This window comes from Bacillus sp. AFS002410, from assembly GCF_002556365.1.
Lineage (GTDB): Bacteria > Bacillota > Bacilli > Bacillales > Bacillaceae_G > Gottfriedia.
Genome location: NZ_NUEU01000009.1, coordinates 171,830 through 229,164, shown reverse-complemented (window position 1 = coordinate 229,164; position 57,335 = coordinate 171,830). Strand labels below are relative to the sequence as shown.

The following is a 57,335-nucleotide window of genomic DNA, read 5'->3' as shown; positions in this document are numbered from 1 at the left end:
GGTGCTTCTTTACTAACAGGATTTTTAGCTAAAGAGGTTGTTGTATCTGCTATGAATATTATTTATCACGTGCCAAATGCGAATTCTTTACAAGGAATATTGGCAACGCAGTTTTCTGCACTTTCTGCTTTTAGCTTTATGGTTTTTGTCTTATTGTATGTACCATGTCTTGCAACTGTTGCGACAATTCGTAAAGAGACAGGATCAGCTAAATGGACGTATTTCTCAGTTGGTTATGCATTAGTTATTGCCTATATATTAGCGCTAATTATCTATCAAGTTGGAAGACTCTTAGGCTATTAGAGAAAGGGGTATCTACTTATGGTTGTCAATATTTTAATAGGAGCTCTTATTTTTGGATATGCAGGGTGGACACTTTTACGATATGTAAAGAAAACAAAAAAAGGTAAATGTGGCTCTTGTTCAATCGCAAAAACTTGTAGTTCAAATTGTGATACAGCTAATTATTCAAAATAATAGTAGGGTGTTCTTTAAAGATAAAATTTAAAGTAATCTGGTCTAAATACTTGAATAAAGTATAAGGATTAATTAAGATGATAAAGTAATCAAATTAAATAATTGAATAGTACTAGGGGTGCCGAAAATGGTCGGCTGAGATTAAGACACGAATAGTCTTTGACCCTTTAACCTGATCTGGATAATGCCAGCGTAGGAAAGTGAACGGTTGAATACATTTTTGTATTCATAACATTGATTTGTTCGAGCACAAGTCCTTATGGGATTTGTGCTTTTTTGTATTTAAAATCAAGTTTCAGCTTCTATCTGTAAGATCAAAAGAGTTCTATTCATTAAATAGGGGGAAGAACATTGAAGAAAGTATTAACAATAGCCGGATCTGATTCAAGTGGTGGTGCTGGAATTCAAGCAGATTTAAAGACGTTTTCAGCTCATGGTGTTTTTGGAATGAGTGTAATAACAGCAGTAACTGCTCAAAATACGCAAGGAGTTTTTGCGGTTCAAGATATGACACCAGAGATTATTGCGAGTCAATTAGATGCAATATTTACGGATATCGAAGTAGATGCAGTAAAAATTGGTATGGTATCACAAATCGATACGATTAAAGTGATAGCTGAAAAACTAAAGCAATATAAACCAAAGCATATTGTAGTTGATCCAGTTATGGTTTCTAAGAGCGGATTTGACTTATTAAGTCCAGATGCTAAGGAAGCTTTAATTCAAGAATTGATTCCGTTAGCAACTGTTATCACACCGAATCTTCCTGAGGCAGAAGTTATTACTGGAAGAAAAATTACGACGATTGAAGAAATGAAAGAAGCTGCTATACAAATTCATTCATTAGGTGCAAAAAATGTCCTTGTAAAAGGTGGACATCTAGAAGGTGAAGCAACGGATATTTGCTTTAATGGTGAGGAGTTTACTAGTTTTAATAGCGTTAGAATCAATACAATTAATACCCATGGTACTGGATGTACTTTATCTTCAGCAATTACATCTAATTTAGCAAATGAACTTGAATTAAATGAGGCAATTAGAGAAGCAAAAAACTATATAACATTAGCGATTCAACATTCCTTCTCAATCGGAAAAGGGGTAGGTCCTGTCCATCACTTCTACTCATTGTATGAAAAGGCAGGAGTTCAACATGTCTAATCAAAATGCAAAAATGACAAAGTGGAATTTTACGACGCTTTGGTTTGGTGCTGCGGTATCAGTAGCGGAAATCATGACGGGGGCATTAGTGGCTCCATTAGGTTTTACTAAAGGTTTAACTGCTATTTTAGTAGGACATTTAATAGGTACACTTTTACTTGTTTTAGGTGGTGTAATTGGGTCTCAGCAAAGATTATCTGCAATGGAATCTACAAAAATTTCATTTGGTAGCTATGGTAGTTACTTATTTTCAATTTTAAATGTATTACAGTTGCTTGGCTGGACGGCCATTATGATCTTAACAGGAGCTCGTTCAATCAATATCGTTACAAAAGATGACTATCATTTTAATCACCTTTGGGTTTGGTGTTTAGTAATCGGAGTGCTAATAGCAATCTGGTTGTACTTTGGACAAAATGCTTCAAAAAAACTTAATAGTATAGCAGTTTGTTTACTATTCGTTTTAACGATTGTATTATGCTTTGTTATTTTTAAAAGCGATAATATTCTTACTCAACCAAGTACATCAGGATTATCTTTTGGCGAAGCAGTTGAATTATCAGTCATTATGCCATTATCGTGGATCCCATTAATTAGTGACTATACTCGATTCGCGAAAACTACAAAAGACGGTGCAATTGGTAGTTTCATAGGTTATATGTTTGGAAGTTCATGGATGTATATTATTGGACTAGGGGCAGCGTTAGCATTTAATGAAGTAGATCCAGTAGCTGTTTTAATGAGTGCAAATTTAGGCCTTTTCGCAGTTGGTATCGTTGTTTTAGCGACTGTTACAACAACTTTCATGGATGCTTATTCAGCTGGGATATCAGTTACAACCATTTTTCCAAAACTAAATGGAAAACATATAGCGCTGATCGTTACGGCAATCGGAACAATATTAGCGGTGATTTTCCCAATTGAAAAATATGAAGGATTCTTATATACAATTGGGTCATTCTTTGCACCGTTGTACGCAATTTTATTAACAGATTACTTTATTCTAAAAAGAACAAGTATAAGTAAATCCTTAAAAATTGACTGGTTAGCGTTTATTACATGGATTTTAGGAGTTTTCATTTATCGCAAGTTTGTTCAATTAGATTTATTCCTTGGGGCTACCGTTCCGAGTATGATTTTAATTTGTGTTATTTATATTGTCGTTCAATTTATATTAAATAAACTTATTCGAAAGCAAATAGGGGGAGAAAAAAATGTTAACTATGAATGAAATGAGTCAATTAATTGCAAGCGTAAAAGAGAAAAAGCCTTTAGTTCATCATATTACGAACTATGTAACGGTAAACGACTGTGCAAACATGGTATTAGCACTAGGTGGGTCACCAGTTATGGCAGATGATTTAGCCGAAGTAGAGGAAATGGTATCATTTGCTTCAGCTCTTGTAATTAATATTGGTACGTTAAATGAGAGAACTATCCAATCAATGATTCAAGCAGGTAAAAAAGCTAATCAATTAGGTGTACCTGTTATTTTGGATCCTGTAGGAGTTGGGGCAACGACTCTACGCACAGAAACAACTGCAAGGTTATTGAAAGAAGTACGTTTTGCTGTAGTACGTGGAAATATGTCAGAAATTAAAATGATTGCCGGCTTAAACGTTCAAATTAAAGGTGTTGACTCTGTAGCTGATGAAGAAGATGGTGTCGAAATTGCAAAATCACTCTCAGCGAAATTAGGATCAGTAGTAGCAATCACGGGTGCAGTGGATGTTGTTGCAGAACAGGACCGAGTATGCACAATATCAAATGGAGATAAAATGCTAGCCGATGTAACTGGTACTGGATGTATGACTACATCATTAATCGGAACTTATGCTGGTACAACAAATGATTATTTCCTTGCAGCGGTATCGGGTATCACTACAATGGGTCTTTGCGGGGAACTTGCTAAGGCTCGTTTAACTGAAGAACAAGCTATCGGTACATTTAGAGTAAATTTATTTGACGAAGTATCTAAAGTTTCAGTTGATACACTTCTAACAGGAGGTAAAATCGAATGGCTATAACAAAAAACAAAATCGATTATAAGCTTTACTTAGTAACTGACCGTGATGTACTAGGTTCAAGAGACCTTGTTCAATCTGTTGAGGAAGCAATTCAAGGCGGAACAACAATCGTTCAAATAAGAGAAAAGAACTGTAGCAGTCTGGATTTCTATCAAGTTGCTATGCAAGTAAAAGAAGTTACTTCAAAATATAATGTGCCATTGATTATAAATGATCGCTTAGATATCGCATTGGCAATTAAAGCTGATGGCCTGCATATCGGCCAAGAAGACTTACCTTTAACAGTGGCTAGAAAAATTGTTGGCGAAGACATGATTATTGGGGTATCTGCATCGACATTAGAAGAAGCAATGATTGCACAAGAACAAGGAGCGGACTATGTCGGTATTGGTTCAATGTATCCAACTAGTACAAAACTAGATGCAAAGTACTTAACACTTGATGAACTACGAAGAATACGCGAGGCAGTAAAGATTCCAATCGTAGGCATCGGTGGTATTAATGAAGAAAACGTTTCTGAATTAATGGAATCAAAAATTGATGGTGTTGCAATTGTTTCCGCGATTTTAGGGAAAGAAGATATTAAATCTGCTGCTAAGCATTTAAGTGTGCTGGTTAATAAATAGTAAATTACTAGGGTGTCTATTTCATCGTTATTTGATGGATAGATGCCTTTTTTTTGTTTTCTAAAAGTTAAATGATTTGTAGGATGGAAAAATTCATAAAGATTCTAAGTTTAGTAAACAAAATTGCATTAGTAGCCTATTTTCAAAAAAATATTATTTTTCATTAACATACCGACGGTCGGTACATAATATACTCTTATAAAAAAACAAACCAACAGTCGGTCTTTCTAAAAATCGCTAAAAAAACAAAACAGCATTCGTACCAATTTTCTCTATTTAAAAAATAAGTTTAAAGGAATGATCTTATGTCTAAAAGAATGTATGTCATTTTTACATTAGTAATTAACGGTATTTTACCTTGGGTTATTTATGTCGTGTTATCAGATTATATGAGCAGTATATTAGCTCTTTCGATTGCAACTCTAATTCCATTGGTTGATAATGTAGTTCATTTATGGAAGCATAAAAGGCTTGATGCTTTTGGAGGGTTAATGCTTTTTTCACTTATTCTAACTCTTTTATTAGTCTTTCTAGGTGGAAGTGAAAAGATTTTGCTTGTGAGAGAATCATTAATTACGGCTTCGGTCGGAATAATCTTTTTAGTATCTCTATTATTTAAGCGACCTATCATGTTTTATTTAGGAATGCGATTTATCCAAAATAATCGTTTTGCTGAAAACTGGAATATTAAATATTTTCGTTTTGTTATGCGATTAATGACTTTTGTCTGGGGAATTATGCTGTTATCAGAGGCTGTCGTGCGAGTCATTATGGTTTATGATCTATCAACGGAAAGATATCTACTTTTCTCAAATTATGTCCTTTACGGATTTATAGGTGCTGCAATTTTATGGACTGTTATTTATAGAAGAAAGTCAGCAAAAAAGCTTCAAGAAATTAAATTACAGTTAACTAAGTAATCTTGATAAGGAGAATTAAGATGGACATTATTCCAATTCAAAAGAATTATCAAAAAGACGTTTTGAAGCTGTATAAAACCGTGACGAAGCATTTGCGTAGCAATCATAATGATCAATGGGATCTATTTTACCCAAATCTATTTGTTATCCAAGATGATATAACTAATCAAAATATATATGGAATAATAGACAATGATATTGTAATTGGAACTGTTGTACTCGATGAATTACAAAGTAAAAAATATGAACAAATAGATTGGGATGACAAAAATGGAAACCCAGTTTGCATACACCGACTTGCGGTACGGCCTAATTACCAGGGCAGGGGAATCGGAAAATTACTTTTAGAGTACGTGGAAATTGGCAATACAAAGAGGCTATACAAGTATTAGATTGGATGTCTATTCTACAAATGGAGAAGCAGTGGGGCTGTATACAAAGTATGGGTATGTTAAAAGAGGGACTATAGAGTTTCCATTACGAAAGAATCACTACTATTGTATGGAAAAACAACTAAATAATAATTAATTTAATAGATTGGTATCATCATTAATTGTTTTGCATAGGAGGTAAACATGAAAGAAAATTCGCAGCTAAATTCAAGTTTTCAATTGATCTTATCAATTACAGAAAAGCTCATCGAAGAAAAAGGCTGTAGAAAAACAACAATGCAGGATATTATTGATCGAACAGGACTTTCTAAAGGTGCCATTTATCATTATGTTACTGGAAAAGATGAATTGTTTGGACTGATTTTGAAAGCGCGTATTGGGCAAGTCGATACAAAATTTTTGGAAGTCGTATCACAGAAAGAAACAATAGGAATTAATGACCCACTGAAAGTAGTTGCCAGTGGCGTGGCTAAACACTCTACGGAACAGGATGTAACGACTAAAATTTTTATTTATTTACTAAGTCGCGTGGATAATCAGAAGGTTGAAGAAATCCTAAAAGATGTCTATTTGCATAGTCTAGCTACGTCAACAAAATGGATCAAAGTAGGGCAGGAAGAGGGTGCGATTCCTTTATCAGTTGATGCAGAAAAAATGGCTAATTTATTTCTAACGTTTATGTATGGTTTACGGGTTCAAAATACAATGAACAAGGAAAATTCTAAAATAAATATGAGCGATATATTCGAGATGATGTTCAGAACTTTACAATAGCAATGAAATTAATAAGCCTGACTTATTGGAAGTCATAATAAATTGTTATTTTCCGAGACTTCATTCTTACAGATAAAATAAAAGTAGTGATCATAAGTGAGGTGGAGATTGTGAAAGCAGTTGTTGTGACAGAGTTCGGAACTCCAGATGTATTAAAGTTTGTTGATCTTGAATTACCAAAAATTAGCTCTAATCAAGTGTTAATTAAAGTAGAAAAAGCCAGTGTGAATTTTGCAGATGTAAAAGCAAGATATGGAAAAAAAGGTAAAGGAAAGTTCCCATTTATCCCTGGCCTAGATGCCGCTGGAACTATTGAAGCTGTTGGAGCTGATGTGAAACAATTTAAAGTTGGTCAAAGAGTTGCTGCTTTTCCAATTGGCGGTTCATACGCTGAATATGTAGTTGCAAATGAAAATCTAACGTTCCTGTTACCTGAAACAGTTGGATTTGATATAGCTGCAGCATGTCCTACCGTTTCGTTTCTATCATATAAGTTGTTAGCTGATTTAGCGAGAATTGAAAAAGGAGAAACTGTTCTAATTCATTCTGCTGCTGGCGGTGTAGGTACGACTGCTATTCAAATAGCAAAGATATTAGGGGCCGGTAAAGTTATCGGTACAGTGGGAAGTCAACAGAAAATAGAGTATGCTCTAAATGCTGGGGCAGATCATGTGATTTGCTATGAAAAAGAAAACTTTGCAGAGAAAGTAAATGAGTTAACGGACGGAATAGGAGCCAATATCATTTTAGATTCGGTTGCTGGTAGAATTTCAGAACAAAGCATAGATTGCTTAGCGAAATACGGACGCCTTGTTCACTTCGGCAATTCAAGCGGAGAAGTTGGTCATTTTAAAACAAGTGAGTTACATTCAAGCTGTCGATCAGTCCTTGGTTTTAGTTTAGGTACAACAAGGAAAGAAAGACCAGAAATCTTGAAGGAAACAGCGGAACAAGTATTTAAATATATCGATGAAGGACTTTTAAACATCAAAATCGGGCATCATTTTTCGTTAGAAGATGCTGCTAGTGCTCATAGATTAATAGAAAGTAGACAAAGCACTGGGAAGATTTTATTGGATATTAATAATTGATTATGAGGGGCGTATCTCTGTGACTTGGGGTATGCCTTTTTTGTTTTGAATAACCTGAAATTATCTTTTGAATAATTAGCAGTTTGGTATCAATTTTTTAGCAGAATTGGCAGGTGGGTAGAGCAAATATGGTAGTTTTACATTTAGATTTTTCAAAGATTTTGACTTTAGTGATACCACTGTGTTATATTGTAAAAAATGATAACATAATGGTATCACTGGTGAGGAAATTGAATATAATATTAGGGGGCATCCGCGTGTATGGAAATTCATTACTATTCCGATAGTCGCGGGCGTCAGGAAGTATTAGAGTGGTTTGATCATGTCAAAAAGCACGATAAGGTTGCTTATAGAAAGTTTTATCAAATGCAAGTTTATCTAAAGGAAAACGGACATTTGATTAATTCGGGGGAAATATCAAGAAAAGACATTAAGAAACTGAAAGGCACCGATGTATGGCAGCTAAGAATCAACGAGAACAGAGTGTTATTTTTTTATTTCGAAAACAATGCCATTATCTTCACCAACCAGTTTCAGAAAAAACAAGACGATACACCTCGAAACGAAATAGAACGTGCTGAAAGAAGAAAAGACGATTGGCTCAAAAACCTCTTGAATTAGCCTAGATGCTCGTGACCGGCTTTGCCGGTTGTAATGAATATAAAGCCTTAAACCCAAAAATCTAAATGCAAACAAACTATTTAAAAACTTAGGAGGTGTAACACATGAAAAGCTTTGATGATCTACAGAAAGATTTAGCCCAAAGTGATCCGGACTTGTTTATCGCGCTGGAAATAGTAGGTAAGTTGATGGCAGCAAGGGACAGAATGGGCTTGTCACAGAGGCAATTATCGAAACTATCAGGTGTTCCGCAAAAAACAATAAGCAGGATAGAGAACGGAATAGATATACCAAAAATACCTACATTATTAAAATTGGCTAACTCTCTAGGATTTGAATTATCTTTAAGACCAAAAGGGTTAGATGAACAAGCAGCAGCATTAGCGTAACGTTTATACATGACGCATGTTTTATGTCACAGAAAAGGCAAAAAGCTCTATCGTTGGTGGTAAAAATTGATTATATAATATTAAATCTTTTATAGAAGATTAGTGAACAATGAAATCAGTATTTAATTTCTATTTTTCTCAAGTATAAGGGATTAATAAGGTTCTTTTATGTTGAAAATATTGCTGATTAATTGAAAAGTTCTTTTTTCAACAGCGTAAAAAGTCGATTCCTAAATATGGGAATCGACTTTTTTATATCAAAATGTTGTTCAACTAACATAATCATACACTTAAGACATACTCATCTTATACCAATACCCCTTTTGTCTCAATTTGTCGAAAGGACAATAAAGGGAAATGGTAGAATATATCGAATATTATCAATTGTAGGACTAAAATATTTATTTCTTATACATGAACTATAAGGACTCCACTGCTATTTGCGCAGTTGGAGACATTCTTACGTTTTTTAAAACGTACCTAAATATTAAAAGGAGAGTGACTAACACATGGATTTTTTATTATCTAAAGAACAGCAAATGATTCAAGAAATGGTACGAGATTTCGCAGCGAAGGAAATTGAGCCTTTTGCAGAAGAGCTTGATCGTGATAGTAAATTCCCGATTGAAACGTTCAAAAAAATGGGTGAATTAGGTTTATTAGGTATTCCGTTCCCTGAAGAATACGGCGGTAGCGGTGGCGATACAATTAGTTATGCGTTAGCTGTAGAGGAAATTGGGCGTGCATGTGGAGGAACAGGTTTAAGCTTTGCGGCAACTTGTTCATTAGGTGCTTCTCCTATTTACTATTTTGGTACAGAAGAACAAAAGCAAAAATATTTAGTTCCAATGGCGCAAGGAAAAACACTTGGTGCTTTCGGTTTAACAGAACCAAATGCAGGTTCTGATGCTGGTGGAACTCAAACAAAAGCAGTTTTAGAAGGTGACGAGTATGTGATTACTGGTGAAAAATGCTGGATTACAAATGCTCAATATTCTAACACAATCATCGTAACTGCTTATACTTCGATTGACGAAAAAGGAAAGAAAAATATTTGTGCGTTTATCGTACCAACTGACTCAGAAGGATTAACAATTACAGATCCTTATGACAAGATGGGTGTTCGTGCTTCTAATACGACTCAAATTGTATTAGATGGGGTACGTGTTCCAAAAGAAAACATTCTTGGTAATCCTGATAAAGGTTTTGGCCAATTCTTATATACATTAGATGGTGGAAGAATTTCAATCGCAGCACTTGCTGTAGGTATTGCACAAAAAGCTCTTGATAAAGCATTAGCATATGCTAAAGAACGTAAGCAATTTAAACAACCTTTATCAAGTTTCCAAGCTATTCAGTTTAAGTTAGCTGATATGGCTATGGGAGTTGAATTAGCACGAAACATGGTGCATAAAGCAGCATGGTTAAAAGATAATGGAAAACCGTTCACGAAAGAAGCGGCGTTCGCTAAGTTATACGCATCTGAAATCGCTTCCAAAATTGCGAATGAATCATTACAAATTCATGGTGGATATGGCTATATGAAGGAATATGGTATTGAGCGTTTAGTTCGTGATGCTAAGTTACTTGAAATTGGTGAAGGTACTTCAGAAATTCAACGTATAGTAATCGCACGTCAATTAGGATGCCGATAAGGAGCGAGAATATGATCAAAATACTTATTGCAAACCGTGGGGAAATCGCATGTAGAATTATTGAAACATGTAAAAAACTTCGTTATCAAACTGTGGCAGTTTATTCAGATGCTGATAAAGAAAGTTTGCACGTTAAGTTAAGTGATGAAGCTTTTTCTTTAAAAGGAAATCATACAAAAGATACGTATTTAAACGCAGATTTAATTATAAAAATTGCAAAAGAGAATAATGTAACAGCCATTCACCCAGGATATGGCTTCTTATCAGAAAATAGCGATTTTGCTAAAAAATGTAAGGAAGCAGGCATCTTATTTGTTGGTCCTAAGCCTGAGCATTTAGAGATGATGGGTGAAAAAATTAGAGCAAGACAAATAATGGAGCAATTAAACATTCCAGTAATTAAAGGGAATTCTCATCCAATTCAATCTGTTGAAGAGGCAAAAGAAATTGCAGAACAAATTGGTTATCCTGTTATGTTAAAAGCTTCTAGTGGCGGCGGCGGAATTGGCATGAAGCTAATTGAAAACGAAGCACAGCTTGAAAAAGAATTTTTAACAACACAAACGAGAGCTCTTCAATTTTTTGCGAATGATGATGTATTCATTGAAAAAGCGATTATTAAACCAAGACATATTGAAGCACAAGTTGCTGCTGATACTCATGGCAATGCTGTTTTCTTATTTGAAAGAGATTGTTCAATTCAAAGAAGAAACCAAAAGGTTGTTGAGGAAGCACCATCACCATTCCTTTCTCCTCAAGGTAGAAAAAAGCTTGAGGAATATGCTCTTACAATTGCTAATCAAATGAAGTATGTAAACGTAGGAACAATTGAATTTTTAGTTGATGAAAAAGAAAATATTTATTTCTTAGAAATGAATACAAGATTACAAGTTGAGCACGGTGTAACAGAAGGAATTACAGGAATTGATTTAGTTGAATGGCAATTCCGCATTACATTTGGTGAAACACTTCCAATGCGTCCTACTCATGTCGAAATGAATGGTCACTCGATTGAAGTGAGGGTTTATGCTGAAGACCCTAAAACATTCTTCCCATCTCCAGGAACAGTTCAACATTGTAAATTCCCAGAGGAGATTGGTGTACGTATTGATACACATCTATATGATGGATGGGTAGTATCACCATTTTATGATCCGTTATTAGCGAAAGTAATTGTTACAGCAAATACAAGAAAAGAAGCAGTAATTCAACTGCACAATTATCTTAAAAATGTAGAAATTGAAGGCATTAAAACAAATGTGCCATTTTTGATTGATATTCTTTCAACGAATGCATTCCAAGAAGGCGACTATACAACAAGTTTTATTAGTGAATATCAAAAAGTGAAATGAGGTAATTAAATATGGAAAACTTAACTGCAATGATGGCTGGAAGCGTATGGAAATGTCTTGTATCTGTAGGAGACGAAATTAGTAGTGATCAAGATTATGTAATCTTAGAATCTATGAAAATGGAAATCCCACATACTGCTCCTTATAAATGTAAGGTAGTAAATGTATTCGTAAACGAAGGCGATTTTGTAAATGAAGGCGACTCTTTAATCCAAGTTGAAAAATTAGGTTAGGAGTAAAAATGATGAAGCTACCTCAATCGGCTCTTATAAGAGAAGTAGGACCACGCGATGGTTTACAAAATGAAAAACAGTTTGTTTCAACTGAGCAGAAGCTTGAATGGATAAATTTATTAGTTAATAGTGGTTTATCTTATATTGAAGTTTCTTCATTTGTGAGACCTGACTGGATTCCTCAGTTAAGTGACTCTGTAGATTTGTTTACAAAGCTTAAGAAAAAAGATGGGGTTACTTATGCAGCTCTAGTTCCTAATAAAAGAGGTTTAATGAGCGCATTTGAAGTAGATGCAGATGAAATTAATTTCTTTGTATCTGCTAGCGAAACACATAATTTAAAAAACAAGAACGCGAGTATCGAACATTCAATGAACGATATTCGCTCAATGATTACAGAATGTAAAAACAATAAAAAGACTACTAGAGCCTATATTTCAACTGTATTTGGTTGTCCATATGAGGGTGCTGTAGACCAATTGAAGGTTATCAATCTTGCAAACCAATTACTTGAATGTGGTGTAGATGAAATCTCTTTAGGAGACACAATTGGAATTGCTAACCCACTTCAAGTGAATGATTTTTTAGAAAATCTTGTTAAAGAAGTACCAGTTGATCGAGTTGCTATGCACTTCCATGATACATATGGTCGTGCGATTGCAAATCTATATACTTCTCTACAATTTGGTATAGAAAAATTTGATTCTTCAAATGGTGGGCTTGGTGGATGTCCTTACGCACCAGGAGCTAGTGGCAATGTAGCTACTGAAGATGTTGTTTCATTACTTCATAATTTAGGTATTTCAACTAAAATTGATGAAAAGAAACTTCATCAAGCTACTTCATATATCTCTGAAAAAATGAACTTAACACCAGTTAGTAAGCTATTTTCAGTATGGAATGGTTCAAAGGAGAGTATTTAAATGGAATCAAGTTTATTAGTGAGTGATATCGGTCACATTAGAATTCTTACTTTAAATCGTACAAATGCAGCTAATTCGTTATCACGTGAGTTATTAGATGCTCTTCATAGCCAAATGGAAGAGTTAAAGAAATCATCTATACGCGCTGTAGTATTTACAGGTAGTGGATCATCTTATTTCTGTAGTGGTGCTGATTTAAAAGAAAGAAGAGGCATGACTGAGAGTGAGGCTCGAGAGACTGTTGAAAAAATCGGGACACTTTTTGAAAAGGTTGAAAGATTACCAATGCCAACAATCGCTGCAATCAACGGTGTTGCCTTAGGTGGAGGACTAGAGCTTGCTTTAGCCTGTGACATAAGAATTGCTCATAAAGAGGCAATAGTTGGCTTACCAGAAACATCTTTAGCGATTATTCCAGGTGCTGGTGGTACGCAAAGGCTTCCACGTTTAATTGGCCTTGGAAGAGCAAAAGAACTAATCTTTACTGGCAAACGCTTAAGTGCAGTTGAGGCTGAAGGTTATGGCATTTTAGAACATGTTGTTGAAATAGATGAATTACAAAATAAGGCGCTTGAAATGTGTGAAACAATTGCAAGTAAAGGTCCACTTGCAATTCGTGCTGCAAAAAAGGCTATTCAACGTGGTTTCGATCTTCCTTTAGATTTAGGGTTAAGATTAGAAACATATGAATACGAAACATTATTGCATACAAACGACCGTATGGAAGGTTTAGTAGCATTTCAAGAAAAGCGTAAGCCGCAATATAAAGGAGAGTAATTGCATGTCAAACGAAGCAACATATCAAGCTCGAAAAGAACAAATACTTTCTGGTGGGAAAGAAAAATATCATGAGAGCAATGCCAAAATTGGTAAGCTCTTTGCAAGAGAAAGAATTAATCAACTTTTAGATAAAGACAGTTTTGTAGAGGATGGTTTCTTTGCGAACTGTATGAATGATGAATTTCCAGCGGATGGCATTGTAACAGGAATCGGTAAAATTAATGGCCGTACTGTTTGTGTAATGGCAAATGATTCAACTGTAAAAGCAGGTTCATGGGGCGAAAAAACAGTTGAGAAAATTATCCGTATCCAAGAAACTTGTTTAAAAATGCTAGTACCTCTAGTTTACTTAGTAGACTCTGCAGGAGCTCGTATTACTGATCAAGTATTCATGTTCCCAGGTAGACGTGGTGCTGGACGTATATTCAACAACCAAATTAAGCTATCAGGTCAAGTACCTCAAATTTGCTTATTATTTGGACCATCTGCTGCAGGTGGCGCTTATATTCCTGCATTTTGTGATGCTGTATTTATGGTTGAAGGCAACTCTTCAATGTACTTAGGTTCACCTCGTATGGCTGAAATGGTAATTGGTGAAAAAGTTACACTCGAAGAGATGGGTGGAGCTAGAATGCACTGTTCAGTTTCAGGCTGTGGAGATGTATTATGTGAGTCAGAAGAAGAAGCGATTTCTAAGTTAAAAGACTATTTATCTTACTTACCAACTAATTTCAAACAAGGAGCTCCTGTTGTTGAGGCTAAAAATCCTGTACAAAAGGAGAAAACTTTATCAGAAATTATTCCAAGTAATCAAAACGTACCATTTTCAATTTATGAATTTATTGACCGAGTAGTTGATGAAGATTCATTCTTCGAAATTAAAAAGCTATTTGCTCCTGAACTAGTAACTGGTTTTGCTAGATTAGATGGACGTAGCGTAGGAGTTGTCGCTAACCAACCAAGAGTTAAAGGTGGCGTATTATTCCACGATTCAGCTGACAAGGCAGCTAAATTTATTAATTTATGTGATGCGTTCCATATTCCTTTACTATTCTTAATGGATGTACCTGGATTCATGATTGGTACAAAAGTAGAGCGTGCTGGAATTATCCGTCATGGTGCAAAAATGCTTTATAGTATGAGTAATGCATCAGTTCCAAAAATTTCTGTAATTGCTCGTAAAGCCTACGGTGCTGGACTTTACGCAATGGCAGGCCCTGCATTTGAAACGGATTGTGTAATTGCATTCCCATCTGCTCAAATCGCTGTAATGGGTCCTGAAGCAGCAGTAAACGCAGTATATGCGAAAAAAATAGCAAGTTTACCAAAAGAAGAACAAGCTGCCTTTATCCAAGAAAAACGTAAAGAGTACTCTGAGGATATTGATATTTATCGCTTAGCATCTGAGCTAGTAGTAGATGTAGTCATCCAACCAGAAGAACTACGTGCAGAGCTTATTAAACGTTTTGCATATTATTCAGAGTCGTATGAAACTCCTGCTACGAAAAAGCATGGTGTTTATCCGGTATAATAGATGAAGAAACGGCCCTAGAAATAGGGCTGTTTTTTTGTTTGAAAAAAAACTTTTCTCGTTAATTGGATTAATAATCAAATATTTATGGAAAATTAGATTTGCATACAGTTTACAATGTGACAAAATCGTCACTTTAGTCCATGTTAAATCGATGGTTTACATCTTGTGGTCAGTATATAGTTAACATGAACAGGAGGTAATAAATCATGAAAACTGTAATCCAATCTAAAAATTTATCAAAAAACTACGGTAAAACAACCGTCTTAAAAAATATTGATTTAACAATTCAGCTAGCTGAATTTACAGCCATAATGGGGCCATCAGGATCAGGGAAATCAACATTAATGAATGTTTTATCAACAATCGACCAATTATCAGGTGGAGATGTTTGGTTAAATGAACAGTCTCTATTAGATTTAAATAAGAAAACTTTGCGCAAATTTAGACAAGAGCATATGGGATTTATTTTCCAAGATTATAATTTGTTAGATACTTTAAATGTAAAAGAAAACATTTTGCTACCACTTTCATTACGTAAATTCTCGATTGAAGAGATGGAAAAGCGACTTGGTCCAATTGTTAGTGCGCTAAATATTGAGGATATATTACAAAAATATCCTTATGAAATTTCTGGTGGCCAAAAACAAAGAGCAGCTTCTGCTAGAGCTATTATTACGAATCCGGCAATTGTATTTGCTGATGAGCCGACGGGAGCACTTGACTCGCGATCTGCAACGCAACTGTTAGAACAACTAGTCAATTTGAATGAATTATTTCAAACAACTATTTTAATGGTCACACACGATCCTTATGCAGCTAGCCATTGTAAGCGAGTCATTTTTCTTCGAGATGGAAGTATTGTGAATGAACTATATAGAGGTAATCAAGAGCAAAGGACGTTTTACGATCGAATTTTAGACACACAAAGTATTATGGGAGGGAATTAAAATGAACCTCCTAGAGTTAACAAGTCGGAATATAAAACGAAACTTTCGCTTATATACAATTTATTTAGTTTCAATGATTATCGGAGTGATTATTCAATTTACGTTTTCGGCTTTAATGTATAACGATGACATTATTAATGCACTTAAAAACAAAGAAAGCTTCAAAACTGGCGTCAGCATTGCAACGGTTGTGATTTTCTTATTCATTATTTTTTTCATTTTGTATTCAAATTCATTTTTTATGAAACAGCGAAAGAAAGAATTCGGAATGTATTTATTGTATGGGATGAGTGAACCTCAAATCACACTTATGATATTTTATGAAAATCTTTTCATCGGTGGGATTTCTCTTGTAAGTGGGATGTTAATTGGGGGCTTATTATCTAAATTCTTCGGAATGTTATTAATGAATTTAATGAAATATAATGAAGTCATTTCATTGAATTTTCCGATTGAAGCGATTGCCTCAACAGTTGGTTTGTTTATTTTACTAGCGATTATTATTAGCATTCAAAGCTTTTTTATGATTCGCAGAGTTCAAATCGTTGAACTATTCCATGCACAATCAAAAAAAGAAAAAACATTTAAATCTTCACCTTTTTTTGCGATTTTATCAATCGTATTGCTAGGAATAGCTGTCTATCTCATTACTAGCGGAAAAGACTCGGTTTTTTGGCAAGAACATGTAAGCTTAACTTCAAGCACCGTAACAATTGGTTTAATAGGTGGAACATATTTATTTTTTCGCCAGTTTACCGGTTGGCTATTACAAGTTTTTTCTAATAGAAAAAGGTTTTATGAAGGAAACACCGTCCTTTGGGTTTCATCATTAAGATTTCAAATTAGAAGTAATACGTTAAACCTAACATTTATTACGCTATTTAGTGCAGTACTAATATTGTTAATCGGATTTGTTACAATTAATTATAAAGTGCAATTTGAAGCTGTTGGAATGAACTTACCTAATGATATTGCTTTCCAAACAATCGATAAAAATACAAGCAATCATATTCATCAAATGATAAAAAATTCAAACCATCCTATTGAAGAATACAAACAAATAGAAGGATTAGTTTCAAAAACAAAATCAAACAGAGCAATTGCTTTTGAAAACCCTCAATATTTTACGAAAGAAATCCTGCTATTTTCAGAGAAGGATTATAATAAAATTGTAACGATGCATGGTAAAAAAGAAAAAGTTCATTTGAAAGGGATGGAAGCTGTTTCACTATCTCAGGATCAGACTTTCCAAAAGTATATCCTGTAGACCATCAGCCGAAATTTACGATTACAACTAAACAAGACCAAACCTTTAATCTAGTAGAAAAAAAGACTATGCGTTGCTTGGGTGGGGAACAGATCCGGGTAAATCAATGATAATAAAACCTTCGATACTAATTATTTCAAATGAGGCCTACGATAATATAAAGAAACAATCGGTTAAGCAGGGATTTGAAATTTATCATATTAAAGACGTGAAAAATGCTGAAGAGCTTTCCAAAAAGATACATGCAATTGTAACAAAAACGCCCAATGCGTATTACTCCTCATTTGCTGATGTGTATTCAAAACAAATTGAAAGCTCATCTTTAGTTCTGTTTTCGGCTTGTTTCTTAGCCATTATTGCATTATTTGCTTTGGCGAGCGTTATTTATTTTAAGCAATTACGTGAAGCTACAGAAGAGCAAAGATTATATGCAATCTTACGTAAAATCGGTACGACAAATAATATTATAAAAAGTGTAATACGAAAGCAATTATTATTTGTTTTCATGCCTCCATTACTACTAGGAGTAATGCATAGCTGGCTAATATTAAAATATTATATGTTAGATTCAGTGAAGGGCTTTCCTGGGCTCACTAGCATTATAATAGGTGTATTAATTTCATATACATTGATCTATATATTGTTTTATTTATCTTCGACGAGTATTTATTATAAGATCGTTAATCAGAAGAGGTAGCTTCCCAATTAAATTTCGAGATTCTTCCACTAATCAACAAACTAACAGAATAGGCTAATAAAAGGAGCTCCCGTTCGTCGATTTGTCCGACCTAAAGGGGAGCTCCTTTACTATGTGCTAAAGAGTTTTTCTTTGTAGCCCAAAATGGGTCAATATTTTTTGGAAAGTGTATGACAAATTGGGTATAAACATTTTCATCTGAAGTACAAGTAATAAAGTGCCCCAATTTATTTGATAGCTCCTGGGCTAAATATAAACCCATACCAGTGGATTTAGTGAAAATGCGTCCATTTGTTCCAGTAAAGCCACGATTGAATATGCGCGGCAAGTCCTCTTGTTTAATTCCGACACCATTATCTTCGATGATTAAAAGCTTTTCCTGCTGTGTTTCATTTGTGGAGATTGCTATTTCTCCGTTTTCGTTCGTATACTTCAAACTATTCGTAATTAGTTGGTTTAAGATGAATTGTAACCATTTTGAATCACTTTGGATAATTGTAGGTTCTATGGACAAGTTTAAACGAATTTTTTTAGCAAAAAAGGCTTTAGAGTGCGTTTTCAAAGTATCTTTAACGAGCCGATCTAAGTTGCAATTTTTAATTTCATAGTCCTGATTAAAGTTATCGAGCTTAGCATAGTAAAGTGCTTGGTCAACATATTGCTCAATCTTAGTAATTTCTTCTATTAAACTTTTAGGCTCGAAGTCAGTTTGTTGCATCAATCGTAATACAGAGATAGGTGTTTTTATCTCGTGAAACCAAGAGACAATATAATCATGATATTCTTTTTGCTTAGCTTGAACATCATTGATTGTTCTAATGTGATTGCGCTTTAGTTCTTCAATATATTGTTCATAGAAGACCCCTTCAAATGACAGGTTTTCATAATCCTCTTCATCTATATGACGTATCGCCTGACTATTTTTCTGAAAGCGATATAGAAGAAAGGCTATAAAAATTAGTATATTCAGTGCAAAGGCATAAATGAATGTATCCCACCGAAATGAAATGGAAGGGTCGGTTGTAAGTAAAGCGACAAAGATGATGTTGCTTATAAAGTATAGAAACAAATATGATTTTTCAAACTTAAGGAACAGTAAAAACTTCTTCATATGATATATCCTTGACCTTTGCGAGTATGAATAAAATCATCAAGCCCAAGTGAGGAGATTTTTCGTCGTAATCGATTAACGTTGACAGTCAATGTATTATCATCTATGAATTGGTCATCATTCCAAAGCGCCTGCATTAAATCATCTCTGGACACGATTTTACCAATATTACGCATCATAATTTGGAGAATAATAAATTCGTTTCTTGATAGCTCAGTTGAATTTTTCATATAAGCAACTGTTGAATTATTTAAATTGAATTGTAGATTACGATGAGTGAGATTCGAATTGCTCTCATCTTGATATGTATAATTTCTTCTTAATAGCGCACTAACCTTCGCAACTAAAACACCTAAATCAAATGGCTTTTGAACAAAGTCGTCGCCGCCCATATTAATTGCCATTATAACGTCCATATTTTGAGTTCTAGATGAAAGGAATATAATTGGAACCTTAGAGGCTGTTCTAATCCGTTGGCACCAATAAAATCCGTCTAAAGTAGGGAGGTTAATATCCAATAAAACAAGGTGAGGTTGAGTATTCTCAAACTCTAAAAGGACTTGTTCAAAGTTTGTTACTTCAATCACCTCGTATTGCCACTTCTTCAACGTTTCGGAGACGATTTTGCGAATTTTTTCATCATCTTCTACAATCATGATTTTAAACAATAAAAAACCTCCTTTTTGAATTATTTGGTAAGTGATTAAACTGATCGAATTTATCAACAGACTATCATAATAGCCAAGAGGGGACAATACGATGCTAATTATTAAATTCAATTTCTTAAGCCATAGTAAAAGAAATAATGAATTAAACAAACGTTTAATTAAAATATTGTGTAGATTAAGAGACAAATTTTTAAAATATAAAGGTAATTAATGCTTTCTTGATAAATTATAATAATAAAAGAAGTGGCTTTAAGAGCTACTACTAAAGGGGGGAGTTAATGAGTAAATTAGAACAAAAGTTAAAGGAGTGGCACAAGCTCAATTTACTAGATGATGATTCATTAAATCGAATACTTGACTACGAAAGGCATCAAGGCAAGGTTGAGAAGCAATCATTTTTAGGGAATATAGTGCCATTTTTAATTGCTTTACTTGTGGCATTTGCGATTCTAGCACTTGTGGGTAGTAATTGGAATGAATATAGCCAAACTATGAGATTAGTTATTATTTTTGTAACGCTTTTTGTTTTCCATGCAGTAGCATTTATAAGTTATCAAAAAGGCAAAGAGTTGTTTGGACATTGTTTAAATTTTATTAATGTGATTGGGTATGCATGTGCATTTGTTTTAATTGTACAAATGTATCAATTTTCTAGTGATAGTCCAGTATTTCTTATTACGTGGACTATGCTCGCGTTTCTTTATTACTATGTGCTAAAGCACGATATGTTTTATTATCTGTTTTTAGGAATTGGGTTTTTTAGCTTGAGCTATAGTGCAGGAATAGATACTGTACATGTTTATCTACTTCAAATTCCATTGTTGCTTTGCTCAATATATTTCTTGAAAATCATGAAGAATCGTTGGAGTGTAAGCTTTAATTATTCGTTTCTAGGTTATATCATCATTATGTTTTTCCAGACAATTTCAAATCGCCAATATTTTATACCTATTATTCTAGTCGTTTTTATTCTTTGGTATTTGAATGAACGCGGAGTAATTGAATATGTACTCCTGCCAGTATTTACGATTTTTGTATGGTTCTTCACCTATTTCACTACAACATTTGGGGGACTGTATGATGTAGCTCATGAGCTACAAAAGGAATTTTCATATGGGTTTTTGAAGCCGGTAGCAGTACCATTATTTGATGCTATTATTCTGTTAATCCTTATATTAGCAATCTACACTGCATACAAAAAGTGGAAGAATAATGTGTCTATGAAAAATCATCTATGGATTTTCTTATTTATATTTTTATTACCAATTTTAGGTGTTCAAGATAAATTAGCCAATATGATTGTAGGCGTTTTGATCTTATTTGCTTATTCATGTATCCGTTTATTTAATGGCGTTTCAGGTCACGAAAGAGGCAGTATCATTATAGGATTTATAACATTTTCAGCTCTTGTAATTGGCATTTACACGGGATTAGCTGTTTCATTTATAAGCAAATCAATTGTATTTATCATCCTTGCAATTGCTTTATATCTGGTATTTCTTCAATCGAAAAAAGCAAGAGGTGATGAACATGCAAAATAAGAAAAAGTTACTTCTTCTTTCACTTATCCAGTTTGTTCTATTACTAGCTTTGATTGGAAATATTATGTACTTTAAACAGTCGGCTGAAACTTTTAAAATCGAATCAAAAAGTTTAGATCCGATAGAACCATTATTAGGTCACTATGCATCCCTGACATACAGCTTCGATACGATTAATATGAAAGATTGGCAGGGAAAATCAGAACCGAAAGATGGGAAGGCAGCTTATATCGTTTTTAAAGAGGATCATCAAAATGGTATATACGTATTTAACTATGCATCGGATCATCGCCCAACACATGCAAAATATATTAAAGCAACCATTCAATATTCATATGATGATGGAGAGGACGGCAAAAAAATAGTCCTTAACCATAATTTAAGTCGTTTTTATATTCCCGAGAGACAAATGGATAAATTCAATAATGAAAGTGATTTTATTGTTACAGTCCAACAAAAAGGAGATCGATCAATCGTTAAATCTGTTGATCTTCCACATTAGTAGCCACTCATTTAATTGAGTGGTTTTTTAGTACCCGACAAAAAAGGTTCGAAAATAAAACAACTCAAAATTGGATAATTATGGTATGTTTAATAAAAAAATGGTGTGGAGATTTAAACATATGTATAAATTGATAAAGACAATCTTAATTCTATTATTCTGTTTCTATTTGATGATTTTGTCGCAAAATATTCTTTTCAAGTATACACCGGTTACACAAGTAATAAGTCAATTGGATTTTAGCTTAATTAGAGAGAATTGGTGGAGTTTTAATAACCTTATTCCATTTAAAACAATCATTTTTTACTTGTTTTTAGCAGATATCAACTTAGATATTAGAATTAATAATTTGGCTGGTAACATTATCGGCTTTATGCCCTTTGGTTTTATTCTTCCTTTAATCCTTAAGAAGTATTTTAACTTTAAGTCAATTTTAAAAACGACGTTCATTTTAAGTTTAACTTATGAAATCCTTCAATTGTTATTTGCCCTAGGTAGCTTTGATGTTGATGATTTAATCTTAAATACACTCGGTGGAATATTAGGTTATTTCGTTTTAAGATTGATAAAGTTCATCTACGATTTGATCGGTAAACGTAGTAATAATACAATGGGAATGAATTAAGAATATAAAAAAAGCTCATTTCATCGAATGAGCTTTTTCTATATTATGCTGAAATTTCATCACGTTTTAGTAAATTTGCTTTTACTAAGCGTTTACCAATCATAACACCTAGTGCAGATGCAACGTATGCTTTAACTAATCCTAGAATAATGAATGGATAAAAACCAAAAACCATTGCGTCGTGCCAGCTTAGTGAAGCTGCTATTTTTAACCAGACAGTACCAAAAATTAATGTAACAAACATTCCGATCGTGTTCGCAATCATTGCATTTAATACTGTGAACTTTGTTTTTTCAATAAAGTAAGCGATGATAAAAATAGTTGGAATAAATCCAATTAAATAACCACCAGTTGAACCGACTAGTACCCCAAATCCCGCAGCACCTCCTGCGAAAACCGGAATTCCGATTGCGCCAAGCGCTAAATAAAGAAGTAACGAGATTGTTCCGTATTTTTTACCTAAAATCGTAGCCGCTAAGCCGATTGCTAATGTTTGTCCCGTGATTGGAACAGGAGAAAAAGGCAAAGGAATAGATACTTGAGATAGAATACCAATAATTGCTGCAAATAAAGCTGAATTAATAATCATTTTTAATCTTTCTTGTTGCATTACTAAAATCTCCCTCTCTTTATGTTAACTTATTTATTTTCATGGTTAACATATTATAAATTAATTATATTTTATATAAAAAGATTGTCAATATGAATAAAATGAAAGATAGAGAATTGATAAAAATTTAATGAGGAAGATGAGATGAAGTGACAAGTCCAAATGTGATATTAAAAAATTATGATCCTAATTGGGAATTGCAATTTGAAGAAGAAAAGAGGAAAGTTTTATCTGTATTATCAGGTCAACAAATTCAAATCGAACATATTGGAAGTACGTCAGTAAAAGGTTTAGGAGCAAAACCAATCATAGATATTATGATTGGAATCGATCAATTAGATGAAGTTGATGCACTAATAAAACCATTAAGCACAGTTGATTATGAATATGTCCCCAAGCCTGAATTAACAGATAGAAGATTCCTTAGAAAAGGAAAATGGGGACAAGGAACAGTTCATTTACATATTTGTGAATTCAAAAGTAATGAATGGATTGAAAAATTATTGTTTAGAGATTACTTAAGAGAAAATCCTAAAATTGCAGAAGAATATATGAATCTTAAAAAGAATCTTGCGAAGGAATTTCAATTTGACCGTCAAACGTATACAAAGAAAAAAGAACCGTTCATTAGGGAAGTTATTACGTGTGCTAAGAGTAAGTTTTACTAATATAACATCACTTTCAATACTTTTAAAAGATGGAACTAATTAAAATAAGTGTGAGTTTTCAATTGTAAGAAATATAAACAATAAAGATGAAACAGCTTTGTCTCTATTAAAATTATTTTGCTTCAGAATCTATAGGATCCATCTGGCAATTCTATGTAAAAAATCATTTGGATGAATTAAGCTTTTATTATAATTGAAGTTCAATTTTCTCGTTAAGTTTGGAAGGGAAAATAGATGATTACGATTATATTTTTCTAGAGGTTAAGATTAAAATTATATCTGAATAATAAATCCCTCGAAAAAATAAGTATAAAAAGTGTTGACATTTATGAGAAATAGGAATAAAGTATGTATTAATTGAATGACGAAAAGCAATGATAGGAAATTTAGTAGTGGAGTTTTCCCTGTAACAGAGAGCTGGTGGTAGCTGCAAACCAGTACATAAAACACATGAATTACAGTCCTAGAGCATCTTCTTCGAAACGAATAGTGAGGGGAAGACGGTGAAGAGCCGTTATGAAATGAAGATATTAGTATCGTTTTGAATACTAATAAATTTAGGGTGGTACCGCGAATACAATATTTCGTCCCTACTGTGCAAACAGTAGGGACTTTTTTATTTTTAAGAACAATTTAATAACGAAAAGCAATGAATGGAATTTAGTAGTGAAGTTTTCCCTGTAACAGAGAGCTGATGGTTGGTGCAAATCAGTACAAAAAACGACACGAATTACAATCCACGAGCATCTTCTTCGAAACGAATAGTGAGGGGAAGACGGTGAAGAGCCGTTATGAAATGAAGATATTAGTATGTATTTAATACAGCTAATAACTAGGGTGGTACCGCGAATTAACAGTTCGTCCCTACTGTGCAAACAGTAGGGATTTTTTTTATGTTTTTAAATATTTTAATTGCCAGAGTGAGTGCAGCGCGTCTTTCTCACTAGCCATTGGAAGGGGTGATGTATTTGGTTGATTATGACTATAATTACCGAATAAAAAAAGATTTTGTAGAAAGAAGGAGTAACTTGGAAAAAGTAGAAATGGATAAATGATGGAAACTTGCTTAGAAATGCTCAAAAAAGCTTTTAGCAAGAATAGATAGAACGGGTATTTTTAAGAAAGTAGTGTAATAGATTTTTAAGTGAAACAATTATAAAAAAGGGGAATTGATGACATGAAAGAAGCAGCTTTTGAAACAAAAATTATACCACCTCATTTGAAGCAATACTTATCGGAGCAAAATTATGATCTATACACGCCGATTGACCATGCGGTATGGCGTTATGTTATGAGACAAAATCATCATGCTTTAAAAGATAAAGCACATGCTGCATTTGTAGACGGCTTAAAGATGTCGGGAATTGAAACGGAAAAAATTCCAAATGTAGCTGAAATGAACGAGAGCTTATCAAAAATTGGTTGGGGCGCAGGGATCGTTAATGGATTAATTCCTGGTGCAGCATTTTTTGAACTTTTAGCTAATGGTATTTTACCAATCGCAACTGAAATTAGACAAATAACGAATATAGAATATACACCTGCTCCAGATATTATTCATGAGGCTGCAGGACACGCGCCAATCTTATTTGATCCTGTATTTAGAGAATACGTTCAAAAAATTGGTTCAATTGGTGCAAAGGCATTTGCTACGAAAGAAAAACAAGAATTATTTGAAGCAGTTCGAAATTTAACGATTGTAATGGAAGATCCAAAGTCGACTCCAGAAGAAAAAGCTGCTGCGCAAAAATTAGTTGAAGAAAGACAAAAAGCGATTGTTGGAATTTCAGAAGCTGAAAAAATTTCACGCGTATTCTGGAGAACAGTTGAATATGGTCTAATTGGTGAAGTAAATAATCCAAAAATTTATGGTGCTGGTTTATTATCATCAGTAGGTGAAAGTACACATTGCTTTACAGATGCAGTAGAAAAACTTCCTTTCTCTGTTGAAGGTGCTACAGAACAACCGAAAAATATAACTGAAATGCAAGCACAACTATTTGTATGTAAAGATTTTGATGAGTTAATGCAAGGTGCAGAAGAATTAGCAAGTACTATGGCGTTCCGCGTTGGTGGTACTGAAAGCTTAGATAAGGCTCTTAAATCAAAAAGCGTTGCTACATTTGAATTTAATTCTGGATTAAGCGTAACAGGTATTGTTCATGCGATCTTAAAAGATGAAAACGGTGAAGCGATTTACGTAAATACAACTGGCGCAACAGCACTATCAATTAACAATAAACAATTAGATGGTCACGGAACAGACTACCACGCTAAAGGATTTGGTACTCCAATCGGACTTCTAAAAGGTGATATTAGGTTAGAAGAATGTGATGATGCAGCACTTAAGAATTTAGGTATTGTTGTAGGAAACTTTGTTGATTTAGAATTCTCAAGCGGTGTAAGCGCTTCCGGGAGAGTTGTGAATATCATTAAGAATGAAGACAAGATTGCATTGATTTCATTTGAAGACTGCACTGTTACTTACGAAGGAAAAGAATTATTCAAAAAAGAGTGGGGAACATTTGATATGGGAGTTGGTTCAAGCGTTGTATCAGCATACCCTGGTGCGGCTGACCCAACATCTTACTTCAGTGATTCAATTAAAGAGATTGAATTCGTAATGGAAACACCTGCTCCATTAACTGAATTAGAAAAATTATATAAAGAAGTTAGAGTAATTAGAGAAAAGAATACTTTCTGCGATGACTGCATTTCTAAATTAATTGCTGTTCATGGTGAGCTTAACCGCGACCACCAAAGTGATTGGTTATTACGTTTAGAATTACTTGAAATTGCTACAGTTAATCCTAAACTAGCTCAACTTGTGGAGCCACTTAAAGCTGAATTAGAAGCATTAAGAATAGAGGATTCATTAAAGAATTTAATTACAAATGGTTTAAAATTAGTTTAAATAAGTAAAATAGCGTTGCTTCAATAGAAGTAACGCTTTTCTTATTTGGTAGTTCTGGTAATCTAAAGATATAAAAAAGATTCTTTTATAATAGGAGATGTGTTTTTTATGGCATTTGAAATAAAAGGAATTGACCATGTTCAGTTAGTTTGTCCAAAGGGTGGCGAGGAAGAAGCTCGAAAATTTTATAGCGGCATTTTAGGAATGGAAGAATTGCCAAAGCCAGAAAATTTAAAGGGCAGAGGTGGATGTTGGTTTATTTGTGGAAACCAAGAGATACATATTAGTATTCAAGAAGACTTTGTACCGCCTAAAAAAGCACATCCTGGATTAATTGTTACAAATATTGAGACATTAAGAGAACAACTGATTACACTTAACTTTGAAATTAAAGAAGAACCACCAATTGAAGGTAGAACTAGATTTTTCGTTAATGATCCGTTTGGAAATAAAGTCGAGTTTTTAGAATTTCATTAATAAACTTAGTCCAAATTAGGATTGTTCTGAATAATAACATGATGAAAGCGAGCATTATCTTCTATAAGCAGGAAGTAATGCTCTTTTTATTGAAACTAGTTATATGTAGATTAAAGTATTAGTAAAATAGTCGCACTATTACTAGTCAAAGTTTATGTACTATTCGGGAGGTTTGAGATGAAATTTATCGCGTTTGAAAATAGACATTTAGATGAAGCGGCTAGTCTTTTGGCTAACCGTCATATGTATGACCGAAATATGAACCCGGGATTGTCACCTAAATTCGAAGGTACTGAGTATGCTAAAAAGGCTATTGAAGTGCTTTTTAATGAAAAAAATAGCTTTGGCGTCGCCGCAATAAATGATTCCAAGCTAGTTGGTTATATGATTGGATCAATTCATACAGATAAAAATCGCGAGCGACATACTTGGGTCAAGTATGCAGGTATGGCAATCGCGGAAAGTGAAAGTACAGAATTATATCGTGAATTATATGCAGAGTTTGCTAAGCAAATGGTCGAGAATGGCTCTTTTAATCATTATGTAATGGTACCAAGTGGAAATAAGTCAGCTATAGAGGCTTGGCTTCATTTAGGATTTGCTTATGAACAGGTCCATGCTATCCGTGATTTGTCAGTATCGACGGATCGCGTTTTTTCAGATATACAAATTCGAGTAGCAAATAATGAAGATGAAAAACGAATTCGTGAATTGGCAACTGTCATTATGGAACACCAAGCGAAATCGCCAGTATTTGCACCAGGTTTTATTGAAGAGAGAGAAGATTACCAAGGGGGGTATGCAGAGTTAATTAATGAGGAGACTGCAACTTTATGGTTAGCACTCTATCAAAATGAAAGTGTAGGTTTTCAAGTATTTGAATCGGCAGAAGCATCTGATGAGAATTTATTAACTCCGGAATCTTGTATTAGTTTAGTAGTAGGAGCAACGGTCGAATCTTCCCGTGGTATGGGGGTTAGCACGGCCTTATTAGATCATGGACTTACTTTTGCTAAAAAGGAAGGCTATCAATTTTGCGAAACTGATTGGAGAATAACCAATTTAGAATCCTCAAGATTTTGGTCAAAAAATGGTTTTAAACCTATAGCGTATCGGTTAGTTCGTAAAATTGACCCTAGAATATTGTGGGCAACAGGAATATAGATTAGTGGGGATCACTAAAAAGTAGTTATGACAGGGAGAGTAGCGGAAATGATGAAGTTAGTTGGTAACAATATACATATAAGACAATTAGGAGTTTCTGACGCTGAGGAATTTTTGGCGTACGAAGTTAGAAATAGAGAGTTTTTTAAACCATTTACATATATAAAAGATGAAAGTTTCTATACATTAGAAGCTCAAGTCGATCGTATTAAATCCTATAAAGAGAAAAGTGACAATGATGTGTATTATGGATTTGGAATCTTTTTAAATGAAACGAATGCTTTCATAGGATTTACGATGCTAGCAGAGGTTTTAAGAGGAGATTTACAAAGTTGTTTTGTTGGTTATTCTTTAGATGAGGATCAAAATGGAAAAGGCTTTACAACAGAAGCTGTAAAGTTGGTTGTTGAATATGCGTTTAATGAATTAAAATTACATCGCATCGAAGCGGGAGTAATGCCGCATAACATTGGTTCAATTAGAGTGCTGGAAAAGTCAGGTTTCCATAAAGAGGGTATTGCTAAGAAAAATGTCCGAATAAATGGAAAATGGGAAGACCATCAAGTACTTGCAATTATTAACGAAAATGAATAACTTTAAAATATTTTGGAGGTATTAATATGACCATTATTAGTTATCCAGATTTATCGAGTAAACCATATAGTTTAACAGTAGAGCGAGTGATGGATAGTTCGATAGAAGTATTGTATGAAGCGTGGACAGAACGATTCGGTGATTGGTTTGCTGCGCCGGATTCGGTCATTATGAAGGCAGAGGTTAATTCTGTATTTTTCTTTGAAACACAGTTTGAAGATAAGCGTCATCCTCATTATGGTCGTTTTTTAAAGCTTGAACGCAATCAACTTGTTGAGATTACATGGTTTACTTCAGGATCAAAAACAGAAACTGTTGTTACAGTGGAATTTTCTACAAATGAGAGTGGAGAAGCAGTTGTTAAGTTAACGCATGCAGGGTTCTCAGATGAACTATCGAGAGATCAGCATGAGCAAGCATGGCCAATGGTGCTTGAACAACTTGATCGACGTATGAAGGAATTAGCATAAGCATGAAAAAAGAATCATTTCTTTTAGAGCTACAAGTATTAAAGGAAATAGCAGAAATATTAAATGAGGGTACTGATTTATACAGTACCCTAAATTGCGCCTTAGCCAAATTAATTCAAGTAACGGGCCTAGATACAGGGTGGATTTTTTTAATAGATAATAATGGAGATTATGAATTAGTTGCATCACATGAGTTACCCCCAGCTCTTATGAACGAAGAAGCTAAACCAATGTGTAATGGCGATTGTTGGTGTGTAAATAAATATAATACAGGCAGACTTAATAAAGCATCTAACATAATGGAATGTAAAAGATTAGAGGATTCATTAATCCAAAATTGGGGAGAAACGAATGGTGTCACACATCATGCGACCGTACCACTACAAGCAGGCGAAGAATCGTTTGGCTTATTAAATGTTGCGGCTTCTAATAAATTAAATTTTGACCGAGAAGAGTTGAATTTACTAGGAGCAGTCGCACTGCAAATTGGAACAGCGATTAAACGAATTCAATTAACTGAACAGGTAAAAGAATTTGAGTTGATTCAAGAAAGAAATCGCCTTGCGAAGGACTTACATGACTCAGTTAGCCAATTATTGTTTTCTATTAATGTAACTGCAAAAGCTGGTGCAAATGTTTCGGAGAGTACTAAGTTAAAAGATACATTTAATCAGATCCAACAAATTGCCCAAGAAGCACAAGCAGAAATGAAAGCTCTAATTTGGCAGCTTAGGCCACAAGGAATCGAAAAAGGAATCGTTAGCGCGCTAATTAACTATGGTGAAATGCTAGGATTGAACGTAAACAGTCATGTAAAAGGTACAACAATATTGCCATCTAAAATAGAAGAAACATTATGGCGCGTCGGTCAGGAAGCCTTTAATAATTGTAGAAAACATTCAGGTCAAAGTGCTGTATTTTTACAGTTATCAATCAGTATAAAGAAAGTAAAAATGACGATTCGAGATGAGGGTGTAGGTTTTATCTGCCCAAAGGATGTACAAATTCCAACATTAGGATTGAAGAGCATGAAGGAAAGAGTCGAATCGATAAAGGGATCGTTCTTAGTTGAAAGTGATTTGAACAAGGGAACAAAAATTACGACGAGTATCCCTTTTTAAGAAGGAGAATTTTATGTCTATTAAAATATTAATTGCTGATGATCATCATGTAGTTAGGAGAGGACTAATTTTCTTTTTAAATACACAGGATGGTATTGAGGTCATTGGTGAAGCGTCAAACGGAGAAGAGGCATTAAACTTAATAAAAGAGTTAAAACCAGATATTGTAATCATGGATTTAGCGATGCCAGTTCTAGATGGGATTGAAGCAACAACACGTATTAACAATGAAGGCTTAGCTGTAAAGGTAATGATTTTAACTAGTTTTTATGATCAAGATCATATTTTACCTGCTATTGAAGCCGGTGCAGCTGGATATTATTTAAAGGATAGTGACCCAGACGAGCTTGTTTCGGCTATTCGAAAAATTCATGATGGGGAAAAACAATTTCACTCTAAGGTGACAACGCAATTAGTTTCTGTGCTTACTGGTAAGTCTGAAGCAAAACAGGAACAATCATTTCAAGATAAATTAACTAAACGAGAAATGGATGTTTTGAAGGAGATTACAAGTGGTAAGAGTAATAAAGAAATTGCGGCATCACTATTTATTACTGAAAAAACAGTGAAAACCCACGTTTCGAATATATTGGCTAAGACGCAGCTTCAAGATCGTACGCAACTAGCCCTTTATGCAATACGAAACGGAATTTCAAAATAAACGATTGTTCAACCATTTGAGTTTTAAATTTGGATAGAGAGGGTGTTTTTGATGCGAATTCTTGTATTGGGAGCTGGAGGAGTTGGCGGCTATTTCGGAGGACGCTTAGTAGAAAAAGGAGAAGACGTTACTTTTTTAGTACGAGCTAATCGAAAAAAACAGCTTGAGGAAAACGGTTTGATCATCCGTAGTTTACACGGCGATTTTTCATTTCAACCAAATCTAATTACTACTGAGGATCCGGCCGAGATTTTTGATATCATTCTTTTTTCAACTAAGTCATATCATTTGGAAAACGCAATTAAAGATGTAAAACCGTTCGTAGGTAATCAGACTGCTATCATACCTCTTCTAAACGGAATTGCTCATTTAAATCCATTAAAACTGGCCTTCGGTGAAGAACAGGTGATTGGCGGTTTATGTTTTATTGAAACAACTCTAAATGAAGCTGGTGAAGTTGTTCAAACAAGTAAAGCCGCTAGACTTGTATTTGGAGAATTTCTTGGAAAGGAAACTGACCGTATAAGAAGAATTGCCGAAGTATTTAATGGTTCAAAAGCTGATTTCATCCAAAGTAAACAGATTGAGCGTGATATGTGGCATAAATATTTATTTATTACGGTAATGTCTGGCGTTACATCTCTTATGCGTGCCCCAATTGGTCCGATAAGGGAAAGTGAAGGTGGTAGAGCCACTATCCGAGAATTATTTGAAGAATGTACTAATATTATGATTGCTTACGGTGCCCCGATAGCTGAAAATATTGTCGATGAGCATATGCGATCAATTGATGCTCTTGGGTATGATATGAAATCTTCTTTGCAGCGTGATATGGAAAAAGGTTCCCAGGTTGAGGGAGAGCATTTGCAAGGGTATTTATTAGAGCTTGCCAAGAATAAGGATATGAATGCTAAATTGCTTGATATAGTTTATCAAAATATAAAAGTTTATCAAAAAATGCAGCAAGATCGATTCAAACAAGTCGATAAAAAAAGCGAGCATCTTTCGGTCTGAAATCTACAACTTTAGTTGTAGATTTTTTTTATTTATATGTACAACTAAACGTGTACAAAAGTTCTATCATACGACTGAAGTATCCACTTTATTCATTGACTATACTAAAAGTACAAATCAAAGGAGTGGAAAATATGAATATTATAATGATAAATGGAAGTCCAAGAAAAGAAGGGCGTACAGGTAAATTAACTTCAATCATATCAAGAAAATACAATATAAAAACAATTGATTTAAGTGAACTAGTATTACCTATATACAATGGACAAGAAGAGCAAAATGAAATTGTAAATATCCAAAAATTAAGATCACAATTAGAAAATGCTGATGCAATAATTGTTGCGACACCAGAGTATCATGGTGGAATGAGTGGAGCATTAAAAAATGCCTTTGACTTTTTAGGGAGTAAGCACTTTAAAGATAAACCAGTTGCAATAATGGCTGTATCCGGAGGTGGAAAAGGTGGCATTAATGCACTTAATAACATGAGAATCGTTTTAAGAGCTTTATATGCAAATGTATTATCGAAGCAAGTTGTCATCGATCCATCGGATTTTGTCTCAGAAGGGACAGGTTTAGGAGAAAACGTTTCTTATTTAGTAGACGGATTAATTCAAGAATTGAAGCTTTACACACAATTATCTAAAAAACTAAACGAAGAATGGGCAGCATCAAATTATTAAAGGATAAAGGTGATGACAATGAGAAACTGGGTTCAGTTTAGAATTGCAAGACCTACCGATCAGCTAGCTGAAATAACCAAGTTTTATAGTGAAGGGCTTGGCCTAAAATGCGTAGGAGGATTCCAAAATCACGATGGTTATGATGGAATCATGTTTGGTTTACCGAATGTTGAATACCATCTAGAGTTTACTCAACACATTGATGGAAGTCCATGTCCTGCTCCAACTAAGGATAATCTTTTAGTATTTTATATGCCAGATCAAGCTGAAATTAACCTAGTTAAATCGCGATTAAATAACTTGGGATACTTCGACGTTGAACCTGAGAATTCTTATTGGCTTGGCAAAAGTATCACATTTGAGGACCCGGACGGTTGGAGGATTGTGTTAATGAATACTGACGGGTTGAAGGATACATGAGTCCATATTTACCTGTAAATAGAAAGCATACTGAAAGGACCTTCTAAGAAGGTCCATAATTTATTCTAAATAAAAGTTATGTATATGCACTATACATAAGTTGAATTTTAAAGTTGCACTAAACCAATGGTCGATCTATTAAAGTTGCAAATTCAAGATCATGTTCATGATCATCATTAATCGTTGTCATGCCTTTAACAAAGTGAACATGCTTACCATTTCCTACAGGTATAGGAGGACCAGTTTCAATAATAACCTCGTGATGATGATCTAGAAAATCTGTATTTACTACAATTCGGTGTATATGGCTGTGTCTTCCTTTGGGAATGACTTCACTTGTGACTCCAGCAAAGCGATGGTTATGCCGATCGTCATTTTCTTCTGCTAATTTAGTACTAGCTACAAATTCATGTACATGTGTTTGAGGTCTTTCTTCAGCCTGTTTTACTTCTGCTTCTTCGTTTGGCTCTTGTTCTACTTCTTCTCTAGATTCTTTTTCTCTTATTCTTTTCCGATATTCAAACGGGTCTCTTTTCATAAAATGGAGCCTCCTTCAATCAAGATTGTCTACCTTTTTCATCTTATTAGTGCAATTAAATAAATATGTTTTTTTTAGCTCGGAAATTAGAAGATATTTACTGAAAAACATTGATTAACTTTCATAAAATAAGTAAAATTAAATAAAACTTATAAAAAGAAGGTTTTAATACATGGATACTTATGATTTGAAAATAATTAATCACTTAATGGATAATTCTAGAATGAAGTGGGCGGATTTAGCTAGTGAGGTCGGCTTATCAGCGCCAGCTACTGCTGAGCGTGTAAACCGATTAGTTGAACAAGGTGTAATCAAAGGATTTGGTGTATTAATCGATTCAGAAAAAGTCGGTAGCGAATTAACAGCATTTGTAGCTGTCTCGCTTGAACGACCTGAAAATAGAGCACCATTTTTAGAGCTTGTTAATCAATTAGAGGAAGTACAGGAATGCCACCATATTGCAGGTGAAGATGATTATTTACTAAAAATAAGAAGTAGAAATACGAAGGACTTAGATCGAGTAATTAGTCATGAGATAAAAGGGTTAAAAGGTGTGGTAAGAACAAAAACAACAATTGTAATGGATACAACGAAAGAAACCTTTCGACAACCATTGCAAAAGCATAAATTTTCGATTGAGTAGGAGGTTAATATGAATTTTGAAATTTACATTAAAGGATTATTAATCGGCTTATCAATTGCTGCACCTGTAGGCCCAATTGGAGTGCTTTGTATACGTAGAACACTAGCTCATGGAAGAATGGTTGGTTTAGTTTCTGGACTTGGGGCAGCAACTGCAGATGGTATTTATGGTCTTATCGCAGGCTTTGGTTTAACTGTTATTATGAATTTTTTAATTGGTCAGCATGTTTGGATTCAATTAATTGGTGGTTTTTTTCTATGTTATTTAGGTGTAAAAACACTTATTTCAAAAGCTAGCTATACACAATCTGATACACAAAAGAAAAATATGATAAACGCATTTCTATCAGTTTTATTTTTAACGCTAACAAACCCAATGACAATTTTATCATTTATTGCCATTTTTGCGGGTTTAGGTATTTCGAATTCAGCTAGTAATATTGGAACTTCTATTATTTTAGTATTAGGCGTTTTTAGTGGATCAAGTTTATGGTGGGTCATTTTAAGTAGTGGTGTAGGATTATTTAGAAATCGAATTAATAATCAATCTTTAACACTAATTAATCGCCTATCAGGTATTATCATTATTATTTTTGGTGGCATAGCTTTATATGGACTAATGTAATATTTAGTGGGCTCAACCTTGGCGGCCATTTCAACATAAACTTACTCTTAAATAAGAAAGGAAGCTATAAACTACTTATAGCTTCTTTTATTTATAGTTTTATTAATCCCAGTTTTCGATCTAATGTTTTAATTTTAGTAAAAAAATAAAACATACCATTTATGTAAAATAAGTATTATAAATTGCTTATCTTTTGAGAGTAATAAAGGTTATTTTATATAAAAATATAAACACCAATCGGATTGTGTAAAATAAATATTGTTGACATTTATTTATAGTTGTAACTATAATGGTTACATCGGAGGTTAAATCCTATGAAAATCAGTAGTCGTTTTACCGTTGCTGTCCATGTTTTGTCTCTTGTTACGATTGAAAATAGCGCACTTTGTACTTCTGAATGGATTGCAGAAAGTGTGAATACAAATCCAGTCGTAATAAGAAGAGTGATGGGAAAACTTAAGAATGCTGGCTTAATTCAAGTTCGACGAGGAACAGGTGGAGCTACACTTCAAAAGTCTTTAAGTGAGATAACTCTTCTAGATGTTTATCGAGCAGTTGAAGTAGTTGAAGAAGGTGAACTTTTTCAATTTCATGAGAAACCGAATCCGAACTGTCCAGTCGGTGCAAATATCCAGGCAGTGCTAGAATTAATATTAAATCGCGCACAAGAAGCAATGGAAAAAATACTGGATGATGTTACAATGGAAGAATTGGTTACAGTATTAAGTAAAAAAATTGGATAACAATATTCAATTTTTTTTATAAATGATGTAACTAAAACAGTTACATCTATAAGAAGTTTTATTTTTTTGAAATAGTTGTAACTGTTCATGTTACAACGAATGAGTAATGAATCTGGATTTTAATCCAAATAAATAATTAAACCTTTAGGAGGAAAAAATGATGAAGATTGGTATTATTGGAGCTACAGGGAAAGCAGGAAGTCTTATTTTGAAGGAAGCTGTTGAAAGAGGTCACGAGGTAACAGCAATTGTAAGAGATGCTTCTAAACTAACTAATAAAACAATATCTGTTTTAGAAAAGGATTTATTTGATTTAAATTCAGCAGACTTAAAGCAATTTGACGTTGTCGTTAATGCATTTAAAGCAGCTAATGGTCAAGAACATCTTTATCTGGAAGCTGGAAATGTTTTAATTAATGCTTTAAAAAATGCTGAAACTAGATTAGTAGTTGTTGGTGGTGCAGGAAGTTTATTTGTAGATGAAGAACAAAAGATCCAGCTAGTTGACACTCCTGAATTTCCAAAAGAATATTATGCAACTGCATCAAAAATGACAAAAGGTCTTCAAGATTTACAAAAAACAACAGATGTAAATTGGACGTTTATTAGTCCAGCAGCATTTTTCGATCCAAACGGAAAAAGAACTGGGACTTATCAAAAAGGAAAAGACAATTTTATTGTAAATAAAAAAGGTGATAGTTACGTAAGCTATGCCGACTATGCAATTGCATTAGTGGATGAAATTGAAAATCCTCAGCATTTAAATGAACGTTTTACGTTAGTTTCTGAAGCAGAATAATTTTTGAAAAGCGATTCTTTTGAAGAGTCGCTTTTTTCATTATTAAATATAAAATCTCTGTTAATTTAGATTGTTGATCTCTTATCTAATACGACATGGCTGTGAATTTAAGAAAAATTTAAGATTTACCCCACTCTTTCTTTAAATTGTTTCTACTATCCTTTAAGCATAGAACAATAAGTAGTAAACCGAAAACAAAGGATTGATTTTTGATAGTATTTAGGGTTTGCTACATTAATAAAGTAGTTATTTAAAAAATATGACCTAACTACATGAAACAGCAAGAATTGGGGGAGAAATTTTGGGAAATAAAAAATTGACATTCGTGTTATTCATAATCTATTTATTAGCACTTAATTGGTTAGTCCTATTTAAGTTGCAGTTTTCCTTTGATCAAATAACTAGGGTGCGTGTAATTAATTTGATTCCACTTAATGGGTCTGTCTTTTCTGAGGTGTATAACAATATAAGGATTTTTGTGCCATTTGGTATCTATATTTGCATGTTGAAAAGTAATTGGTCTTTTCTGAAGAAACTTCTTTCGTTCTTTGGATTAACCCTAGCTTTTGAGATTATACAATACGTTTTAGCAATCGGTATAAGTGATATTACTGATATACTGGCCAATACTCTTGGCGGATTAATCGGGATTGGAATCTATGAACTTTTATTTAAGATATTTAAGCATAGAACAAATAAATTTATTAATTTACTTGCATTGGTGTTAACGTCCTTTGCATTATTATTTATTATCTTTATATTTAAAAGGCACAGGATCCTTTTTATGTAGCCGTAGTACGATAGGTATGGCTTAATTTCACAATATATGTTGGCATTCTTAATTGCTATGTATTAATTTGAATTTTATTAATCAAACTAAAATTACTTTAAAGTTCGGCATCTGGAATATAAATTTTAATTTCATATTACCGATTATCTCGAGATCTTAAATTAAAGTGGGTGCAGTTTGATGAAAAGAATAATAAAGTACTGCGTTATTAGTATTGTGGTGATACTATTACTTGCATTTGGAGGATTTTATATTTGGTCTCAACAGACGTATAGTCCATCAAAGGAGTTGTACTCATTAGTTGGAAATGTGAATACTGATAATAAACACCATTGGGAAGTTTTTGAACCTAAAGTGAATAAAGAAACTGGAATCATTTTATATCCTGGAGCTAAAGTTGAGCCAGAGGCTTACAGTTATTTTGCAAAAGGACTAGCAAATGATGGATATACGGTTATTATTCCAAGTGTTAAGTTTAATTTTGCAATTTTTGATGTGGATAAGGCTGAGCAAGTAATGAAAAGTTATCCTTCTATAAAGAAATGGTATATTAGTGGGCACTCCCTTGGCGGAGCGTCTGCAGCTGCTTATGCCTATAAGAATCCGAAAAAGATAGAGGGGATCATCTTTCTAGGATCGTATCCAGGGAATTCTAATGACTTTTCTAATTCGAATTTACCTATGCTATCGCTATATGCGGAACATGATGGCTTATCTACATTGTCAAAAATTAAAGAAACTAAACATTTACTATCACAGGATGCTACTATGTATGAGGTGCTAGGTGGTAACCATGCTCAATTTGGGATGTATGGAAAACAAAAAGGAGATAAAAAAGCTACAATTACAGCGAAACAACAACAAGATAAAATAATTGAAGTCACAACGAAATGGCTAGATGCTCAGAGGAAATGATGATCTTAATCCTTTATTATTTATTTGAAAGTGTACCATTAGAGTACCTGGGTCAATAAAGGAAAAATAAAAAGGACTTCTAATTTGAAGTCCACTAAGCTAAACGTACAATTATTCTTTATATTTGCTTCTTTTTATATCCATAAAAATACATGCTCAGCGGCCACCAAATGACTGCAAAAATTGGATATACTGCCCAAATTGTATTAGGTGTAGAAATGATATTTACAATAATAAAGAAAATACTAATAAAAATGCTAGCCGTAAAAGAAAATGCGACAAACGCTTTTCGTTTTGCATAATAAATTGATAACGGCCACCAAATAATCGCAAATGCTGGATAAATCACCCACGGATATTCAGGAGATGCGATCAAATTTAATAAGCCATAATAAGCAATTGTTATGATACTACCAATAAGTGCGATCGATAATGTTCTAGCTTTCTTACCTAAATGCAAGAAGATAGGCCAACTAATAATTGGCAAAGCGGAATAAAAAAACCAAAGATAATCAGGTGAATGAATTAAGTTTTCTGTTAGCAAAAATGCAAGAAGTACAATACTGCCGAAAACTGAGAATTGTTTTAGCGATCTTTTCCCAATGAAATATAGGCTAACGGGCCAAAATAAAATGAAAAAACATGGGTAAATGAACCAAACTGTACCAGGTGATGTAACAAAATTTACGATCATGAAAAAGAGCATAGTCATAATGCATCCAGCTGTTGCGAAACCAAGATAATTTTTCACTATTTATTCACCTCACTTTTTTCGTTGCCAGTAGAAGTACATAGAAAGTGGCCACCATAATAGTCCAAACGTTGGGTAGACAAACCAAATTGTCTTTGGTGTGTAGTAAAAATTAATAAATAAGAAGAAAGCGATTAGTAAGCCACTTCCCCATATTGAATAGGCTAAATTTAGCTTTGCAAAGTTACCTTTTTTTCGATCTGGTTTCTTTACACCAAGTTCTTTCTTTAATTCGTCAATGTCTCCAAATTCAACGATTGCTTTATTTATAGCATCTTCTTCTTCTTTGCCATTTTCCATTAAATACATGACTTTTTCTTCTAGATTTTGAATGATTTCTTGTTTCACTATTTCTGACTGTTCCGTTTTTGGAACATCTTTAAATAGTTCTTCAATATGATTTCTAATTTTTCTCATCGTATCTCCTCCATAAATAAATCGATAATTTCTTTGACTTCCTGCCATTCTTTCACTAGTTCACTTAAATATGCTTTACCTAATGTAGTAATCTTGTAATATTTTCTTTTTCCACCGTGTGTAATATCACCAAAATAAGCTTCCACTAGTTCCTTTTTTTCTAAACGTTGAAAAACTGCGTATAAAGTAGCTTCCTTAATTTGAAACCGATTATCTGTACGTAGTCCAATTTCTTGAGATATTTCATAACCATATCGATCCTTCTCAGAAATTAGTTTTAATATGATTGAGTCAAGATGCCCTCGTATGATGTCACTTCTAACCATAATTCACCTTCTAAAATATATTATTCTATCTGATAGAGTAATGTTAACAATAATTACTCTATCTGTCAAAGTAATTTTATGTTTTTATCATCATTACTATTCCAAAATGGCGCACAAAGCCCGTCCGAAGAATAAAATAAGCTTTTAGTTTATTTTTCTTTGTTCTGCTCTACTATATGTCACGTTTTTTATTTTTCATTCGTCTTAATTAATGAACGATGGAAAGGGAGCTGAAATAGGATGTTAAATCAAATAAATAATAGTCAAAAATGGGATGTTGTTGTATTAGGTGGAGGTATCGCTGGTTTGACTGCAGCGATTTATTTAGCTCAAACTGGAAAAAAGGTATTAATTTTGGAAAAAGGATCTAAAGTAGGTGGTAGAGGTATTTCTAATCAAGTCGGGAACGCTCAGTTAAATCTTGGAGCACATGCGTTATATACAAACTGTATTGAGATTTTAAATGAAGTAGGAGTTAAATTGTCTGGCAAAATTCCAAAATTGAGTGGTTCATTTATTTTTGGAGATCAGTTTGAGCAAATGAAAGTGATTGAGGCATACAATTTATTTTTGGGGAATCATTTAAAGTGGAAAGAGAAAATGGAATTTCTTCGCTTTTATCGACAAATCCGTAAAATGGATATAGATGAATTAAATTGTATTAGTTTAGAAGAGTATTTGAATAATAATATAACGAGTAATTGCGTGAAAAATTTAATATTAGCGTTCATACGTTTATCTACTTTTACTTGTAACTCTGAACTTTTAAGTGCTGGAGTGGCGATAGGTCAACTTCGTAGCGCAAAAGTAATGTATATAAATGAGGGATGGCAAGCAATTGTTAATGACTTGGTTAAAACTGCAGAACAACATGGTGTTGCAATTCAAAAAAGTTCATCAGTATGTAAAGTTACTGGCACTTATCCAAATATAAATCTCGAACTACGAAATGATACTAGTATTTCCACTAAATGTTTATTATCAACGATTAATCCAGTTGATTTAGTTAAGCTAATTGATGAGCCAGTCTCAGATTCATTTTTACAGAAATGTAGTCAAATGATCCCGATAAAAGCTGCATGCTTAGATCTTGTCATGCGTGGTTTACCAAATCCAAAACTCAATTTTGCTTTAGGTATAGATCAGCCATGGTATTTTTCGAATCATTCTACAGTTGCTAACCTAACGACTGAACAAGGAGAAGTTGTTGTCCATCTAATGAAATATTTAAACTCGGTTAACGAAACAGATCCGTCAAAAGATGAGGAAGAGCTAGAGGGCTTGCTTGATTTACTTCAACCTGGATGGAGAGATTATGTCATTTCACGTCGATATCTTCCTAAGTTAATTGTTTCTAATGATATAAAAAAACCATTGGAAAGCTTAAATAGCAGTTTATCAAATAGAAAAGTAGGTGTAGATGGCATTTTTGTCGCAGGAGATTGGGTTGGTCAAATGGAACTTCTATTGAATGCATCATTGACTAGCGCAAAAAGCGCTGCAAATTTAATAAATGAAAAGCTTGCTTTTCAACTAATTTAATAATAGAGGTGAGAAAGTTTATGGAGGTAGACGATCTATATTCTCAATATAAGCCACTTCTATTTTCGATAGGTTATAGTATGCTTGGTTCAATTGAGGATTCGGAGGATTTAGTACAGGATACATTTCTCGCAGTTCAAAAATTGAATCACGCCGCAAAAGATGAGCCAAATAATATGAAAGCTTATTTATGCAAAATTATGACCAATCGCTGCCTAGACGTATTAAAATCATCTAAACATAAAAGGGAAGTCTACATTGGACCGTGGCTACCAGAACCGATCATTCAAAACTTACCTGAGGATCTAACTAGAGATCCAATCGAGAAGATGATTTTAGATGAAACGATTACCTATGCGTTTTTAGTATTAATAGAACAGTTAAATCCAACCGAAAGAGCAGTATTTGTATTACGTGAAGCCTTTGACTTTGATTTTCGTACAATAGCGAACATTTTAAATAAAACTGAATTAAATTGCCGGAAAATATTTAGTAGACTTCAACGTAAAATCCAAATAAAGGATGCAGCTACAAAACAAAATCTTAATCATGAACTAGACATTGCTAAACGATTTATAGAAGCAGCGGAAACTGGTAATTTAGATATGTTAATATCACTTCTAACCGAAGATATTATACTAATTACAGATGCTGGTGGTAAAACGAAAGCTGCTCTACGTCCAATAAATCTACAGAAAAATGTGGTTGCATTTCTGACCGAAATAAGAAAGAAAATAACTACCCCTTCTGAAATTCAATGTGTTTTGGTAAATAATCAAATTGGCTTAATGGTAAAAGCTGAGGGAGAAGAAGCAACTGTAATTTGTTTTGAAATAGAAGATGACCGTTATCGAAGAATTTATATGATTCGAAATCCGGATAAAATCAGATTTTAAGATTAAAGTTCAATTAGAGGGAATCCCATAGGTTTATGGGGACCCTCGTTTTTTTTCAAGAGAGAAGTTAAGCGGAAATAAGTAAGTAAATGAGTATGTCAGAAATACTAGCTCATTAGACATTCCCATTTAGATTTTTGTATTATTAACGTTAAGCAATATAGTTTAATGATTGAATATGTTTAAAGAATAATTGTTAGGAGTGCATATGGAAACGAAAGAGTACTTAATAAGGCAGCTTAATGAAATTGAAAAATGGGAAAAGGATCAAAAAAGCGTATTTTTTTGGGAGAAAATTGGCAGAATTCCTTTTATGATTTTAGATAAAATAACGCCGAAATTTGTTCATGATAAAATTGGTCTAATTTTGGATGAACTATCAAAATATGTTAATGCAGGTGGTCAATATTTAGTTAGTGTTCCAGCAACTCTTACGAAGATGAGCAGGGAACTTTCTATTCAAGAGATATCTGATGTAGAGATGGTAAATCAGCTTAGTCTTGAACAAATGGATCAGGTTTCAAATGCTTTTATTTCTAGCCGTAAACAATTCGCAAAGGTTCAAGGAGCGACTACAGGATTTGGTGGTATGTTCACGATTGCTATAGATATTCCAATATTGTTAGGTCTTACACTAAAGACACTTCAAGAAATAGCAATTTCTTATGGTTATGATCCAAATGAACAAACGGAGAGAGTTTTTATTATAAAATGTTTACAGTTTACGTCAGCGGATATTGTTGGAAAAAAGGCGATATTAGAAGAGTTAACAAATATTGAAGGAAAAAAAGCATTTTCTCAAATAGAAGGTTGGAGAGAAGTATTCTATACATACCGTGACAATATGGGCTGGAAAAAGCTGTTCCAAATGATTCCAATTGCTGGCCTAATATTCGGTGCATATGTAAATAAGCAGGCAATTGAAGATGTTGGTGAAGCAGGTAGAATGTTATATAAGAAGAGACGCATTCTTGAGAGACTGAATCATGTAGAATAAACAAGAAAAAGATGAATTTAGTTTAGAGCTAAATTCATCTTTTTTTTGAATTCATAAATCAAACGTTTGTTTAATTTTTAAACTTATTTGGGAATTGCTTAATTATCCCTGCAGATAATGCATCTGCTAAAACGTTTATGTGGTGTAGACCATCATCAAATGCTTTTACATTTCCGGCCCAATCCATTTTTATTCTAGTTACTACTTCATTTGTTACCATTTTTAAGTGTACGTATAGTAAATTCTTTAAAGCTTGATTTGACCAATTAGGATTTGCTTTGCTTAAAAACGCAGCAATATCGTCTGCATTTTTGAACCATTGATCATTTAGTGTTTTTAATGTTGTCATATCATTTGCTTTGGCAGCATCAACAATTTTACCAGCTAATACGATATGGTCGGTTAATAATTTAGCAAGTTGATCCCCAGCGGCATCACCATAATATGGTTTAATTGCATTTCCAATATCTTGTTGGTTCCTTAAAAGTCGAGCAAGTACGATATCTTTATCAGGTAAGCCCGCAACTGCACTTACAATATATTTGCTAGTCCAAATTGTGTGATCGTTCCAAAGCTTTCTCATATCACCTTGGAATTTACATGCCGAGTTACTTACACATTTTCCGTGAACTCGAGTATCAACCTCCTCAGCACCTGTTTTAATTGGAGCTAAAAATAATGCAAAACATAAAAAAACAGTTGTTAATTTCAGTAATTGTTTCTTCATCTAGACGTCTCCTTTGAGAAATATTCAAAATGTACCAATATTATTTTGGATTTTTTTTCTAGTAATATTCATAAATTTTTATGTCTTTTTGTTTGGGAAATCGAAGAACATCAAAAATAATACTATTTTCATATATAAAAAATAGTGACTTTAATATAATATTAAAATGAACTAATGGTTAAAAATGGAAAAAACTTTCAACGATATTAATTTCTTTGAAGATGAAAGGGGCGTTGATTTGTTAAATTATTTGTATCCTAGTATTTTTGTTATGTCTTTTTTTATTTTATACTTTGGCTATAGATTCCTAAGGAGTTATATTACTTTACAAAAATATTTATATTGGATAATCTTTGGAGTCTACTTTACATTCCTCATTGATTTAACTTTGTTTCCATTTCCCTATCAAAAATATTTAATACAAATCATGATTGAAGACAGATTAGGTGATTTAAACAATTTTGTTCCCTTTAAGGGAGTAGTAGATATTATAAGGAGTGGCTCATTTACAATTGCTCTAAAACAAATTGGTGGAAATATTTTATTATTTATTCCATTTGGATTAGCATGGCCGATTCTCTTTCCGAAGATTATGAAACGTAAAACGATTTTAATTGGTTTTTCTTTAAGCTTAGTAATTGAATTAACTCAAGGGATAGCTGGATTATTCTTAGGTTACAATTATAGATCTTGTGATATCGATGATTTAATCTTAAATACGCTTGGCACAGCATTAGGAATCTTTATCTATTGTGTAAGAACAAATTTTTATATTAAATCAGACCTAGTTGAGGATAAATGTTAAAAAAAAAGACAAGTTGCAAAATGCTACTTGTCTTTTAGTTTCTGAAGTTCATTCACCGTGACAAACTTATATCCTTCATTAGATAGTAAATCTAAAATCCCTTTAATTGTCGCCAATTCTTTACCAGTTTTATCATACATCGGATGAATTAAAATAATTGAACCTGGTTTAATATTTTTCTTTACATAATTCAATTTGTCTTCGGTATTCGTGTAAAAAGTATCTGGTTCTATATTCCACGTAATTGTATCTCGATGATGCTTATGCAAGTAATACGGTAAACCAAATAGTTTTTTTCCATTCGGAGGACGGAAGTCGATTTCACCTTTATAGCCTGCTTTTCGGATTAATTTGTCTGTTTTTTCAATTTCGCTTTTAATGTAGGAAGGTGATTTTAGCACCATTCTGTTATGAGAGTATGTATGGTTACCAACCTGTTGTCCTGCATCTACGATTTTTTTAGCTTCCTCTGGATTCTTTTTAATTTCATTGCCGATTAGAAAAAAGGTAGCTTTCGCATTATATTGGTCTAGAAGAGGTAGAATTTGATCAACAATTTTAGTTGGACCGTCATCAAATGTAAGAGCCACTACTTTTTGGTTTGTATGTACCTCGTTAGTTAATCCCCCAAATAGTTGAAAAGATCTTGCGTTCATTAGTTTATACAACCCGTATAAGACAAGAAACAAAATGACAATACTTACAATTATTTTTAGTAGTCGTTTTTTCATATACTATACCTTTCTTTCTAGTTAGTAAAAATTAAACATAATTATATCATCAAAAATTATAAAAAGAATAAAAGAAGGAAATTAAAGGGAATTTATATATGTTGAAAGAAATAGTGTAATAAAGCGCTTAAAAGTTTATTTATGAAAACAAAATTAGCCAAAACCATTTACTTGCTAATTCATCAGTTTAGTATTAAACTGATAACAAGATCGATCAAAGAGGTGCAAAAATGTTAAATAGTCATAATGAATCTTCTACAAGTAAATCAAAAAATTTAGCAGTTTTACTTTGGTTTCGATTAGCGCGTTTTTATCTTAAAAATGTTAGAGAATCAAATACTCAATTGAAAAAATGGGGACTGACGACTGCTCAATTTGATGTCATTGTTCACGTGGGTAGAAATAAGCGTCTTACTCAGCAAGAATTAGCAGATAAATTAGTTGTTACAAAAGGAAATGTAACGCATTTATTAAAGAAAATGGAAGAGCTCCAGTGGATAAAAAGAGAAGTAGAATGGAAAAACAAATACCTCTCTTTAACAGATTTGGGTCAAAAAATGTATGAAGAAATTGTTCCTACACAAGAGGAGTTTCAGCAAGTTCAATTCAGTAAATTGACTGAAGAAGAACAATTACAATTACTTAACTTATTAAGGAAATTAAATAAATAAAGTGAAATGGAGGAGAGTTAATGGAAAAAATGAAAGGAATACATCATATTACAGCCATAGTTGGTGACCCACAGGAAAATATGGACTTTTATGCGGGGATTTTAGGATTACGTTTTGTGAAAAAAACAATTAATTTTGATGATCCAGGTACGTATCACTTTTATTTTGGAAATGAGGGTGCTGAACCAGGGACTATTATAACGTTTTTCCCTTGGGCAAATGCATACAGAGGAAAAGTTGGAAGTGGTCAAGTAGGGAAAACAACATTCTTAATCCCAGCTAACTCGATGGCTTTTTGGGAAACTCGTTTAGCTTCTTTTAATATTAATACAAATAAAGTTAGTCGATTTGGAGAAACATTTCTACAATTTGAAGACTTTCACGGCTTACAGCTTGAATTAGTTGAAAGAGAAGAGGGTACAGAAAATACTTGGGAGTTTAATGGAGTTACTAAGGATGTAGCGATTAAAGGGTTTGGTGGAGCAGTTTTATATTCTGGTGCACCTCATAAAACAGCAGAGCTATTGGAAAACGTTATGGAATTAGAAAGTTTAGGCCAAGATGGAAACTATTTACGCTTTAAGGCTGCTGGAGCTATTGGAAATATTATTGATATCGAATTAGCAGCAGTAGGAAGAGGAGCTATGGGAGTAGGAACTGTCCATCATATTGCATGGAGAGCTAGTAACGATGAAGAACATGTAAAATGGCAGCATAAGATACATGACCATCAATATGGAGTAACTGAAATAAAAGATCGAAATTACTTTAATGCAATCTATTTTCGTGAAAATGGTGGATTACTATTTGAAATCGCAACTGATCCACCTGGATTTATGATTGATGAGGAAAAAGACCATTTAGGAGAACAGCTAATGCTTCCAAAATGGCAGGAACCTAATCGTGAAACAATCGAAAATCATCTACAACCGATAATTATCAGAGAAGTGAAAGGAGAATAATGATGAAACACGTATTTATTAAAGGAAGTAATCCTTCTAAGCCAACATTCTTATTACTGCATGGTACTGGTGGGAACGAACATGATCTATTACCTATTGCGGGTATGATTGATGATGAAGCTTCAGTTTTATCTGTTAGAGGAAATGTGAGTGAAAATGGAATGCCTCGTTTTTTCAAGAGATTAGCTGAAGGGGTATTTGATATGGAAGATTTAGTTTTCCGTACAAAAGAATTGAAGGACTTTATTGAATCAGCTTCTTCAGAACATGGATTTGATTTAAATAATATTATTGCGATTGGTTATTCAAATGGTGCTAACATTGCTGGTAGTCTACTGTTCCATTATGAAAATGTATTTAAAGGCGCTATGCTATTACATCCAATGGTACCAATTCGTGATTTAGAATTACCTAAAATGAAAGAAGTGTCAGTCTTTATTGGAGCAGGTAAAAACGATCCGATCTGTTTGCCACAAGAAACAGAAGAACTAGCATCGTTGTTAGATGGTGCTGGTGCAGAAGTCGTTACTCATTGGGAAAACATGGGTCATAGCTTAACAAGATCTGAAATTGAAGCAGCAACTGATTGGTACAAAAATAACTTTTAAGGGGTAACCAAAAATGATGAAGTCTTTTTCTCCAGCAGATTTAAGTGATCGTGATAATTATAAATTCTTAATTGGTGGGATTATCCCAAGACCAATTGCTTTTGTAACAACTGAATCAAATGAAAATGTATTAAACGGAGCACCATTTAGTTATTTCAACATTGTCACATCGAATCCACCGATGATTTCTGTATCTGTTCAACGACAAAACGGTAAACAAAAGGATACAGCTAGAAATGCGATCGAGAAAAAAGAATTCGTCGTTCATATAGTTGATGAATCAAATGTAGAAGCGATTAATAAAACAGCAGCTGCACTACCACCAACAGAGAGTGAGGTCGAATTAGCGGGACTTACTCCAGTTGCAAGTGTAAAGGTTTCAGTGCCAGGAGTAAAAGAATCGAAAATTAGAATGGAATGTGTTTTAGAACAAGCAATTCCGTTAGGTAAAGATAATGAAGCGTGTGATTTACTTATTGGAAAAGTCGTTCATTTTCATATAGAAGATGAAATTTATGAAAACGGACGTATCGATGCGAATGGTTTAAAAGCAATCAGTCGTTTAGCAGGAAATGATTATGCTAAAGTTGGGGAAATGTTTACGATTGAACGTCCGGTATAAGTTTATAAGAGTGAAGAGTAAAGCCGAATGTGCTTTGCTCTTTTTTTATGTAAAGGAGCAAGCTAGACTGTCATATGAGGGCAGTCTTTTTTTGTACAAGCTATTTTAAATTTGAAAAAAAATAAAAGAAAAATGAACGATTTGCAGAACCTAATCGTATAACAAATGAAATGAAACAAAAATTGTATAAGCAAGGTAGAAAGGAGGAAGAAATGGTTGATTTAGATGAACAAGAAATAATAAAACATGCTCAGCAAGGTGACCAAGAAGCCTTCGCTAAACTCTTTCAAATCCATTACTCCTTTTTATATAAATACGTATTAAAGATGACGTTAAATCAGCAAACAGCAGAAGATTTAGTGCAAGATACGATGCTGAAAGGATATGACAATATAAAGAAGTACAACGGTCAATCAAAATTTTCAACATGGTTAATGACGATCGCTACTAGACTTTATTTAGATCAACAAAGAAGGAAGAAGCGTGAGTGGTTTTGGCAGAAAAATGAGGCAGAAGAATTATCACGTTCCTTAAATTGGCAGCTATCTTATAAAGGATTTGAGTGGAGTGATATTATGGAAGGCTTTGAAAAACTTAAATCTGATGTACGAACGGCTATTTTATTAAAACATTACTATGGGTATACAAACGAAGAAATTGGAAATATGATGGGAATTCGTGAAGGAACGGTTAAATCAAGAATCCATAATGGGATGAAGGAATTACGAAAGGAGTTAGTGCAAAATGGATAAAGAAGAAATAGTATCGGCACTGAAACAGTTTGATGAATTAGTGGATATTCATGAGCCATCAATCAGTACGATTACAGAAAAACTTCAAATGCATCAGGAAAAAAAGAAAACCATTTTTTTAAAAGAACTAGTTCTGTTCATTTGTGTGGCATGCAGTTTGTTTGTAAGTATACTTCTCATAGCGCAAAAAGTACCAGTAAGTATCGTTATTTTTCAAGGTTTAGGATTTATTGCACTACCAATTATTTTTAAACGAGATAAAAAGAAAATCGAAAGTGAGTGGAGTTAGTATGGAATGGACAATGAGGAATATCATTATTTTAGTTTTAGTATTTATCGTTTTAATAACTCAAAGTATCATGCTTTTTACAAAAGCTAAAAAGAGAAATCGTTCGGCGTGGTTATGGGGCTTATTAGGAATAATCCAATTTCCTTGGCCAAGTATATTTTTTTACTTTTTAGTTGTTAGAAAGGATCGAAAAAAACTAATTTAAAAAAGTGTATTTAAAAATACTAGACTGATTGGAACGGTACAATGAAGTCTAGTATTTTTATTTTTGTGTTTGACATCTTTAGTGTATTACGTGTATAGTACACGTATAAGGTGTATTAATTGAGTAATACACGTAGTCATGTAGTATGTGTATGAACTAAGTAGTACACACACATACTATTTAAATTGTATTAAGAACGAGGAGGTGGATTGATGGAATTTATAGTGAATAACCGTGAACCAGTTTATCTACAGGTTGTTAGGCATTTTAAACAGCAAATTGCAAAAAGACTATTAGAAGCCGGTCAAGAAATACCATCAAGAAGAGAATTAGCTGTTCAATTTAATATAAATCCAAATACTGTACAAAAAGCATACAAGGAAATGGAGGAACAAGGATTGATTACGACTGAACGAAATTTCCCTAGTAAAATTACGACAGATATACAAGTGTTAAATGGTGTAAGAAATGAACTGATTATGGAAGCTGTAAATGAATTCGTAGATTCAATTAAAGTAATTAATGTCCCGGTAGAAGAATTACTTACAATGGTTAAGCAAAACTATGAACAAAAGATAAAAGAAGAAAAGAAAGGAGAGGCTTAAATGATTCAAGTAAAAAATGTTTCAAAGAAATTTGGTCGAAAAAATGTATTACGTGATATTTCCTTCACTGCAAATAAAGGAGAAATAACATGTTTAATAGGTATTAATGGTGTGGGGAAGTCCACAACGATGAAAGCAATCATGGGAATCACGCCAATTGATCGCGGTGAAATTTTAATAGATGATAAGAAGATGAATCATTCGATGTATGAGAATATCACGTTTATTCCAGATACACTTACAATGCTTCCAAGTTTTACAGTTGGTGAAGCAATGCAGTTTATGAAGGATTTTTATGTAAATTGGAACGAAGAACGTGCTAAAGAATTACTTGGATTTTTCCGTTTAAAAGAAGATGAAAAACTAGGTGAACTTTCAAAAGGTAATGCCGCAAAAGCCAATTTACTATTCGGTTTAGGGTTAGATGTAGATTATGTTCTAATGGATGAGCCTTTTTCTGGAATCGATATGTTTAGTAGAGAGCAAATTGCAAAAGTGTTTACGAGTCACTTAATTGAAGATCGAGGCGTGATCATAACAACACATGAAATTAGTGATATTGAGCACTTAATCGATAAGGTCGTTTTATTAGATAATGGGGAAATTCTTAAAGAGTTTTATACTGAAGAGTTACGATTAGAAGAAGGTAAGTCAGTGATGGACGTAATGAGAGAGGTGTATCATTCATGAATCGATATTTAAAACTAGTGAATTTTGAAGTGAATCGATTGGTTAAATTATATATAGGATTATTAATTATAGTAGCTATTTCACAGTTTGCAAGTTTGTTTGCCGTAAAGTCTGCCTATATGGAGCAAGCTAATGAAGCAAATTACGCAAGCTCAGTAAAAGCAACCCAAGAGTTTATCGCTTCAAGTGGGTTACTAAACTTTAACCATGTTGTTAATCATCCATTATTTATTGGCCCAATCTTAATATGCATAGCGTTAATGATGTTTTATGTGTTTATTATTTGGTATAGAGATTATTTCGGAAAAAACACATTTATTTACCGCTTATTTATGCTACCAACTTCAAGAATGACAATTTACTTTGCTAAAGCAACTACGATCTTACTTATGGTTTTAAGTTTACTCGCATTTCAATTAATACTTATACCAATAGAAATAAAAGTATTCCAAAGTATAGTTCCAACTGAACTTTTAGGAAAAATGAGTACTGTTGACCTGTTTATGAGCCCTAATATTTTTGTAATGGTTTTACCGAATAATCTTGTAGATTTCATTTTTAGATATCTTGTTGGAATGGGACTAGTGTTTACCCTTTTCACATTCATATTATTAGAACGTAGTTATCGATGGAAAGGCATATTATTTGGAATTTTATATGCGATGGGGATTGCAGTTTTATTATTTTCACCAGCGATTATTCAAAACTATATTATTGGAAATGATTTCTCATTTTATCCAAGCGAAGTCATTTATATGGAATTAGGTCTTTTTGCAATCATCATTACAATTTCAATCTTATTTAGTAAATATTTATTAAAAAACAAAGTTTCGGTGTAAGGAGGAGTTCATAATGAAGCGATATCGTAATTTGGCAATAATAGCTGTTGTAACGACAATTAGTATTGGTACGTTTTTTACTAAAGTAGCTATGTCAGAAAGTAAGTTACCTAAATTTTACTTGAAGACTGAAAAAGGAGACTCAAAATACGTTAAAGATTTAATGATTAACGCTGGATATGGCCAGGACGGAAATAGAGGATTAAGTATTACTACAGATGGAAGCGAATATAAAAATAGTAATTCCATGCTTAGTGAACTGAATGCAGACTATTATGATTTAAAGAAATTAAATGATCTACAAAAAGAGGAAAGAAACTTCATGCGCGGAAAAAATTCTTCTTCTTCTCAATTTTATATCGATAAAGATTTTGCATGGCATGTTAATGTAAAAGGTGGAAGAATTGATGGATCGTATGCAGATAAAAATAATCATTTTAAAATGTATATAGATGGTCTTGATCTTCAAAATAAAGATCGATATACATTTAAACTTGAAATTCCCGGAGAAGAAAAATTCTCTTATATTTCCGTAGAAGATGTACAATTAATCGGAAAAGATTTGGTTGTTACTACCTCTCAAAATAAAACTTATTTTGATAAGAATACAAATTCAGGTGCTGTCGACCAAAATGAAAATGTAGTGTATAGGATAAATGTAAATCAAAAGAAAATTGTTGATCACACAGTAATCAATAAGACTACCAATGATCAAAAGAATCATACTCATACTGAATCTCAAAATATAATACAAGAAACAGATCCTACAGTTCCTTCTAAATACTCTATATACAAAAAGGTAAATTTAAAGGACACTCTTCAAGAGAACGGAGAAACAACAACTGATGTAATTAGTAGTGAACTTGTTTTATTTAATTTAGAAACTGGTAAAAATGAAGCTTTAAATTTATCGAATGAACAAAAAGAGCAGGTAAAGCAAAGTTATGAAATACTTGATAATAATGTTTTGTATTTCTTAACGAATAAGGATAATGGCATTTCGGTTTTAAAGTATAACTTAAATAGTAAAAAAATTGATGGTCAACCATTATTCACGAAAGTGGTAAACCTAGATAACACTAATTATAAAATTTTAAATGGAAAACTTTATGCATTAACGTCTAATGAAAAACCGGAAGAGATAAATAAAAAATTATTAATTGCTGATTTATCGAACGGACATATTATTTATGAAGGCAAAATTGATGTCAAAAATATAAAAGGTAATTCTAGTAAAGCATTAAAAAAATTACAAGTTTATGATTTTTTAACGAAATAGTGTTTGGATAAGGAGCTGTCTCATAAGTAATGAGACAGCTTCTTCTTATTTACAGCATGAATGAAGTAATACGAACAAATTATGTCTTTTGTTGATAAAGTTGTGAACTTTATTGATATAGTCGTTATTTTTGTTGATATAGCTTTGATTTTTGTTGATAAACCACTAGGTTCAATTTTTGTGATAGCAACTTTCTTCGCTCAATTTGATTACTAAGGAATATACGTTCTAGTTTAATAACTTGATTTCGTACTTGAACATCGATAATATGAAAGAACTATTAAATTTTAAAGTACGTTTGTTCTGTTTTTGATTGATTTTTGAAATTTTGTGGTAAAATAGAAGGATAGGTATGTTTTGGAAATGGAGGCGGGGAAGATGGAGCAGAATTTCGAGGTAGTTTCTAATTATTCACCTCAAGGTGACCAGCCAAATGCGATTAAGCAACTTGTAGATGGGGTCAAAAATGGTAAAGAGCATCAAGTTTTATTAGGTGCGACGGGTACGGGAAAAACGTTTACCATTTCAAATGTAATTAAGGAAATAGGAAAACCTACATTAGTATTTGCTCACAATAAAACATTAGCTGGACAATTATATAGTGAATTAAAAGATTTTTTTCCTAATAATGCAGTTGAGTATTTTGTAAGTTACTATGATTACTTTCAGCCAGAAGCTTATGTACCTCAAACGGATACTTATATTGAGAAAGATTCAAGTATTAATGATGAGATTGATAAATTGCGTCACTCTGCGACTTCCTCCCTTTTTGAACGTAAGGATGTCATTATCGTAGCGAGTGTTTCTTGTATTTACGGTTTAGGTTCTCCGGAAGAATATCGTGAATTAGTTTGTTCTCTTCGTATTGGTATGGAAATTAGTAGGGACGAATTATTACATAAACTAGTAGATATTCAGTATGCACGTAATGATATTGACTTCTCTCGTGGTACATTCCGAGTTCGTGGAGACGTTGTAGAAATTTTTCCAGCTTCACGTGATGAACACTGTATTCGTGTGGAGTTTTTTGGTGATGAAATTGAGAGAATTAGAGAAGTTGATGCATTAACGGGTGAGATTTTAGGTGATCGTGACCACGTTGCAATTTTCCCTGCATCCCACTTCGTTACACGTGAAGAAAAAATGAAAGTTGCGATTAAAAATATTGAACTTGAGCTGGAAGAACGTTTAAAGGTTATGAGAGAAAACGGTAAATTACTTGAAGCTCAAAGACTGGAGCAACGTACTAGATATGATCTTGAGATGATGAATGAGATGGGATTTTGTTCAGGTATTGAAAACTATTCCCGTCATCTGACTCTTAGACCAGCGGGTTCAACTCCTTATACATTATTAGATTATTTTCCGGAAGATTTCTTAATGGTTATTGATGAGTCACATGTTACAGTTCCGCAAATTCGAGGAATGTTTAACGGAGACCAAGCGAGAAAGCAAGTACTAGTAGATCATGGATTCCGTTTGCCTTCAGCATTGGATAATCGACCTTTAAAATTTGCTGAGTTTGAAGAAAAAGTTCAACAAACAATTTATGTCACTGCTACGCCTGGACCATACGAGTTAGAATTGTGCCCAGAAAAAGTAGAGCAAATCATTCGTCCAACGGGTCTGTTAGATCCAACGATTGATGTACGACCGATTGAAGGTCAAATCGATGATCTTATTGATGAAATACGAAATCGTATTGCTAAAAATGAGAGAGTACTAATTACTACTCTTACGAAGAAAATGTCTGAAGACTTAACAGATTATTTAAAAGAAATTGGTATTAAAGTTAACTACCTACATTCTGAAATTAAAACGCTTGAACGAATTGAAATTATTCGTGATCTACGTTTAGGGAAATATGATGTATTGATTGGAATTAACCTTTTACGTGAAGGGATTGATATTCCTGAGGTTTCTTTAGTCGTTATTTTAGATGCAGATAAAGAGGGATTCTTACGTTCAGAACGATCGTTAATCCAAACAATTGGTCGAGCAGCAAGGAATTCAAATGGTCACGTTATTATGTATGCTGATAAAATGACGAACTCGATGAATATAGCTATTAATGAAACAATGCGCCGTCGTGAGATTCAAGAAGAATATAACCAAAAACATGGCATTACGCCTAAAACGATTATAAAACAAGTACGTGATGTGATTCGAGCCACTGCTGTTGCTGAGGATGAAGAAGTTTACGAAAATGGCATTAGTGCTAAATATAAGAAAATGAACAAAAAAGAGCGTCACCTATTTATCCAATCAATTGAAATGGAAATGAAAGACGCAGCGAAGGCGCTTGACTTTGAACGAGCAACAGAACTTCGTGACTTAATATTAGAATTGAAGTCTGAGAGGTGAAGAACTTGAAAAGTATGAATGAAATTATTATTAAAGGGGCCAGAGCGCATAACTTAAAAAATATCGATGTAACGATCCCTCGTAATCAATTAGTTGTTGTAACTGGTTTATCTGGATCAGGTAAGTCCTCTCTAGCATTTGATACGATTTATGCTGAAGGTCAACGCAGATATGTGGAATCACTATCTGCCTATGCTCGTCAATTTTTAGGGCAAATGGATAAGCCGGATGTTGATTCAATTGAAGGATTATCACCTGCGATTTCGATTGATCAGAAAACTACAAGCCGAAATCCTCGTTCGACAGTTGGTACTGTAACAGAAATTTACGACTATTTACGCCTTTTATATGCTCGAATTGGTACGCCAATTTGTCCAAATCATGGCATCGAAATTACTTCTCAAACAGTTGAACAAATGGTAGACCGTGTAATGGAATATCCTGAACGTACGAAAATCCAAGTACTTGCACCTGTTATATCTGGTCGTAAAGGTACACATGTAAAAGTGTTTGAAGATATTAAAAAGCAAGGTTTTGTTCGTGTTCGAGTTGATGGTGAGCTATACGATGTATCTGATGAAATAGAATTAGAGAAAAATAAGAAGCATTCAATTGAAGTTGTAATTGACCGTATTGTTGTAAAAGATGGAGTAGCTACGCGTTTAGCTGATTCGCTTGAGACGGCATTAAAGCTAGGTGAAGGTCGAGTAATTATAGATGTTATTGGTGAAGAAGAGCTTCTTTTTAGCGAGCATCATGCATGTCCTATTTGTGGTTTCTCGATTGGTGAGTTAGAACCACGAATGTTCTCGTTTAATAGCCCATTTGGTGCTTGTCATTCATGTGATGGATTAGGGACGAAATTAGAAGTTGATTTAAGCTTAGTAATCCCAAATGAGGAATTGACGCTTAGAGAGAATGCGATTGCACCTTGGGAATCAATTAGCTCAATGTATTATCCTCAGTTGCTTGAAAGTGTATGTAACCATTATGGAATTAATATGGATATTCCATTTAAAGACATCCCAAAAGATCAACAAGATAAAATTCTTTATGGTAGTAATGGAGAACAAATTTATTTTAAATATGATAATGAACAAGGTCATGTGCGTGAAGCGATGATTCAATTTGAAGGTGTTATTTCAAATGTTGAAAGACGTTATAAGGAAACATCTTCAGATTTTATTCGTGAGCAAATGGAAAAATACATGGCACAACAAAATTGTCCAACTTGTAAAGGGCATCGTTTAAGACAAGAAGCTCTTGCAGTATTTATCGGTGGTTTACATGTTGGTGAAGTAACTCGAATGTCAGTTAAGGAAGGATTCGACTTCTTTAGGACACTTGAATTGACTCCAAAGCAGGAACAAATTGCAAATCTAATTCTTCGAGAAATTAGTGAGCGTATCGGCTTTTTAGTTAATGTAGGTTTAGATTATTTAACACTGAACCGAGCGGCGGGTACTTTATCAGGTGGAGAAGCTCAACGAATTCGTTTAGCAACTCAAATTGGTTCGAGATTAACAGGCGTATTATATATTTTAGATGAACCGTCAATCGGACTACACCAACGTGATAATGATCGATTAATCTCAACATTATTAAATATGAGAGATATCGGAAATACATTAATAGTTGTTGAACATGATGAAGATACAATGTTAGCAGCAGATTACTTAATTGATATCGGACCAGGAGCTGGTATTCACGGTGGGCAGGTCATTTCACAAGGTACTCCAAGTGAAGTAATGCATGATAAAAACTCGTTAACTGGAAAGTATTTATCCGGTGAGAAGTTTATTCCAGTTCCACTTGAACGTAGAAAAGGTGACGGACGTCAAATAAAGATTGTTGGAGCAAAAGAAAACAATTTAAAAAATGTATCGACTTCCTTCCCATTAGGTACATTCGTTGCTGTAACAGGTGTATCAGGTTCAGGAAAAAGTACATTAATTAATGAAATTTTATATAAATCATTAGCTCAAAAGTTAAATGGTACAAAAGTGCGTCCAGGTGAGCATAAAGAGATTAAAGGGATTGAACAATTAGAAAAGGTTATTGATATTGATCAATCACCAATTGGTCGTACTCCACGTTCA

Annotated in this window: 67 protein-coding genes, 1 riboswitch and 2 other annotated features (2 of these 70 running past the window's edge); of the genes, 58 read left to right on the top strand and 9 right to left on the bottom strand. The window is 33.5% G+C overall.

Features of this window, described 5'->3' with window-relative positions; translation table 11 throughout:
* The 21 genes from feoB to CN692_RS26635 all read left to right on the top strand — a co-directional run.
* Positions 1-303, top strand: the 3' portion of a protein-coding gene (gene feoB, locus CN692_RS08820) for a ferrous iron transport protein B (RefSeq protein WP_098118784.1). 1,698 nt of this gene lie to the left of the window's left edge; only the last 303 of its 2,001 coding nucleotides appear in the window; the start codon falls outside the window, past its left edge; it ends in the stop codon at positions 301-303.
* Positions 304-321: 18 nt separating this feature from the next.
* Positions 322-477, top strand: coding sequence for a FeoB-associated Cys-rich membrane protein (locus CN692_RS08815; protein WP_098118783.1), 156 nt, complete (start codon positions 322-324; stop codon positions 475-477).
* Between the two features lie 104 nt (positions 478-581).
* Positions 582-693, top strand: a riboswitch (TPP riboswitch).
* Between the two features lie 135 nt (positions 694-828).
* Positions 829-1,635 (top strand): bifunctional hydroxymethylpyrimidine kinase/phosphomethylpyrimidine kinase, encoded by an 807-nt coding sequence (gene thiD, locus CN692_RS08810; protein ID WP_098118782.1) that lies wholly within the window; start codon positions 829-831, stop codon positions 1,633-1,635.
* Entirely contained in the window at positions 1,628-2,866 is a 1,239-nt protein-coding gene (gene cytX / locus CN692_RS08805) for a putative hydroxymethylpyrimidine transporter CytX (RefSeq protein WP_098118781.1), read from the top strand. Before thiD ends, cytX begins: the two co-directional genes overlap by 8 nt.
* Positions 2,850-3,662: a hydroxyethylthiazole kinase gene (gene thiM / locus CN692_RS08800; RefSeq protein WP_098118780.1), complete on the top strand. Its 813-nt coding sequence runs from the start codon at positions 2,850-2,852 to the stop codon at positions 3,660-3,662. Before cytX ends, thiM begins: the two co-directional genes overlap by 17 nt.
* Positions 3,653-4,288 carry a thiamine phosphate synthase gene (gene thiE / locus CN692_RS08795; protein WP_098118779.1) on the top strand — a complete coding sequence of 212 codons (636 nt, stop codon included), beginning with the start codon at positions 3,653-3,655 and terminating at the stop codon, positions 4,286-4,288. The genes thiM and thiE overlap by 10 nt, the downstream gene beginning before the upstream one ends.
* 305 nt (positions 4,289-4,593) lie before the next feature.
* On the top strand, positions 4,594-5,208 hold the full coding sequence (locus CN692_RS08790) for a VC0807 family protein (RefSeq protein ID WP_098118778.1): 615 nt from the start codon (positions 4,594-4,596) through the stop codon (positions 5,206-5,208).
* Between the two features lie 20 nt (positions 5,209-5,228).
* On the top strand, positions 5,229-5,600 hold the full coding sequence (locus CN692_RS08785; protein WP_098118777.1) for a GNAT family N-acetyltransferase: 372 nt from the start codon (positions 5,229-5,231) through the stop codon (positions 5,598-5,600).
* A gap of 183 nt (positions 5,601-5,783) precedes the next feature.
* Positions 5,784-6,374, top strand: coding sequence for a TetR/AcrR family transcriptional regulator (locus CN692_RS08780; protein ID WP_098118776.1), 591 nt, complete (start codon positions 5,784-5,786; stop codon positions 6,372-6,374).
* A 110-nt stretch (positions 6,375-6,484) separates the two neighbouring features.
* Complete coding sequence (locus CN692_RS08775; RefSeq protein WP_098118775.1) at positions 6,485-7,465, top strand: quinone oxidoreductase family protein; 981 nt, start codon at positions 6,485-6,487, stop codon at positions 7,463-7,465.
* A 261-nt stretch (positions 7,466-7,726) separates the two neighbouring features.
* The gene (locus CN692_RS08770) at positions 7,727-8,086 is read left to right on the top strand and encodes a type II toxin-antitoxin system RelE/ParE family toxin (RefSeq protein WP_098118774.1); all 360 of its coding nucleotides are present in this window, start codon (positions 7,727-7,729) and stop codon (positions 8,084-8,086) included.
* A gap of 104 nt (positions 8,087-8,190) precedes the next feature.
* Complete coding sequence (locus CN692_RS08765) at positions 8,191-8,475, top strand: helix-turn-helix domain-containing protein (protein WP_098118773.1); 285 nt, start codon at positions 8,191-8,193, stop codon at positions 8,473-8,475.
* Positions 8,476-8,984: 509 nt separating this feature from the next.
* Positions 8,985-10,130: an acyl-CoA dehydrogenase family protein gene (locus tag CN692_RS08760; protein ID WP_098118772.1), complete on the top strand. Its 1,146-nt coding sequence runs from the start codon at positions 8,985-8,987 to the stop codon at positions 10,128-10,130.
* An 11-nt stretch (positions 10,131-10,141) separates the two neighbouring features.
* Entirely contained in the window at positions 10,142-11,482 is a 1,341-nt protein-coding gene (locus CN692_RS08755; protein WP_098118771.1) for an acetyl-CoA carboxylase biotin carboxylase subunit, read from the top strand.
* 11 nt (positions 11,483-11,493) lie between these two features.
* Positions 11,494-11,715, top strand: a complete 222-nt coding sequence (locus CN692_RS08750) for an acetyl-CoA carboxylase biotin carboxyl carrier protein subunit (protein ID WP_056469678.1) — start codon at positions 11,494-11,496, stop codon at positions 11,713-11,715.
* A gap of 11 nt (positions 11,716-11,726) precedes the next feature.
* Complete coding sequence (locus CN692_RS08745) at positions 11,727-12,638, top strand: hydroxymethylglutaryl-CoA lyase (RefSeq protein ID WP_098118770.1); 912 nt, start codon at positions 11,727-11,729, stop codon at positions 12,636-12,638.
* The gene (locus CN692_RS08740) at positions 12,639-13,415 is read left to right on the top strand and encodes an enoyl-CoA hydratase-related protein (protein ID WP_098118769.1); all 777 of its coding nucleotides are present in this window, start codon (positions 12,639-12,641) and stop codon (positions 13,413-13,415) included.
* A 4-nt stretch (positions 13,416-13,419) separates the two neighbouring features.
* Positions 13,420-14,949: an acyl-CoA carboxylase subunit beta gene (locus CN692_RS08735; RefSeq protein ID WP_098118768.1), complete on the top strand. Its 1,530-nt coding sequence runs from the start codon at positions 13,420-13,422 to the stop codon at positions 14,947-14,949.
* A 209-nt stretch (positions 14,950-15,158) separates the two neighbouring features.
* Positions 15,159-15,899 (top strand): ABC transporter ATP-binding protein, encoded by a 741-nt coding sequence (locus tag CN692_RS08730; RefSeq protein WP_098118767.1) that lies wholly within the window; start codon positions 15,159-15,161, stop codon positions 15,897-15,899.
* A gap of 1 nt (position 15,900) precedes the next feature.
* Positions 15,901-17,166 (top strand): FtsX-like permease family protein, encoded by a 1,266-nt coding sequence (locus CN692_RS26640; protein WP_257143995.1) that lies wholly within the window; start codon positions 15,901-15,903, stop codon positions 17,164-17,166.
* Between the two features lie 106 nt (positions 17,167-17,272).
* Complete coding sequence (locus CN692_RS26635) at positions 17,273-17,863, top strand: FtsX-like permease family protein (protein WP_257143994.1); 591 nt, start codon at positions 17,273-17,275, stop codon at positions 17,861-17,863.
* Positions 17,864-17,954: 91 nt separating this feature from the next.
* Here the strand turns inward: CN692_RS26635 and CN692_RS08720 are convergent, their stop codons facing one another.
* A complete protein-coding gene (locus tag CN692_RS08720; protein ID WP_098118766.1) occupies positions 17,955-18,974 on the bottom strand; it encodes a sensor histidine kinase in 1,020 nt (339 codons plus the stop codon).
* Complete coding sequence (locus tag CN692_RS08715; protein WP_098118765.1) at positions 18,971-19,642, bottom strand: response regulator transcription factor; 672 nt, start codon at positions 19,640-19,642, stop codon at positions 18,971-18,973. Before CN692_RS08715 ends, CN692_RS08720 begins: the two co-directional genes overlap by 4 nt.
* 278 nt (positions 19,643-19,920) lie before the next feature.
* On the opposite strand from CN692_RS08715, the gene CN692_RS08710 reads away from it, so the two are divergent.
* From CN692_RS08710 to CN692_RS08700, 3 genes are all read left to right on the top strand, one after another.
* Positions 19,921-21,183: a DUF2157 domain-containing protein gene (locus CN692_RS08710; RefSeq protein WP_098118764.1), complete on the top strand. Its 1,263-nt coding sequence runs from the start codon at positions 19,921-19,923 to the stop codon at positions 21,181-21,183.
* Complete coding sequence (locus tag CN692_RS08705) at positions 21,173-21,685, top strand: GDYXXLXY domain-containing protein (protein ID WP_179874398.1); 513 nt, start codon at positions 21,173-21,175, stop codon at positions 21,683-21,685. Before CN692_RS08710 ends, CN692_RS08705 begins: the two co-directional genes overlap by 11 nt.
* A gap of 121 nt (positions 21,686-21,806) precedes the next feature.
* Entirely contained in the window at positions 21,807-22,310 is a 504-nt protein-coding gene (locus CN692_RS08700; protein ID WP_098118762.1) for a VanZ family protein, read from the top strand.
* A gap of 43 nt (positions 22,311-22,353) precedes the next feature.
* Here the strand turns inward: CN692_RS08700 and CN692_RS08695 are convergent, their stop codons facing one another.
* Positions 22,354-22,920 (bottom strand): biotin transporter BioY, encoded by a 567-nt coding sequence (locus tag CN692_RS08695; protein ID WP_098118761.1) that lies wholly within the window; start codon positions 22,918-22,920, stop codon positions 22,354-22,356.
* 149 nt (positions 22,921-23,069) lie between these two features.
* On the opposite strand from CN692_RS08695, the gene CN692_RS08690 reads away from it, so the two are divergent.
* From CN692_RS08690 to CN692_RS08640, 11 genes are all read left to right on the top strand, one after another.
* Entirely contained in the window at positions 23,070-23,588 is a 519-nt protein-coding gene (locus tag CN692_RS08690) for a GrpB family protein (protein WP_098118760.1), read from the top strand.
* A gap of 365 nt (positions 23,589-23,953) precedes the next feature.
* Positions 23,954-24,183, top strand: a binding site (T-box leader).
* Between the two features lie 45 nt (positions 24,184-24,228).
* Positions 24,229-24,457 (top strand) — a binding site (T-box leader).
* Positions 24,458-24,765: 308 nt separating this feature from the next.
* Positions 24,766-26,502 (top strand): aromatic amino acid hydroxylase, encoded by a 1,737-nt coding sequence (locus CN692_RS08685; protein ID WP_098118759.1) that lies wholly within the window; start codon positions 24,766-24,768, stop codon positions 26,500-26,502.
* Positions 26,503-26,610: 108 nt separating this feature from the next.
* Entirely contained in the window at positions 26,611-26,979 is a 369-nt protein-coding gene (locus CN692_RS08680) for a VOC family protein (RefSeq protein ID WP_098118758.1), read from the top strand.
* Positions 26,980-27,156: 177 nt separating this feature from the next.
* The gene (locus tag CN692_RS08675) at positions 27,157-28,143 is read left to right on the top strand and encodes a GNAT family N-acetyltransferase (protein WP_098118757.1); all 987 of its coding nucleotides are present in this window, start codon (positions 27,157-27,159) and stop codon (positions 28,141-28,143) included.
* A gap of 48 nt (positions 28,144-28,191) precedes the next feature.
* On the top strand, positions 28,192-28,737 hold the full coding sequence (locus tag CN692_RS08670) for a GNAT family N-acetyltransferase (RefSeq protein WP_257143993.1): 546 nt from the start codon (positions 28,192-28,194) through the stop codon (positions 28,735-28,737).
* Positions 28,738-28,763: 26 nt separating this feature from the next.
* A complete protein-coding gene (locus CN692_RS08665; protein ID WP_098118756.1) occupies positions 28,764-29,207 on the top strand; it encodes an SRPBCC family protein in 444 nt (147 codons plus the stop codon).
* 2 nt (positions 29,208-29,209) lie between these two features.
* Positions 29,210-30,328: a GAF domain-containing sensor histidine kinase gene (locus CN692_RS08660; protein ID WP_098118755.1), complete on the top strand. Its 1,119-nt coding sequence runs from the start codon at positions 29,210-29,212 to the stop codon at positions 30,326-30,328.
* 13 nt (positions 30,329-30,341) lie between these two features.
* The gene (locus CN692_RS08655) at positions 30,342-30,989 is read left to right on the top strand and encodes a response regulator transcription factor (protein WP_098118754.1); all 648 of its coding nucleotides are present in this window, start codon (positions 30,342-30,344) and stop codon (positions 30,987-30,989) included.
* A 51-nt stretch (positions 30,990-31,040) separates the two neighbouring features.
* Positions 31,041-32,003 carry a 2-dehydropantoate 2-reductase gene (gene panE, locus CN692_RS08650; protein WP_098118753.1) on the top strand — a complete coding sequence of 321 codons (963 nt, stop codon included), beginning with the start codon at positions 31,041-31,043 and terminating at the stop codon, positions 32,001-32,003.
* Between the two features lie 134 nt (positions 32,004-32,137).
* Positions 32,138-32,686, top strand: coding sequence for an NADPH-dependent FMN reductase (locus CN692_RS08645; protein WP_098118752.1), 549 nt, complete (start codon positions 32,138-32,140; stop codon positions 32,684-32,686).
* An 18-nt stretch (positions 32,687-32,704) separates the two neighbouring features.
* Positions 32,705-33,106, top strand: a complete 402-nt coding sequence (locus tag CN692_RS08640; protein WP_098118751.1) for a VOC family protein — start codon at positions 32,705-32,707, stop codon at positions 33,104-33,106.
* 118 nt (positions 33,107-33,224) lie between these two features.
* On the opposite strand, the gene CN692_RS08635 is transcribed toward CN692_RS08640, so the two are convergent.
* A complete protein-coding gene (locus tag CN692_RS08635; RefSeq protein ID WP_098118750.1) occupies positions 33,225-33,644 on the bottom strand; it encodes a YmaF family protein in 420 nt (139 codons plus the stop codon).
* Between the two features lie 172 nt (positions 33,645-33,816).
* On the opposite strand from CN692_RS08635, the gene CN692_RS08630 reads away from it, so the two are divergent.
* The 6 genes from CN692_RS08630 (at position 33,817) to CN692_RS08605 (ending at position 38,158) form a co-directional block, all read left to right on the top strand.
* A complete protein-coding gene (locus CN692_RS08630) occupies positions 33,817-34,287 on the top strand; it encodes an Lrp/AsnC family transcriptional regulator (protein ID WP_098118749.1) in 471 nt (156 codons plus the stop codon).
* Between the two features lie 9 nt (positions 34,288-34,296).
* Positions 34,297-34,911 (top strand): LysE family translocator, encoded by a 615-nt coding sequence (locus CN692_RS08625; protein ID WP_098118748.1) that lies wholly within the window; start codon positions 34,297-34,299, stop codon positions 34,909-34,911.
* A 314-nt stretch (positions 34,912-35,225) separates the two neighbouring features.
* On the top strand, positions 35,226-35,654 hold the full coding sequence (locus tag CN692_RS08620; protein WP_098118747.1) for an Rrf2 family transcriptional regulator: 429 nt from the start codon (positions 35,226-35,228) through the stop codon (positions 35,652-35,654).
* Positions 35,655-35,814: 160 nt separating this feature from the next.
* Positions 35,815-36,453 carry an NAD(P)-dependent oxidoreductase gene (locus CN692_RS08615; protein WP_098118746.1) on the top strand — a complete coding sequence of 213 codons (639 nt, stop codon included), beginning with the start codon at positions 35,815-35,817 and terminating at the stop codon, positions 36,451-36,453.
* Positions 36,454-36,778: 325 nt separating this feature from the next.
* Complete coding sequence (locus CN692_RS08610) at positions 36,779-37,243, top strand: VanZ family protein (RefSeq protein ID WP_257144003.1); 465 nt, start codon at positions 36,779-36,781, stop codon at positions 37,241-37,243.
* Positions 37,244-37,423: 180 nt separating this feature from the next.
* Positions 37,424-38,158: an alpha/beta fold hydrolase gene (locus CN692_RS08605; protein WP_098118744.1), complete on the top strand. Its 735-nt coding sequence runs from the start codon at positions 37,424-37,426 to the stop codon at positions 38,156-38,158.
* A 118-nt stretch (positions 38,159-38,276) separates the two neighbouring features.
* Here CN692_RS08605 and CN692_RS08600 read toward each other — a convergent pair whose 3' ends face one another.
* From CN692_RS08600 to CN692_RS08590, 3 genes are read right to left on the bottom strand one after another with little or no spacing between them, the layout of a single operon-like run.
* A complete protein-coding gene (locus CN692_RS08600) occupies positions 38,277-38,909 on the bottom strand; it encodes a hypothetical protein (protein WP_098118743.1) in 633 nt (210 codons plus the stop codon).
* Between the two features lie 12 nt (positions 38,910-38,921).
* Positions 38,922-39,326 (bottom strand): permease prefix domain 1-containing protein, encoded by a 405-nt coding sequence (locus CN692_RS08595; RefSeq protein ID WP_098118742.1) that lies wholly within the window; start codon positions 39,324-39,326, stop codon positions 38,922-38,924.
* Positions 39,323-39,652 carry a PadR family transcriptional regulator gene (locus tag CN692_RS08590; protein ID WP_098118741.1) on the bottom strand — a complete coding sequence of 110 codons (330 nt, stop codon included), beginning with the start codon at positions 39,650-39,652 and terminating at the stop codon, positions 39,323-39,325. The genes CN692_RS08595 and CN692_RS08590 overlap by 4 nt, the downstream gene beginning before the upstream one ends.
* A gap of 240 nt (positions 39,653-39,892) precedes the next feature.
* On the opposite strand from CN692_RS08590, the gene CN692_RS08585 reads away from it, so the two are divergent.
* The 3 genes from CN692_RS08585 to CN692_RS08575 all read left to right on the top strand — a co-directional run bounded on the left by CN692_RS08585 (position 39,893) and on the right by CN692_RS08575 (position 43,087).
* Positions 39,893-41,194, top strand: coding sequence for an FAD-dependent oxidoreductase (locus CN692_RS08585; RefSeq protein WP_098118740.1), 1,302 nt, complete (start codon positions 39,893-39,895; stop codon positions 41,192-41,194).
* A gap of 20 nt (positions 41,195-41,214) precedes the next feature.
* Positions 41,215-42,090: an RNA polymerase sigma factor SigJ gene (gene sigJ, locus CN692_RS08580; protein ID WP_098118739.1), complete on the top strand. Its 876-nt coding sequence runs from the start codon at positions 41,215-41,217 to the stop codon at positions 42,088-42,090.
* Positions 42,091-42,298: 208 nt separating this feature from the next.
* Positions 42,299-43,087, top strand: a complete 789-nt coding sequence (locus CN692_RS08575) for an EcsC family protein (RefSeq protein ID WP_098118738.1) — start codon at positions 42,299-42,301, stop codon at positions 43,085-43,087.
* Positions 43,088-43,157: 70 nt separating this feature from the next.
* Here the strand turns inward: CN692_RS08575 and CN692_RS08570 are convergent, their stop codons facing one another.
* Entirely contained in the window at positions 43,158-43,814 is a 657-nt protein-coding gene (locus tag CN692_RS08570) for a glycosyltransferase (protein ID WP_098118737.1), read from the bottom strand.
* Positions 43,815-43,998: 184 nt separating this feature from the next.
* On the opposite strand from CN692_RS08570, the gene CN692_RS08565 reads away from it, so the two are divergent.
* A complete protein-coding gene (locus CN692_RS08565; protein ID WP_098118736.1) occupies positions 43,999-44,619 on the top strand; it encodes a VanZ family protein in 621 nt (206 codons plus the stop codon).
* A 23-nt stretch (positions 44,620-44,642) separates the two neighbouring features.
* Here the strand turns inward: CN692_RS08565 and CN692_RS08560 are convergent, their stop codons facing one another.
* The gene (locus CN692_RS08560) at positions 44,643-45,350 is read right to left on the bottom strand and encodes a polysaccharide deacetylase family protein (RefSeq protein WP_098118735.1); all 708 of its coding nucleotides are present in this window, start codon (positions 45,348-45,350) and stop codon (positions 44,643-44,645) included.
* Positions 45,351-45,580: 230 nt separating this feature from the next.
* Here CN692_RS08560 and CN692_RS08555 point away from each other — a divergent pair, with 230 nt between their 5' ends.
* From CN692_RS08555 to uvrA, 13 genes are all read left to right on the top strand, one after another.
* Positions 45,581-46,021 (top strand): MarR family winged helix-turn-helix transcriptional regulator, encoded by a 441-nt coding sequence (locus CN692_RS08555; RefSeq protein ID WP_098118734.1) that lies wholly within the window; start codon positions 45,581-45,583, stop codon positions 46,019-46,021.
* A 20-nt stretch (positions 46,022-46,041) separates the two neighbouring features.
* Positions 46,042-46,983, top strand: coding sequence for a ring-cleaving dioxygenase (locus tag CN692_RS08550; protein WP_098118733.1), 942 nt, complete (start codon positions 46,042-46,044; stop codon positions 46,981-46,983).
* A 2-nt stretch (positions 46,984-46,985) separates the two neighbouring features.
* Complete coding sequence (locus CN692_RS08545) at positions 46,986-47,591, top strand: alpha/beta hydrolase (protein WP_098118732.1); 606 nt, start codon at positions 46,986-46,988, stop codon at positions 47,589-47,591.
* A gap of 16 nt (positions 47,592-47,607) precedes the next feature.
* Positions 47,608-48,213 carry a flavin reductase family protein gene (locus tag CN692_RS08540; protein WP_098119109.1) on the top strand — a complete coding sequence of 202 codons (606 nt, stop codon included), beginning with the start codon at positions 47,608-47,610 and terminating at the stop codon, positions 48,211-48,213.
* 212 nt (positions 48,214-48,425) lie between these two features.
* Positions 48,426-48,965, top strand: coding sequence for an RNA polymerase sigma factor SigY (gene sigY / locus CN692_RS08535; protein ID WP_098118731.1), 540 nt, complete (start codon positions 48,426-48,428; stop codon positions 48,963-48,965).
* Entirely contained in the window at positions 48,958-49,254 is a 297-nt protein-coding gene (locus CN692_RS08530; RefSeq protein WP_098118730.1) for a DUF5345 family protein, read from the top strand. The genes sigY and CN692_RS08530 overlap by 8 nt, the downstream gene beginning before the upstream one ends.
* A 1-nt stretch (position 49,255) precedes the next feature.
* Positions 49,256-49,459, top strand: coding sequence for a transcriptional regulator (locus tag CN692_RS08525; protein ID WP_257131738.1), 204 nt, complete (start codon positions 49,256-49,258; stop codon positions 49,457-49,459).
* Between the two features lie 212 nt (positions 49,460-49,671).
* On the top strand, positions 49,672-50,064 hold the full coding sequence (locus CN692_RS08520; protein WP_098118729.1) for a GntR family transcriptional regulator: 393 nt from the start codon (positions 49,672-49,674) through the stop codon (positions 50,062-50,064).
* The gene (locus CN692_RS08515; protein WP_098118728.1) at positions 50,065-50,754 is read left to right on the top strand and encodes an ABC transporter ATP-binding protein; all 690 of its coding nucleotides are present in this window, start codon (positions 50,065-50,067) and stop codon (positions 50,752-50,754) included.
* Positions 50,751-51,593, top strand: coding sequence for a hypothetical protein (locus CN692_RS08510; protein WP_098118727.1), 843 nt, complete (start codon positions 50,751-50,753; stop codon positions 51,591-51,593). The genes CN692_RS08515 and CN692_RS08510 overlap by 4 nt, the downstream gene beginning before the upstream one ends.
* A 13-nt stretch (positions 51,594-51,606) precedes the next feature.
* Positions 51,607-52,872: a hypothetical protein gene (locus CN692_RS08505; protein ID WP_098118726.1), complete on the top strand. Its 1,266-nt coding sequence runs from the start codon at positions 51,607-51,609 to the stop codon at positions 52,870-52,872.
* A gap of 378 nt (positions 52,873-53,250) precedes the next feature.
* Positions 53,251-55,236, top strand: a complete 1,986-nt coding sequence (gene uvrB, locus CN692_RS08500; RefSeq protein WP_098118725.1) for an excinuclease ABC subunit UvrB — start codon at positions 53,251-53,253, stop codon at positions 55,234-55,236.
* Between the two features lie 14 nt (positions 55,237-55,250).
* Positions 55,251-57,335, top strand: the 5' portion of a protein-coding gene (gene uvrA, locus CN692_RS08495; RefSeq protein ID WP_098119107.1) for an excinuclease ABC subunit UvrA. It continues 774 nt past the right edge of the window; the window shows 2,085 of its 2,859 coding nt (coding positions 1-2,085); its start codon is at positions 55,251-55,253; the stop codon falls past the right edge of the window.

Coding starts and splice junctions, on each gene's coding strand:
- CN692_RS08530 (WP_098118730.1), top strand. CDS start 48,958: ATGGATAAAGAAGAAATAGTATCGGCACTGAAACAGTTTGATGAATTA.
- CN692_RS08745 (WP_098118770.1), top strand. CDS start 11,727: ATGAAGCTACCTCAATCGGCTCTTATAAGAGAAGTAGGACCACGCGAT.
- uvrB (WP_098118725.1), top strand. CDS start 53,251: ATGGAGCAGAATTTCGAGGTAGTTTCTAATTATTCACCTCAAGGTGAC.
- CN692_RS08625 (WP_098118748.1), top strand. CDS start 34,297: ATGAATTTTGAAATTTACATTAAAGGATTATTAATCGGCTTATCAATT.
- CN692_RS08525 (WP_257131738.1), top strand. CDS start 49,256: ATGGAATGGACAATGAGGAATATCATTATTTTAGTTTTAGTATTTATC.
- CN692_RS26640 (WP_257143995.1), top strand. CDS start 15,901: ATGAACCTCCTAGAGTTAACAAGTCGGAATATAAAACGAAACTTTCGC.
- CN692_RS08675 (WP_098118757.1), top strand. CDS start 27,157: ATGAAATTTATCGCGTTTGAAAATAGACATTTAGATGAAGCGGCTAGT.
- CN692_RS08660 (WP_098118755.1), top strand. CDS start 29,210: ATGAAAAAAGAATCATTTCTTTTAGAGCTACAAGTATTAAAGGAAATA.
- CN692_RS08790 (WP_098118778.1), top strand. CDS start 4,594: ATGTCTAAAAGAATGTATGTCATTTTTACATTAGTAATTAACGGTATT.
- CN692_RS08570 (WP_098118737.1), bottom strand. CDS start 43,814: ATGAAGAAACAATTACTGAAATTAACAACTGTTTTTTTATGTTTTGCA.
- CN692_RS08785 (WP_098118777.1), top strand. CDS start 5,229: ATGGACATTATTCCAATTCAAAAGAATTATCAAAAAGACGTTTTGAAG.
- thiM (WP_098118780.1), top strand. CDS start 2,850: ATGTTAACTATGAATGAAATGAGTCAATTAATTGCAAGCGTAAAAGAG.
- CN692_RS08510 (WP_098118727.1), top strand. CDS start 50,751: ATGAATCGATATTTAAAACTAGTGAATTTTGAAGTGAATCGATTGGTT.
- cytX (WP_098118781.1), top strand. CDS start 1,628: ATGTCTAATCAAAATGCAAAAATGACAAAGTGGAATTTTACGACGCTT.
- CN692_RS08815 (WP_098118783.1), top strand. CDS start 322: ATGGTTGTCAATATTTTAATAGGAGCTCTTATTTTTGGATATGCAGGG.
- CN692_RS08540 (WP_098119109.1), top strand. CDS start 47,608: ATGAAGTCTTTTTCTCCAGCAGATTTAAGTGATCGTGATAATTATAAA.
- CN692_RS08620 (WP_098118747.1), top strand. CDS start 35,226: ATGAAAATCAGTAGTCGTTTTACCGTTGCTGTCCATGTTTTGTCTCTT.
- CN692_RS08705 (WP_179874398.1), top strand. CDS start 21,173: ATGCAAAATAAGAAAAAGTTACTTCTTCTTTCACTTATCCAGTTTGTT.
- sigJ (WP_098118739.1), top strand. CDS start 41,215: ATGGAGGTAGACGATCTATATTCTCAATATAAGCCACTTCTATTTTCG.
- CN692_RS08585 (WP_098118740.1), top strand. CDS start 39,893: ATGTTAAATCAAATAAATAATAGTCAAAAATGGGATGTTGTTGTATTA.
- CN692_RS08730 (WP_098118767.1), top strand. CDS start 15,159: ATGAAAACTGTAATCCAATCTAAAAATTTATCAAAAAACTACGGTAAA.
- thiE (WP_098118779.1), top strand. CDS start 3,653: ATGGCTATAACAAAAAACAAAATCGATTATAAGCTTTACTTAGTAACT.
- CN692_RS08780 (WP_098118776.1), top strand. CDS start 5,784: ATGAAAGAAAATTCGCAGCTAAATTCAAGTTTTCAATTGATCTTATCA.
- CN692_RS08645 (WP_098118752.1), top strand. CDS start 32,138: ATGAATATTATAATGATAAATGGAAGTCCAAGAAAAGAAGGGCGTACA.
- CN692_RS08520 (WP_098118729.1), top strand. CDS start 49,672: ATGGAATTTATAGTGAATAACCGTGAACCAGTTTATCTACAGGTTGTT.
- CN692_RS08555 (WP_098118734.1), top strand. CDS start 45,581: ATGTTAAATAGTCATAATGAATCTTCTACAAGTAAATCAAAAAATTTA.
- CN692_RS08630 (WP_098118749.1), top strand. CDS start 33,817: ATGGATACTTATGATTTGAAAATAATTAATCACTTAATGGATAATTCT.
- CN692_RS08685 (WP_098118759.1), top strand. CDS start 24,766: ATGAAAGAAGCAGCTTTTGAAACAAAAATTATACCACCTCATTTGAAG.
- CN692_RS08575 (WP_098118738.1), top strand. CDS start 42,299: ATGGAAACGAAAGAGTACTTAATAAGGCAGCTTAATGAAATTGAAAAA.
- CN692_RS08735 (WP_098118768.1), top strand. CDS start 13,420: ATGTCAAACGAAGCAACATATCAAGCTCGAAAAGAACAAATACTTTCT.
- CN692_RS08750 (WP_056469678.1), top strand. CDS start 11,494: ATGGAAAACTTAACTGCAATGATGGCTGGAAGCGTATGGAAATGTCTT.
- CN692_RS08505 (WP_098118726.1), top strand. CDS start 51,607: ATGAAGCGATATCGTAATTTGGCAATAATAGCTGTTGTAACGACAATT.
- CN692_RS08770 (WP_098118774.1), top strand. CDS start 7,727: ATGGAAATTCATTACTATTCCGATAGTCGCGGGCGTCAGGAAGTATTA.
- CN692_RS08765 (WP_098118773.1), top strand. CDS start 8,191: ATGAAAAGCTTTGATGATCTACAGAAAGATTTAGCCCAAAGTGATCCG.
- sigY (WP_098118731.1), top strand. CDS start 48,426: ATGGTTGATTTAGATGAACAAGAAATAATAAAACATGCTCAGCAAGGT.
- CN692_RS26635 (WP_257143994.1), top strand. CDS start 17,273: ATGATAATAAAACCTTCGATACTAATTATTTCAAATGAGGCCTACGAT.
- CN692_RS08670 (WP_257143993.1), top strand. CDS start 28,192: ATGATGAAGTTAGTTGGTAACAATATACATATAAGACAATTAGGAGTT.
- CN692_RS08665 (WP_098118756.1), top strand. CDS start 28,764: ATGACCATTATTAGTTATCCAGATTTATCGAGTAAACCATATAGTTTA.
- CN692_RS08655 (WP_098118754.1), top strand. CDS start 30,342: ATGTCTATTAAAATATTAATTGCTGATGATCATCATGTAGTTAGGAGA.
- CN692_RS08545 (WP_098118732.1), top strand. CDS start 46,986: ATGAAACACGTATTTATTAAAGGAAGTAATCCTTCTAAGCCAACATTC.
- CN692_RS08700 (WP_098118762.1), top strand. CDS start 21,807: ATGTATAAATTGATAAAGACAATCTTAATTCTATTATTCTGTTTCTAT.
- CN692_RS08740 (WP_098118769.1), top strand. CDS start 12,639: ATGGAATCAAGTTTATTAGTGAGTGATATCGGTCACATTAGAATTCTT.
- CN692_RS08720 (WP_098118766.1), bottom strand. CDS start 18,974: ATGAAGAAGTTTTTACTGTTCCTTAAGTTTGAAAAATCATATTTGTTT.
- CN692_RS08550 (WP_098118733.1), top strand. CDS start 46,042: ATGGAAAAAATGAAAGGAATACATCATATTACAGCCATAGTTGGTGAC.
- CN692_RS08560 (WP_098118735.1), bottom strand. CDS start 45,350: ATGAAAAAACGACTACTAAAAATAATTGTAAGTATTGTCATTTTGTTT.
- CN692_RS08605 (WP_098118744.1), top strand. CDS start 37,424: ATGAAAAGAATAATAAAGTACTGCGTTATTAGTATTGTGGTGATACTA.
- CN692_RS08695 (WP_098118761.1), bottom strand. CDS start 22,920: ATGCAACAAGAAAGATTAAAAATGATTATTAATTCAGCTTTATTTGCA.
- CN692_RS08755 (WP_098118771.1), top strand. CDS start 10,142: ATGATCAAAATACTTATTGCAAACCGTGGGGAAATCGCATGTAGAATT.
- CN692_RS08515 (WP_098118728.1), top strand. CDS start 50,065: ATGATTCAAGTAAAAAATGTTTCAAAGAAATTTGGTCGAAAAAATGTA.
- CN692_RS08590 (WP_098118741.1), bottom strand. CDS start 39,652: ATGGTTAGAAGTGACATCATACGAGGGCATCTTGACTCAATCATATTA.
- panE (WP_098118753.1), top strand. CDS start 31,041: ATGCGAATTCTTGTATTGGGAGCTGGAGGAGTTGGCGGCTATTTCGGA.
- CN692_RS08710 (WP_098118764.1), top strand. CDS start 19,921: ATGAGTAAATTAGAACAAAAGTTAAAGGAGTGGCACAAGCTCAATTTA.
- CN692_RS08680 (WP_098118758.1), top strand. CDS start 26,611: ATGGCATTTGAAATAAAAGGAATTGACCATGTTCAGTTAGTTTGTCCA.
- CN692_RS08635 (WP_098118750.1), bottom strand. CDS start 33,644: ATGAAAAGAGACCCGTTTGAATATCGGAAAAGAATAAGAGAAAAAGAA.
- CN692_RS08640 (WP_098118751.1), top strand. CDS start 32,705: ATGAGAAACTGGGTTCAGTTTAGAATTGCAAGACCTACCGATCAGCTA.
- CN692_RS08565 (WP_098118736.1), top strand. CDS start 43,999: ATGGAAAAAACTTTCAACGATATTAATTTCTTTGAAGATGAAAGGGGC.
- CN692_RS08595 (WP_098118742.1), bottom strand. CDS start 39,326: ATGAGAAAAATTAGAAATCATATTGAAGAACTATTTAAAGATGTTCCA.
- CN692_RS08615 (WP_098118746.1), top strand. CDS start 35,815: ATGAAGATTGGTATTATTGGAGCTACAGGGAAAGCAGGAAGTCTTATT.
- CN692_RS08760 (WP_098118772.1), top strand. CDS start 8,985: ATGGATTTTTTATTATCTAAAGAACAGCAAATGATTCAAGAAATGGTA.